Below are 57,671 nucleotides of genomic sequence, written 5' to 3' on the forward strand. Positions count from 1 at the left end.
TTAATGAGTCCTATTATCAGAAAATCGCTTGTAGCCATTAAGGCTGAAAGCCTTCCTTACATTACCTCAAGGCAGAGCCTTGGGGGCATAAGTCCAAAAACAATTTCCCTGCCTTGAGGATCGGCAATTAGGCCTGGTATTCATAAATCCATTAATTTTGTTCATGCTTGGTAAATGCCTTTGCCCTGATGAAAGGTCCTCTTTGCCCACAAAAAAACATGTTATGTCGTAAAAACCGAGGACAAAACCATTTTATTGCCCTTCCATACTGCACTGTTCTTTGCTTTATATTTCTACACTGGTTATTTTTCAGTCAATATTAATCAATGCCACTATGAAAAAAACAATTCTGACATGCTTGACGCTTCTGTATGCCACCTTTTCCCTTCAGGCTCAAAGTAAGGACATTTACATGTTCTCCTACTTTATGGGCAACGGTGAAGATGGCCTCCACTTGGCCTACAGCGAGGACGGTCTACACTGGAAAGCCCTCAATGATAATAAAAGCGTGCTCACTCCGACAGCTGGAGGAGATAAGCTGATGCGTGACCCGTGTATCATCCGCGGTGGCGATGGGAAATTCCACATGGTATGGACGGTAAGTTGGAATGAAAAAGGCCTTGGCCATGCCTCCTCTGACGACCTTATCCACTGGTCTGAGCAGCAGTTTATTCCCGTCATGGAACATGAAAAAGGAGCTCGCAACACCTGGGCGCCAGAGGTATTCTATGATGGCAAAAAAGACCGTTACATGATTTTTTGGTCTTCGACCATCAAAGGGCTTTACCCTGAAACACAAGACACCTTGGAAAATGCTTACAACCACAGGATGTACTATACTACCACCAAAGATTTTAAAAAATTCTCCAAGACCAAATTATTTTACGAACCCGGTTTCAATGTCATCGATGGCACCATCCTCCAGCATGACGGTAAATATGTTATGTTTGTAAAAGACGAAACCAGAACCCCACCAGCAAAGAACATCCGCGTCACCAAAAGTAATAAACTCACCAAAGGCTATCCTGTAGCCGGAAAACCCATCACAGGTGACTACTGGGCAGAAGGCCCCACTCCACTAATGATAGACGGAAGATGCATCCTCTTCTTTGACAAATACCGTGACCATCACATGGGCGCAGTCGCCTCTACAGACTTCAAACACTGGGAAGACATCTCTGATCAAATTAGTTTCCCCGATGGAACACGTCATGGAACGGCTTTTAAAATCACCCAAGAGGAATTTAAAAAGCTTCAGGAAGCCTTTAAGGAACAATAACCATTTTATCCTAGCAACAATCCTCTATTTATCAGAGAACGGGGTTTGAGCATTCCATGCTCAAAGAAATTAATGATAGAAGCTAAGAGTGCTTGAGCATTTTGACTCCACTTATCCCGCTAATATAAAGACTATAAAAGAATGGCCTTTGAAATAAAATATAATTATTGTTACTTTTAGCTTGGCCAAATTGACGGTCACCCTATCAACAATAATCCAAATATTCAACAATACTGATGCAGCAATCAAGGGCCATTCTTTTTTTTACATTTTTCATTGTAGCCATACTGGTTTCCTGCCAGGAAGATGAGCCGGTGGATTTCAATGCAGAAGTGCGACCCATCATCAACAGCAAATGCATCACTTGCCATGGCGGCGTAAAGCAATCAGGGGATTTCAGCCTCTTGTTCGAATCCGATGCCTTAGCAAAAACCAAATCCGGCAAACCGGCCATTCTCCCTGGCAATGCCGCCGAAAGTGAAATGATCAAGAGGATCCTTCACGCTGACCCTGAGGAGCGGATGCCTCCCGAAGGACCGCCACTCAGCGAAAAGGAGATAAAAACCCTCAAAAAATGGATCAATGAAGGAGCCAAATGGCAAGATCACTGGTCATTTGTAGCCCCTAAACAACCAATCCTGCCTGATGTGGACTTAGCGGAATGGGAAAGAAATCCCATCGATCAGTTTATTTTGGCCAAAATGGACAAAAAGGGCCTTCAACCTTCTCCTGAGGCAGCACCTTCCACACTTGCCAGAAGACTTAGCCTAGACCTCGTGGGACTTCCTCCCACTGCAGAAATGGTCAAGAGCCTCCAAAAAGACCCCTCCCTTCAAAATTACGAAAAACTGGTCGACGAGCTCCTTGCCTCTGATCACTTTGGAGAAAAATGGACCTCCATGTGGCTAGATCTGGCCCGCTATGCAGACTCCAAAGGCTATGAAAAAGATGCACACCGCGACATGTGGAAATACCGCGACTGGGTCATCAATGCTTTCAATGAGGACATGCCTTTTGACCAATTTACCATTGAGCAGTTGGCCGGCGACTTGCTTCCCACCCCTACGAAAGACCAGCTGATCGCCACTGGATTCCACCGCAACACCATGACCAATGATGAAGGTGGCACCGACGATGAAGAATTCAGGGTGGCCGCTGTCCTGGACAGGGTAAATACTACTTGGGAAGTCTGGCAGGGCATCACCTTCGCCTGTGTCCAGTGCCATAGCCATCCTTATGACCCCATTCGCCATGAAGAATATTATGAGTTTTATGCTTTCCTAAACAACACCGCCGACAAGGATGCCTCGCCTGTGGAAAAACCTGTACTTCCTGTTTTCACGAAAATAGACCAAAAGAAAGAAGCAGCACTGATCCGCTGGATTGACTCTGTCAAGTCCAACAAGCCCCGATTTGAACTTGCCTCGCTCGTAAAAACCAAAGAGGAAGAGCTAAAAGCCATGAAGACCTATTACCTGCCCATCATGCGGGAATTGCCCGAGGATGAAAAGCGGACTACACATGTCTTTGAGCGGGGAAACTGGACCGTACACGGAAAAGAAGTCACGCCAGATGTACCAGGCTCCATGCCAGATCTCCCTGAAAACGCTTCCAAAAACAGACTGAGTATGGCCAGATGGCTGGTAGACCCAAAAAACCCATTGACTGCCCGCGTCACGGTCAATAGAATTTGGGCTCAGCTTTTTGGGAAAGGCATCGTCCTCACCCAGGAGGATTTTGGTAGTCAGGGAACGCCGCCCACACACCCTGAGCTCTTGGACTGGCTCGCTGTCAACTGGGTAGAAAATCAACAATGGCACTTTAAAGCGCTGATCAAATCGATCGTCATGTCATCCACCTACCGTCAAACTTCACAGGTAACAGACCAACAACTCCAACGCGATGCGGCCAATGACTACCTCTCCCGCGGACCACGGGTCAGGTTAACCGCTGAACAAGTTCGGGATCAGGCACTGGCCATAAGTGGATTGCTGAGTGATAAAATGTACGGTCCATCCGTCATGCCCTATCAGCCTGAAGGAATCTGGCAAGTCGTTTACAGTGGAGCTAAATGGCAAACCGATACAGGGGATGATGCGCATAGAAGGGCCATTTACACCTATATCCGCCGCACCAGCCCTTATCCATCAATGGTCACTTTCGATGGACCAAGCAGGGAATTTTGCGTCAATCGCCGCATTGAGACCAACACCCCATTGCAGGCACTGGTCACACTCAATGACCCTGTCTATATCGAAGCTGCCCAAGCCCTGGCAAAAAAAATGGAAACTACCGGGAGCTCTCTTGAAGTCCAAATTGCCGAAGGCTATGAGCTGGCATTGTTTTCTTCTCCCAGTACAGCTGAACTTCAAACCCTAATCACACTTTACCAAAACGCACAATCCCATTTCCAACAGTCCAATGAAGGACTGGAAAACATGGGAAATACCGAAACCGACCCTAAACGTAACGCCCTGACTACCGTCGCCAACGCCATCATGAACCTGGATGCTTTCATCACAAAGGAATAAGACGCTGTATGTAAAATTATGGGTACAAGATAAAGTAACCCGTTTTGCCAGTTATTACATTTGTAAAATCGCTGGCAGCTTATGCAGAGGGGTTTTTCTGCACAAGTACTAGTTTTGATTTTAGGCAAATAGCTCACCGCTGCATTTTTTTATGGATTACCTTTTTGACCTGAAACAAAAAGGTAAATATAACTACCCTCTGTAAATCATTCAGGACAAGGAATAACCAATCTTAACCGTGACAATCTTCCCTTACTTTTTCTATCCGATGTGGTCAATGTAATGCAAATCCCGAAATCGATTCCGTAACTAATCCAAAAGCCACTTGAAAATAAAACTATAAATCATCATTTTAGATTAATACAATAATTTCATCATTTAAATAGGTAGAAAATAAAAATACTATTCTAAAAAAAACGTATTATATCACCTATTCAATACGTACCACAACCATTTAAAAAATAAGCATCCGAAAGTTATTGTGATATTTTAATACAAAAGCCCTAAATTGTATTTTAGAAAAAAACATGGAAACCCACTTAATTTTACAAAACTTAAACAAAGCATGCAACAAAACCCCATCAATAACCGCCGTAATTTCATCAAATCTACCTCAACATTAATCGCTGGAGGCTTACTCTTTCCCCATATCAATTTCGGCAAAGCCCTGGATCCTAAAGCGGACATTGTCGGTCACGGTGCCTTTCAGTACAAAGTCAAAAAGGAATGGGGCACGCAGGATCCAGCCATCTATCCTGTCAAAGACTGCCACGAAATGGTTCAAGATAAAAAAGGAAGACTCATCCTGCTGACCAACGAAACCAAAAATAACGTGATGTTTTATGACCGTTCAGGAAAAGTCCTCGACACTTGGGGGCATGACTTTCCCGGTGCCCATGGACTGACATTACATGATGAAAACGGTGAGGAATTCCTGTACATCACCGATCACAATCGCCACCAGGTCTTTAAGACTACTTTGGACGGAAAAATCATACTTACACTGGATTACCCCAAAGAAACGGGCGTCTATGAAGGCCCTGAAAAATACAAACCCACCGAAGTGGCCATTGGCCCAAATGGGGACATCTATATCGCTGATGGTTACGGGCAGAGCTATGTCATCCATTACTCCCCAAAAGGAGAATATATCCGGCATTTTGGCGGAAACGGAGATGCAGACGACCAACTCAAGCAAGCCCACGGCATCTGTCTTGACACGCGAAAAGGCGGTACTCCAGAACTCATCGTCACCTCACGCATTGCCCATGAATTCAAGCGGTTTTCGCTGGATGGAGAACACCTCGAAACAGTCGCCGTCGGTAACTGCTGGATCAACAGGCCAGTGATCAAAGGAGATAATCTTTACTTTTCGGTATTACGCACAGAAACAGCCGAAGGCGATGATGGCATCAGCTTGGTCTTGGACAAAAACGACAAGGTCATTTCTGCCCCTGGCGGATCTGCCCCTACATACGTAGACGGAAAACTGCAGACCATCACCTTTGACGGGAAGACCTTCATAAATCCCCATGATGTGTGCATCGACAATGACGAAAACATTTATGTTCCTCAGTGGAATTCAGGCAAGACGTATCCGGTACTGCTTGAAAGAGTCTAGCTGATGTAAAACAACCCAAAATGACCCTTCGCAATTTCCATAATGATATTCTTCTATCCAGCCTTACAGGCATGGCGATGGTATTGGTGTGTTGTCTTTCATGTTCGGAAAGCCAGACCACAGACAAGGTGGATTTCAATGCAGAAGTCCGGCCCATCATCAATTCCAAGTGCATTTCCTGTCATGGCGGAGTCAAGCAGTCGGGGGGATTCAGTTTGCTTTTTGAAGAGGATGCCCTGACGGCCACCAAATCTGGAACTCCAGCCATCATCCCTAGCGAGGCGCATATCAGCGAAATGATCAAACGCATCGAATCTACTGACCCCGATGAACGCATGCCTCCCGAAGGAGCTCCACTGAGCAAGGAAGAAATCGCTACCCTCAAAAAGTGGATCAACCAAGGTGCCCAATGGGAGGATCACTGGGCTTTTATCCCACCAAAAAATCCTGAACTACCCGCGGTCGATCAGGAAGATTGGGTCAAAAACCCCATTGACCAGTTCATATTGGCAAAATTGGAAAACAAGGGTTTGACACCAACTGAGGAGGCTCCCCCTGCTGAATTGATTCGAAGGCTGAGCCTTGATGTGATCGGGCTACCTCCTAGGCAAGAAATGGTGGAGCGGTTTCAGCGAAACCCCAGTGACAAAACCTATGAAGCCATCGTGGATGAATTGTTAGCTTCACCCCGATACGGTGAGCACTGGGCTGCCATGTGGATGGATTTGGCACGGTATGCAGACACCAAAGGCTACCAAAAAGACCGCCACCGCCCCATGTGGAAATTCCGGGACTGGACCATCAATGCCTTCAATGCCAATATGCCCTTTGACCAGTTTACCATTGAGCAAATAGCGGGCGATCTTCTCCCCACACCTTCAAAAGATCAGCTGATTGCCACGGGGTTTCATCGAAACACCATGACCAACGACGAAAGCGGCACGGACGACGAAGAATTCCGCGTAGCGGCCGTACTGGACCGTGTGAACACCACCTGGGAAGTTTGGCAAGGAATAACCTTTGCCTGCGTGCAGTGTCACAGCCATCCTTACGACCCCATCCGCCATGATGAATATTATGAATTTTATGCCTTCTTTAACAATACACGGGATGCTGACACCTGGACAGACAGCCCCACGATACCGGTCTATACCGACATAGAAGCTGCCGAGCGCGCAAAAATCATGCATTGGCTGGACAGCACAAAAAGCCATAACACCGTCAACTATCAACTGTCAAGTCTCATCAAAGAAAAAGAAACGGCCTTGGAAAGCATAAAGCCCGACCCCCTTCCCGTGATGGCAGAACTTCCCGCTGGAGAAAAGCGCAAAACGTATGTTTTCGAAAGGGGGAATTGGATGACCCATGGTGATCAAGTATCTCCTGGTGTCCCTGGCTCCATGCCCAATTTACCAAAAGACGCCCCAAACAACCGCCTAGGACTTGCCCAATGGCTGGTAAATGATGATAACCCTCTGACCGCAAGGGTTACGGTAAACAGAATTTGGGGCAAACTCTTTGGAAAAGGAATTGTTGAAACCCAAGAGGATTTTGGCTCGCAGGGTATCCCTCCCACACATCCGGAATTATTGGATTGGTTGGCCATCCACTTTAGGGAAACGCAAACCTGGCATATCAAAAAACTGTTAAAAACCATCGTCATGTCCGCCACTTACCGGCAATCCTCCACTGTCACCCCTGAGCTGCTGGAAAAAGACCCGGCCAACTACTGGCTGGCAAGAGGACCTCGGGTAAGGCTTTCGGCTGAACAAGTACACGACCAAGCCTTGGCGGTCAGTGGCCTGCTCAGCGGGAAAATGCTCGGGCCATCCGTCATGCCGCCACAACCTGAAGGGATTTGGCAAGTCATTAATAATCCTGAAAAATGGGTCCAAAGTACCGGAGACGACCGTCACAGGAGAGGCCTCTACACCTATTGGCGCAGGACCAGCCCCTATCCATCCATGATGGCTTTTGACAGTCCCAGCCGGGAAGTCTGTGTCAATCGCAGGATATCTACCAACACCCCATTACAAGCACTGGTAACACTCAATGATCCTGTGTATATTGAAGCAGCACAAGCACTTGCAAAGAAAATGAGCATATCGGAAGGATCGGTAAAGGATCAAATTGCCTACGGCTATGAACTGGCGCTTTTCGAAGCCCCTACTGAAGCAACACTCAAGACACTTGTGGCGCTTTATGAAGAAGCCAAAGATCATTTTGGGAACGGTAAATTTTCGTTGGTCAACTTAGACCAGGAAATAAAGGACCCAGACATGAATGCCAAAACCATCGTAGCCAATGCCATTATGAATTTGGATGTATTTGTGACAAAAAATTAAAGATACCCACTTCGTTGGACGTTTATTTCCACCTTACGGACAACCATTAACGAAGCAACGCATAACCTAATAGCGAAGACCATGAATCTCTTGGAAGAAATAGCATATCGAAAAGCGGAACTGAATACCAGAAGGCACTTTCTAAAAAAATGCCTTTCGGGAATGGGCACTATGGCCTTTGGCTCACTTTTGGGGAGTAGCCTAAGTTCTTGCGAAAGGACCACAGATGCATTGGGCCAACTTAGGGACAGTGCCAATCCCATGAATCCGCTGCCACCACATTTTCTTCCCAAAGCAAAAAGGGTGATTTATTTGCACATGGCCGGTGCTCCTTCCCAGTTGGAGCTGTTCGATTACAAGCCGGAGCTACAGAAGCTTCACGGGCTGGATTGCCCGCCTTCATTATTGGAAGGGAAAAAATTTGCATTTATCCAAGGGACACCCCAAATGCTGGGGCCTCAGTTTAATTTTAAGCGACACGGTGAATCCGGAGCCTATGTATCCGACAGATTGCCTCATTTCAGCCAATGTGTGGACGATGTGGCTTTTCTTAAGGCCATGCACACGAATGAATTCAACCATGCCCCAGCCCAACTGCTGATGCAAACTGGAAGTGCTAGGTTGGGAAAACCTAGCATGGGATCCTGGGTCACTTACGGACTGGGCTCCGAAAACCAAGACCTGCCGGGATTTGTAGTGCTAGTTTCTGGTGGAACGACCCCTAGTGCAGGCAAGAGTATCTGGGGAAGTGGCTTTCTCCCTACCGTTTATCAAGGTGTCCAGTGTCGCTCTAAAGGAGACCCCGTGCTCTACCTGTCCGACCCAAAAGGAATGAGCCGCGAACTCCGGAAAAAATCCATCGAGGCCATCAATGACATCAATCGTAACCAATTTGAGGAGGTCGGTGACCCAGAAATCATGACCCGCATCGCCCAATACGAGATGGCCTATAAAATGCAAATGTCCGTCCCAGAAACCATGGACATCAAGGATGAGCCAGACTATATCCACCAAATGTACGGCACGGAACCTGGCAAAGCTTCCTTTGCCAACAACTGCCTTTTGGCCAGAAGGCTGGCCGAAAAAGGGGTTCGGTTTATCCAGCTTTATCACTGGGGATGGGATGCCCACGGCGCTGCCAAAAGCGAAGCCATCAACCATGGCTTCAAAAACCGGTGCCAGGAAATCGACCAACCCATGTCAGCACTTCTCAAAGACCTCAAACAACGCGGACTCTTGGACGACACGCTGGTCGTCTGGGGCGGTGAGTTTGGCCGTACACCTATGCGTGAAAACAGAGGAGGCAAAGAAATGAAATTTATCGGAAGGGACCACCACCTGGAGGCCTTCACCATCTGGATGGCCGGAGGAGGCATCAAGCCGGGTATCACTTATGGAGAAACGGATGAAATCGGCTATTATGGCATCAAAGACCGCGTCCATGTCCATGACCTCCAAGCCACGATTCTCCATCAGCTTGGCCTAAACCACGAGCAGCTTACGTATCATTTCCAAGGGAGAGATTTTAGGCTTACCGATGTCCACGGCAATATCGTTGAAAAAATCCTCGCTTAAAACCATTTACTGACACCAAAAAAACCAGTACTGCTATTCCCCGAATGAAAAAGCTATCGCTAATTCTCCTTATCACCATACTCGCGGTCTTACCTGCCTTCGCTCAGTCGATTCCGGAATTACAGGAAAAGCCCTCCGATCTATCGCTATTTCTGGGCAGGTTCCATCCCTTGATCGTGCACTTACCCATTGGATTTATCCTGTTGGCGTTTTTGATGGAGGCACTTTCCAGAATACCCAAATTCAGGCATTTGGGAGGCAGTGTCTCCTTCGTGCTTTTATTGGGCATCCTAAGTGCTGTAGGGGCTGCGGTGTTTGGGTACTTGCTTTCGCTTAGTGGCGAATACCAAGGTGCTACGCTGGACTGGCACTTATGGCTTGGCATCGGCACGATCGTATTGGCTTCCATTGCATTACTTCTTAAAACAAAGGGGATTCCCAACGCTTATTTGCCAGTGCTGTTTGGTGCAGTGGTTTGCCTTAGTTTTACAGGACATCTCGGAGGCAATCTCACCCATGGCTCAGACTACCTGGTAAAGTATATGCCAAATCCCATGCGAAAAGTCGTCGGGCTGCCGCCAAAAGCTAACGATGAAGATCATGTGATTGCCAATTTAGAAGAGGCCATTATTTTTGATGATGTCATCAAGCCCATCACCGATGCCAAATGTGAAAGCTGCCACAATCCCGAAAAAACCAAGGGTGACCTGAGACTGGACACAAAAGAGGGTTTTCAAAAAGGTGGTGAAAATGGCCCCGTATTTACAGCCGGAAAGCCCGCGAACAGCGAACTGATCAAACGTATCAAGCTCCCCCAAGACCATGATGATGTCATGCCCCCTGAAGGTAAAAAACCACTTAGCAAAGATGAAATTTTACTGATGGAATGGTGGATTGAAAATGAAGCTTCTTTTGACAAAAAAGTAGCCGAGACTACCCCCACACCAGAAGTGCAGGAAATATTGGATGCCTTGGTCAATCCAAAAAGTAAAACGATCAATCCGGTTTTTGCACAGGATATTCCTCCCGCCAGCGAAGAAGACCTGAAAGAGCTACGAAAGCATGGCTTTTCTGCAGCACCTATCTCCTCTGAAATTCCGCTCTTACAGGTGAGTTACCTCAATACCTCAGCCCCGCTCAGTAAGGAACAGCTAAAAACCCTGGTCAACCACAGCAAACAAATCATTTGGCTAAACCTCTCCAAGACCAAACTGGATGATGGACTTGATTTTGGGTTTCTTGAGGATTTCGAGCATTTAGCAGAGCTGCACCTGGACCACACGGCCATACAAGACGAAGACCTAAATGCCATCCAGAAAATGCAGTGGCTCGAATACCTCAATCTTTATGGATCTGGTATTTCCGATGCAGGCATCAAAAAGCTCCACCGACTCCAGCACCTAAAGTCCATTTACTTATGGAAAACGGCCACCACTGAAAAAGGAAGAACCCAATTACAAGAAAAACTCCCTGAACTGGATATCAATGCAGCCCCTCCATCCCTTGTCCTGTTTAGTCGGGATAGTTTAAAGAATGAGTTCAATTCAGATTAGTGTTTTTTATACACTTAAAATTTTTTATCTGAAAAAGCTGTGCTATTTTTGAATGGATCTAAGTTCGCTAGTCCATTAACCAAAATAGACCCTCAAATGAACATCAAGACATTATTATGCTCCGCCGTACTGTTCAGTGCTGCAATTCCTGGATTTTCCCAAAGCACCATTACTGAAAAAGACCCGATCACACCGGGCAATCCAGTCATTACGGAAAAATACACCGCCGATCCTGCAGCTATTGTACATCAGGACACGGTATTCCTCTACGTTGGTCATGACCAGGCACCTCCAGAAAAAAACTTCTACGAAATGCATGAATGGCTCATATATTCCTCCACAGACATGGTCAACTGGGAAGAAAGGGCTGCTGTCAATGTAAAAGAGACCTTTGACTGGGCAGCCGGTGATGCCTGGGCAGCGGAGGTAATCGAAAAAAATGGCAAGTTCTATTGGTACGTAACGGTGAGCCATAAAGAAATCCATGGTAAAGCCATTGGCATTGCGGTATCCGACAGCCCAGTGGGACCTTGGAAAGACGCCCTTGGCCATGCCTTGATCACCAACGACATGACCACAGACACCAAGATCAGTTGGGATGATATTGACCCTACGGTATATATCGATGACGATGGCACCGCCCACCTTTTTTGGGGAAACACCATTTGCTACTATGCCAAGCTAAAGGACAATATGCTCGAACTGGACAGTGAAATCCAATACATCGACCTGCCCAATTTCACCGAGGCACCATGGGTGCACAAGAAGGGAGATTTCTATTACCTCTCCTATGCTTACAAATTCCCGGAAAAAACGGCCTACGCCATGAGTGAAAGCATCTCCGGGCCATGGAAGTACCAAGGCATCCTGAACGAAGTAGCAGGTAATACCAATACCAACCACCAGGCAATCATCGAATACAAAGGCAAGGATTACTTCATCTACCACAATGGCAGCATTCCCACCCATGGCGGTAGCTTCAGAAGATCAGTCTGCATCGATTACCTCTATTACAATCCCGATGGTACCATCAAAAAAATCATCATGACCTCGGAGGGAATCGATCCTGCGGAATAAGTGCATAAAATAGCCAGGTTATTTGAAGTCTTCCGCTGTCCATAAACAGCGGAAGACTTATTTACTTACATACCCATAAAACACACCACGCCGATAGTCCGAATGCTCCTTCAGCCATTCTTCAAAAAAACTCCTGCAAAACCCTCCCAAATCATAATCCAAAATAGCTGAAGGCTTCACCCATGCATATTCATCGGCTTCATCATTGAGCGATATATCAATGCTATCGGTCCGACAAGTATAGTCGATAAAAATAAAATGACGTTGCTCAGCAAAATGCGTACTGTTCACACTTTCCTGTATACTCACCAGCTGTAAGTCATAAACATCCAGTCCTGTTTCCTCCTTCACCTCTCTGACCAATGCATCTTCCATTCGCTCGCCTTTTTCGATGTGCCCACCAGGAATGACATATTGGTTATTCCACTTGGCAGATTTGCATAGCAACACTTCATCCTTTGGATTAAAAATAATCGCTCCTACGGTAGGTTCTGGATAGATTGAATTCATTTAGGTCAGTTTTTTTACAAATCTAAGGATAATGATGTAATGAGAGTAATGCAGATCCGGTAGATCATCGATCAAGCGAAAAAGTCGGGGGTGCGGCAACTCGCCGCGGCGAACTACTACAGGTCCTTCCCTCAAACTCCCCTTCTCACGCTTCGCAGTGACGATTGTTAAATCGAACTGAGGTTTATAGATTTTCGGAGGAATTGAAAAATAGGGAACTGCCAAACAAGGTCAGGATGACCAGCTCAATTTTGAATCACCAACGCATACGATAAGCTTGACCGACATTTTCTCCTAATCCTTCAAGGCCATCTAAACAGAAAACCCCAGCAGCCTTCTTTCAGCTTGCTGGGGTTCCCATATTTTTACTTGGCCGATAGTTTTAATTGATCGCTGCCAAGTCAACTATTTTCACTTCACATCAAAGTGGTATTTGATATTATGGGTGTAGGTCTCTCCGGGATTTAACCTTGCGGAAGGAAAACTCTCTTCATTGGGAGAATTAGGGAAGGTCTGTGGTTCTAGGCAAAGTCCATAATACTGGTCGTATGTGACACCATCTACCTCTATGGTTCCATCAAGGAAATTGCCGGAATAAAACTGTACGGCAGGAGAATCTGCATACAATTCCATTACTCTACCAGATCCGGCATGATAGAGCTCAGCCATTTTGGTCATTTGATCATCTGTCTCGGCCTTTACGACATAGTTATGGTCATAGCCTCCCTTCACTTGGTCGATGCGTTCACCGATTTGGTGTGGGGTGGTAAAATCAAATGGTGTTCCTTCTACCGGCACCACTTCTCCAGTAGGGATCAATGTTTCGTCTACAGGAGTGTAGTGATTCGCATACAAGGTCAGCTCATGACCAAGAATATTTTCCTTCAGCCCGCTCAAGTTAAAATACCCGTGATGGGTAAGGTTAACGATGGTAGCTTTTGTGGTCACTGCTTCGAATGCCACCTCCAGGTTATTGTCATTGTCCAAGCTGAAGGTGACGATTGTGGTCAGCTCACCGGGATAACCTTCCTCCCCATCAGCACTTACATAAGTCAATGAAAGGCCAACCTTTTCAGGGTTCTCGATAGTTTTAGCTTCCCAAAACACCTTGTTGAAGCCTTTGTCCCCACCGTGCAAGTGGTTCTCGCCATCATTGGTGGCCAAGGTGTATTCCTCGCCATCAAGTTCGAATTTCCCTTTGGCGATTCTATTGGCATAGCGGCCTACAGTGGAGCCAAAATAATTGCTACTGGTACTGTAACCCTCCAAGTCCTGGTAATGGAGCACCACATTTTCCAAGTTCCCCTCCTTATCAGGGACCACCAATCGCGTGATCACCCCACCATAGTTGGAGATATCCACTTCCACTCCATTGCTATTTTTCAGCGTATAAATCTGAGCTTCCTTACCTTCTACGGTGGCATTCGCCTCAGAAATACTTAGACCACTGGTCGATTCCTTCGCAGCGGTCTCCTCAGATGACTTTTCTGATGATTTCGGGTCACAAGCGTAAAAAGATAACGCACCGGCAAGTACCAATGCGCCCAAGTAATTAGATTTTAATAGGTTCATAGATTTTATGTTGTTATTTGGATTATCATCGCAATACTTTTTTCAGATACTACCTTAAAGTGCCATTTTTACTTGAGTCAGAGACTCAATGTCTGTTAGTACTGGAGCAGAGGCCCAGCACAACTGTCAAATTTTTGTTTTCTCTGTGTCCTTTTATCTATAGTCTTGCTACTCGATACTTGACACCTTGTACTTCTTAGCAACCTTGTCCATAATAAGCATCCTTACCATGCTTACGCTCATAATGCTTTTTGATCAAAGCATCCTTTAATCGCGGAGCGTTAGGGTTAATTTGGAGGGTAAGATAAGCCATTTTTGCTACTTCCTCCAACACTTTGCTATTATAAACTGCCTTAGCTGCGGATTTCCCCCAAGTGAACGGCCCATGACTTCCCACCAAAATCATCTCTACTTCCTCGTAGCTCAGGCCTTTACCTGCAAAACAATCCAATATCTGCTTTCCGGTCATGTGCTCGTAGTCACCTTCGATCAGCTCATCGGCCATGGGAGGGGCGCACGGTATGTCCTTGGTCAGGTGATCGGCATGGGTAGTCCCAAAAATCGGCACGTCCATTTGCGCCTGAGCCCAAGATACACCGTATAGCGAATGGGTGTGGACAATCCCCCCGATATTTTCCCATTCCTTGTACAGATAAGCGTGGGTCTTGGTGTCGGACGAAGGACGCATTTCGCCTTCCACGATCTTGGCATCAAAATCACAAATCACGATATCTTCCGGCTTTAACTTTTCGTAAGCCACGCCGCTCGGCTTGATAGCAAAAACCCCTTCACTCCTGTCCACAGCACTTACATTGCCAAATGTATACACCACCAGATCCAAGGCGGGAAGCTGCATATTGGCTTCGTAGCATTCTCTCTTAAGCTCAAGAAATTTACTCATTGGTTAATTATTTTTATGGATTTTGAAAGACATGTTCCTACCCCTACTCTGTCCAATTAAACGGTTTCTTTAAAAAGATTCCATCGCCGCAGCGGGTGACAGTGCTTTTTGTCATCCCGACACAGGAGGGATCTCATCGAACCACTTTGACTAAGTAGAACTAAACAGATTACAAGTTAAAAATAATATTTGTATTTATTACACTTATTAATATTGTATCCTTTAAAGTACCGCTTCAATATCCCAAATTTACACTCTCTATTTAGAATTATATCCTTTTCATATCATATTGACTAGTCATTATTCTCTACAAACCACCAAATAACACTTTATTTAGCTGGCTTTCACACTACCATAACGCTGTATCATTTTTTAGCTTTACTAATTAAGTTATTAAAATGACGCACATTCTTAGTAAGACGGCATTCTTCATTGGGATGCTTTTGACGTACCTCCTTCTAACCGCCTGCACCACATCCCGTATCGAGAAGAGCCAATACTAAAGAAACCCACAAGTGGAAAAGACTCCGTTAGGATTACAAGCATGGCCAAAAAACGTCAAAACTCCTCAGTTTTCATCAATAAATACACTAAATTAAGTATTGATTTTGAAGCTACACTTTGCAAATTTTACCCATGCAAAAAGTCTTACCCTTTTACTGGTGCATTATTCTGTCTGCTTTTGCCCATACGGCCTTTCCCCAAGAGTCCCTCCCGGTCTTTAGAACCTATGGTGCCAGTCAAGGAATCAACCAGCCTTTCCCCTATGACATCCTCCACAGTGAAAACGGGTATGTGTGGATAGCTGGAGAAAATGGCCTATGGAAATTTGATGGGCAGGATTTCAGGCATTACACCCATGAAGTAGGCGACAGCACTTCATTGGCATTTGATTTTATCTGGGTGCTTTTTGAAGACAGCAACAACAATATTTGGGCGGGAACTTATGGGGGCGGTGTCAGCAAATACGACCCTAGAACGGATCGGTTCACCAACTTTTCCTACGAAGAAGAAGACCCCAATAGCCTCAGTGACGACCGGGTAAGGGGAATCGCCGAAGATCCCAATGGCAATATCTGGCTAGGCACCAGCAATGGGCTCTGCAAATTTGATCCATCCACCCATCACTTCACCCGGTATAGCACTGACGATGGTCTGCTCAGCACTACTATCCGTCAGATCAAACTGTCAGCAGACCAGTCACAGCTTTTTATCGCAACGGGAAATGGGCTGAATTTTTTGGACTTGGAAACCATGGAGTTTTCTGGCATTCAGCATGTCCCTGAACATTCCCAAAGCCTAAGTCATTTTTATATTTATGACCTTCACGAATACCCCGAAGGCACCTTATGGATCGGGACTGGAGGAGGCCTTGATAAGCTCCATCTTCCTTCTGGCCAATTTACGCATTATTATCAATCTTCTTCGAATCCCTATGCGATCAGCCATGATGTAATCTTCTCCATTGAGCATCACCCTGAACATCCTGGTAAACTGTTCGTCGGAACCTTGGATGGTCTGAATGTACTGGACATCAAAAAGGAAACGTTTGAGCGAATCCGATCAGATCGATCAAGCCCGAACAAGCTCCAGGGAGATAATATTTACAACGTAAGTGCCGGTAAGGATGGAAGCCTATGGGTAGCGGTATATAATGAAGGCATCTTCCAATATCACCCCCATTACCACAAATTCAATTCCATCCGATTTATTCCTGATGCTACAGATAAATATTACTCCCGTGTATCCAGCATGATTCAGCACAATGAAGATGAGTACCTGTTCACCACCTACTCTGGGCTTTTTGTCAGGAATGTCAAAACGGGAAAGACAAAAAAGTACACCATCAAAAATGGTGATCAAAGCAGTGTAAACAGATTGGCCATGATCACCAGGATCGACGAGGACATTTACTGGATAGCTACCTGGGCACATTTTGTCTATGAGTGGAACCACCGTACCAAAACACTCCGTCCTCTTCCGCACCAAACACCTCCGGACCAGTTTTTTCCGGAATTTAACCTCCCTATCTTGCATGACAGTCAAGGGAGAACTTGGATTGGTAATTCAGAAAAAGGGCTGTTTATCTGGAATCCCCATACCCAAGTGCCCGATCCTTTTCCCATCAGCGACACACTCACCCATGGTGACAACCACGATGAATTTATCTCCTATATCTTTGAAGACAGCCGGCACCGGATTTGGGTAGGCAGCCAAGGAGGCCTTAACCTCCTCAACGAAGAGGACAGCAGCTTCACCAAATTTGCCCATGAGGAAAACAACCCCCAAAGCCTCAGCAATAATAAGATAAACCATATCTCCGAGGACCACCTGGGCAATCTTTGGGTAAGTACTGAACTAGGTCTAAACAAATTCAATGTTGAAAACAAAACCTTCACGAATTATTACACACGTGATGGCCTACCGAGCAATGTCATCAGCTCCACACTGGAAGATGCTGACCACAACCTTTGGATTGCTACTGCAGAGGGCATTTCTATGATGAACACAGCAGGTGTATTCAGGAATTACAACCAACAGGATGGTCTGATGGACAATTACTTCATCTTCCGTGCTGCTTACAAGGATAATGACGGGAGACTGTACTTTGGGTCCTCAAGTGGACTGGAATACTTCGACCCACTCAGGATTCCTGAAAACACCACTCCGCCAAAAGTGCAGATCACTGGAATTGACTTGTTCAATACCCCCATAACTCCCGGAGATTCCTCGGGAATACTTCAAAAGGCAATCCCTCACACTGAAGAAGTTGTTCTTACCCATGAGCAGTCGGTCATTTCTTTCCATTTCACGGCCCTTAACCTGATCAATGGCCACAAAAACAAATTCCAGTATCAGCTTACCGGCTATGACCAAACCTGGCGACCCGTCACTTCACACCGAAGTACTACCTATACCAATTTACCTCCAGGTCACTATACTTTTCGTGTCAAAGCCTCCAACAACGATGGTTTTTGGTCCACTGAGCCTGCCAGCATAGCCCTAACGATATTACCGCCCTGGTACCTCACTTGGTGGTTCAAGACGTTGTTTACGATTGCCTTGCTAGGTGTTATCCTTTACCAGTACCAGCGCATTGCCCAAAATAAAGAACGACTCGAAAAGTTGGTGCTACAGCGAACTGCCGAAATCCAGCAACAAAAAGAACAGATCGAAGCACAGCATGACAGCCTACGGCAAAAAAACCAGCGAATCGAAAGCCTCCTTCGTGAGCTGAACCACCGTGTAAAAAACAACCTCCAGCTTGTCTCCAGTATTCTCAACCTTCAAAGCAGAAGTGTCAAGGATCAAAATGCCAAAGTGGCCCTGACCGATGGAAGGATGCGAATGCAGGCACTGTCCCTCCTTCACCAAAAACTATATGTCACCGACGATGATTCCCAAGTGAATTGTAAAACTTATATAAGTGACCTCTTTGACCAGATAGAAGCAGCCTTCAAAAGTCGCTACAAGACTTTCAAATACGATTTTACAGGAGATGATTTCTCCCTGGGACTGGACAAAGCTATCCCGCTGGGATTGATCCTGAATGAGTTGATCACCAATTCTTTCAAACATGTGCAGGAAGAAAAAATCGAAATCAACCTCTCCTTGCAGTTAGAAGAGGGAATTGTACACTTCACCTTTTGGGACAATGGCCGGGGCCTTACCGCCTCCACCATCAGGGATTCCCACTCTTTTGGATGGAGCATGATCCGGTCCTTGATTTTACAGTTGCACGGAAAACTGGATATCTCCGAAGGCGAAAACACTAAAATCCAACTTATTTTTAAGAAATAAAGCGATGGAACACACCAAAAAAGTATTGATCATAGAAGACGAAATGCTCATTGCCAAAGATCTTGCCTTCTTGCTCGAGGATATTGGATACGAAAACATAGGTATTGCCAATAACGGGGACAAAGCTCTTGAGCTTTTCTGTGACAATCATGTGGACTTGGTGCTTTGTGACATCAATATCAACGGAGACAAGGATGGCATCGAAACCGTCCAGGCCATCCTTCAGTATAAAAAAACACCCATTATCTACATCTCGGCCTTTTCAGACAATAAAACGGTGCAAAGAGCGATCGCCACCGCTCCTTCTTCCTTTCTCACCAAACCCTATAATGAACGAAGTGTCCAAATAGCCATCGATTTGGCCTTCGCCAATTTTGAACAAAAAGGCCTCCAGCTGGAGGAAAATGAAATTTACCAAAAGCTCACCCAGCGCGAACGGGAAATTATCATCTTAATAGCAGAAGGGAAAACCAGTTCAGAAATTGCCGAGCAGCTTTTCATCAGCCCCACCACAGCCGCCAAGCACCGCAATAACATCCTGGCCAAAACCGGCTGTAACAATACTTCGGAGGTAATAAAATTGCTCTATTCCTAATCAGAATCCTTCCAACTCCACATACTTGATCTTTTTCCTCTTCCAGGTATAGCTGATATGAATTCTGCCATCTGTAGTCTGAATGATGGCAGGATAGCTAAATTCCCCTGAGGATTCATTTTCCAGCGTATAAATATCCGTCCACTCCAGTCCATCTGCAGAAACTGCCAGTCTAAGTTTATCCCTTCCTTCCGACCAATCATCTCCACTTACAGCCGGATTATACACCAAAAGATGTTTTCCGTTCTTAAGGGCTACAGCATCTGTACCACTGTTCGGATTGAGAACGGAGGTTGCTGACAGTGCACTCCAACTCTCCCCTTCATCTTCAGACCATGCCGTAATCACATGATTTTGCTTACTACGACAAAGTACTTGTAGCCTCCCGTCGGCGTGTTGCAGGATACTTGGCTGGATCACATCAAAATCCCCATTATGATCAATGGGCACTTTTCGCCAGGTGGCTCCATTATCCTCGGTAATCTCGATATGTGCACGCCAGCCATTTTCGTCCTCCACGCTGGATGGTGCCAGTACCTTCTCACTCTTCAGTTTTATAGGTTTGTTTTTGATGGGACCCAATATTCCCTCAGGGAGCTTTTTGCCTGTAGACCAAGTTTGTCCTTCATCCAAGCTTACTTTATACACTCCCCACCATTCCTGGGGAGAAGGTCCTTCTTTGTAAAAGAGCACCAATGAATCTTTTGTCATTCTAAAAAGAACGGGGTTCCAAGTGGGATAGCTCAACGTATCATTCACCTTGCCATCAGCGACCTTAATGGGTGCACTCCATCCATTATTGGTTTTGGTAGCCGTCCAAATCCCCACTTCCGGATGCCGTTCGTATTCCCCCCCAAACCAGGCAGCAAGAAGCTTTCCATTGTCCAGCTCCACTAGGGTAGAAGCATGACATTCCCGAAAGGGAGCTTCATCAAAAATAAACTCATCGGTTATCACATTGCCATGCTCTTGTCCAAAAGAAGGAAGGCATATTATCAGCATAAGCAGCCCTAACAAAGTGGCTGTTGGCATTGCATTTTTCATTGTCTTTATTTGTATGGATAGATTCCTGTTGTAATAAAAACAAAGAAAAGCATTTTTTTTACCCAGCACACCATCCACCTTTCTTTTTGGAAAGATCATGGCACTTTCTGCCTACCGCCCACTACTTTTACCAAACACCAAGGGCATAGCTGTCAAGGTATTCACCTCAAACCTCCCAAGGTATGTGCAAGAAATCCCTCTTACGAAATATATTTTAATTTCAGTTTTCTAAGACAGCCTTACCATTGCCTTGATCACCTTATTTGCCGGATCCAGCCAAGAAGCAAAATCAGCTTTCACCTGATCAAAATCAACCTGATGTGTAATATAAGATGCTGCCTTGACTTTTTGCCCTTTCAATGCCCTCAGTACAGTATTAAAATCCTCTCTGGTGGCATTTCTGCTGCTCATAAGGGTCGATTCCCGCTTGTGAAACTCCGGATGATTAAACTCAACAGGACCTTTTTGCAGCCCTACCAACACATACCTTCCACCATGCGCCATCAGTCCAAAGCCATTATGGATAGCCACCGAACTTCCCGTGGCATCGATAACCGATTCGGCAAAACTTCCGCCTGTAATCTTCGCTATTTCTGCTTTGTAATCGCCTTTGGCATTGACCGTGTGTTCGATATCAAGCGTTTCCCGGCAGAAAGCCAAGCGATCCTCGTTGATGTCCATAGCAATGACTTTTCCTCCGGCAATCCGGGCAAACTCCATCACGCCAAGACCTATCGGCCCAGCTCCCATTACCACCACAAATTCACCTGGCTGCACACCTGCCCTTCGCACGCCATGCGCACCAATGGCCAATGGCTCGGCCAAGGCCAGCTGATCCAAAGTAAGTCCTTCCTGTTTGACCAAAGAGGAAGATGGCACAGAAATATATTCTTTCATACCTCCATCTTCATGGACACCAAACACACTGATCGAGGCACAGCAGTTTGGTTTACCCGCTTTGCAGGCAACGCATGTTCCACAGTTAAAATACGGGATGATGGTCACCAGGTCTCCCGGCGAAAAACCATCTGTCCCGTCCACTTCCATCAATTCACCAGACAGCTCATGACCCAGCACTCGCGGATAGGTAAAAAAAGGCTGTGTGCCCTCGTAGGCATGAAGGTCTGTCCCGCATATCCCAATGCGCTTGATCTTTATAATCGCCCTTCCTGGACTTAGTGATGGCTTTTCCCCTTCTACATATTCAAAACTCCCTGGCTCTGTACAGGTTAATATTTTCATAAGTTGGTTATTTGAAAACTTAGTTAAAAAGGCTCACTGCAAATCCATGGGTAAGTTTTGACTACACCCGAATTTTGGCACGGCCCAAATTATATGCTAAAATCAACCATTTTCGATTGGATCCCATCCTGCTCTTTCGGGCTTTTTGGAGAGAAAACGAAGCATGGGTAAAGTGATGAAGATTAGGACTCTAAAAAATGGGTGATCAATTCCTAACTTAAATCTTGGATGATTTTTTTTATTTGCTTTTTTAATAGCGGAATATCGTTTATGACCACATCCCAAATAGTATCCAATTGAAGCCCAAAATACTCATGAACCATGAAGTTCCTCATTCCTTTTATTTCTGTCCATTCTACATCGGGTGATTTTCCTTTAACACTTCGGAAATATGGTGAGGAGCTTCTCCTATAATCTCTAGGTTCCTAATGATTGCATCCCTTTCAATCCACTTTTCCTCAAAATTGTCACAAGTTTAATAATACGGGCCAATACTTCTATCTTTTCAATACACTCGTCAATATGCCCAAGTCTAAACAAATCCTTGTCAATATTCATGAATAATTTTCAAGTCATTTAAAACATAAGGTTTTAACTTAGGATTCACGTATTTTTCAACAACCAAATCGACCTTTTTATATAATAGTTGTTCCAACTTACCAATTAAACGAATAAGCTTAAAGAGACCTATGGTATTCTAAAACTCATACAAAAAATCTATATCACTCTCTTCTGTCTCTTCATTTCTGGCCACTGAGCCGACCACACCGATCTTGGTCGGCTTATACGGCTTCATGGTTTCTATGATAATATCAATCTTATCTTGTGTCAGCGTACCCTAAATTTAACGAATTCATATTCAAAAGGATATTTTATGCGCCATTTGACAAAGTAGTCGCTTTTGGCAAATTAGCACTTATTGGACGTTCCAATAATTATTGAAATCGGCCTTCTCTCAGGCTGACCCAAAAAGAACATCATCAAGTGAATTTGGGAACGAAACATTGTGCTGCTCCCAAATCCACTTTATTCAAGCTCCCTATCAATCCCCCGCAGCCATTGCAGGGATCTCTTTCTTGTGCTTATAATGATAAAGCCCATAGGCCACCACGACCAAATAACAAGCAGCAGGAACAAAGAACGAAAGGTGAATACTATCCAGTCCATCGGAAACAAGCCCTTGGATAAAAGGAAACAAAGCACCTCCCAGAATAGCCATGATCAACCCAGATCCGCCCAATTTGGTATCATCGCCAAGCCCTTCTGCCGCCAGCCCATAAATGGTCGGAAACATCAGCGACATACATCCAGAAATGCATACCAGTGCAACAGAACCTACCAAGCCACTTCCAAAGATCACGACCATGGTCAACCCAATGGCGCCCATCGCTGAAATGGCCATTAACAGACTAGGCCGCACAAATTTCATTAGGGCAGTAAACAAAAACCTACTGACCGTAAACAGTATAATCGCCGCAAGGTAATAGTCAGAGGCATCGCTCTCGTTCATGTCCAATTCCATCATCACATAACGGATAGTATAGGACCAAATCCCAATCTGCGCACCCACATAGAAAAACTGCGCCAAGACTCCAAATACATAATTTTTATTGCCCAAAAGCCGTTTCAGGCCATTGCCCAAGGAATCTTGAAGTCCTCCTTCTGAGGCGGTAGGCATTTTGGTGAATTTGATCAATATCCACATCAGCACCAAAAACAGCGCAACCCCAACATATGTGCTCATCACTGCATCCAGCTCTGCCTGTCGTACCTGCTGCAGCTGCTCGACTGTCATTTTGCTTCTTTCATCTGCTTCAGCCACATTTAGCTGGGAAAGAATAAAGAGCTTACTCAGCAAAACCCCAATGATCGAACCTACGGGATTAAAAGACTGGGCGAGGTTAAGCCTTCTTGTAGCAGAGGCTTCCGGCCCCATCACCATAATGTAAGGATTGGCAGAAGTCTCCAAAATAGACAAGCCTCCCGCCAGTACATACAATGCAAACAGGAAGAATCCGTAGGACATCATGATGCTGGCAGGATAAAACAATAGTCCTCCTACAGCAAACAAGCCCAAGCCCAGGAGCACTCCGGATTTGTAGGTGTATTTCTTGATATAAATCGCCGCAGGCAAGGCCAAACAGAAATAAGCCCCATAAAAAGCCAATTGGATCAGGCTCGTCTGGGTATCGGTCATGCTGAGGATTTTCTTGAACGCCGCCAATAAAGTGTCCGTCATATTATTGGCAAGCCCCCAAAGCAAGAAAAGGCTGGTAAGGAGTATAAATGGCCAAAGGGTCGCTTTCGATACCAAGGCCGCTTTTGATGGGTTATTCATGAACTTATAGTTATTGGTTATTTGGTTATTGATTATTCGTTAATGGTGATTGCTGATTTATTATTATCAAATGGATAAATTTTACAATCTTATAATTTTACAATCTTCCAATTTCAACCTACAAAGGGCTATATTCTTTTAAAAGTCCCCTATTGTGCATTTCTGCCCAAAATTCAGCGGGCAAAGCTTTTTCCGTCGCTTCTACATTCCTTTTCACTTTAGCGGGTTCTGAAGTACTTAATGCGACACAGGCCACCCCTGGAGCAGAAAGCCCAAACTGTACACAGGCATGTGCCGGTGGTATTTCAAATTCCTTGCAGAGCGCAAAAAACCGTTCCCTCCACTCAAACCGGGCCTTATTTTCCGGGGAATCAGGTTTGATCAGTTGATAATCATAATAATCCCCGCCGACCAAAAAGCCGGATTGAAATACGGCAGAATTCAAAATCCCCACACCATCATCGGACAGCTTCTTCATAAACTGCAACAATTCCTTTGGATGGGAGATGATGGTCATGCTGTTGGCAAACATCACCCAATCCAGCTTGATATGCTCATAAATCCGCGGGATGACTTTCCAATCCTTTGCGCCCACACCGATTCCCTTTACCAAACCTTTTTTCTTTAAATCCTCCAATGCCCTGTAAGCTTCCAGAATATCTTCAAAAAGGGCTTTCTCTTCCTCTGCTGTAGTGGCTTTGGCCAAGTATTCATCCGGATCGTGCACAGAGGCCAGCTGTGTGGAATATCCTTGGAGCAATTCATTACCTTCTTCAAAGCACTCCAAGATTCCGTCATAACTGATTTTTTGGACCGCATCGTGCTTCAGATCCCTCCAGACTCCTTTTTCGAACTGGGGTTCATCACCTACCAATGGGGTTCTTACCCAACCAAGTTTATTACTGACCACTACCTGGTCCTTGGGCACGTCAAGAGCATTCAGTGCATTACCGAGAGACTCCAGTGCCAGGCCAGCCCCATATTTTCCAGCCGAGTCAAAAAACGTCTGGGGCTGGGTATAGCGGATACTTTCTTTTACGATGGCTTCCTTTTCGCTTGGTTTAAGCGCTGTAAAAAGATTGCCTAGCGCACTGGTGCCAAAAACGATGGAGGGAACTTGAATTCCTGTATTACCTAAAGGGGTTAACTTCATACTTTTTATTCCTTGTTATTTTAGGGAAAACACTCCAAGATAGCCATATTTTCGGTCAAAAAAACACTTAAAATGTGGCCAAACCTTCGCTGAGAACCCGCAAAGGTTTGTGCAAAGCTTTGCGGATAAAAAAAAATTTATTTTTTTTATCCCATGAAGAAAAAAAGGGTCACCCTAAAAGACTTGGCCAGCGAACTTGGGGTCGCCATCTCCACGGTAAGCAGGGCACTAAAGGACCATCCAGACATCGATAAAGTCCTCACCAAAAAAATCAAGACACTGGCCCAACAGCGGAATTATATTCCCAATCCACTGGCCATGGGATTACTTCGTCAACAAACCCGCGTAATTGGGGTCATCGTACCTGACTTGGCCACATACTTTTTTTCTTCCATTATCTCAGGTATAGAGGATGAACTGCAACAAGCCGGATATTATATCGTCATTTCCTCGTCAAAAGAAACCTTGGAAAAGGAAATCGAATGTGTCTATAACCTGCTTAACCTAAGAATCGACGGGCTCATCGTATGCTTGGCCCAAAATAGCAATCAAACAGATCACTTCAGAAAAGTTCTCGACCATGACGTGCCTTTGGTGTTCTTTGACAGGGTATGCTTGGAAAAAGAAGTCTCCACTGTAGTGGTGGACAACGTCTCCATGGCCAAGGACATCACTACCCATTTCTTTGCCAACGGGGCACGTAAGATCGCCCATATCACAGGACCAAAGCACCTTAATATAGTACAAGAACGAACCGAAGGCTACCTAAAAGGGCTGGCGGAAGTAGGGCTGCCATTTGAAAAGGAATACCTCATCCATACCGATCTTTCCACAGAAAGTGCCGCACTTGCCATTCGGAATTTGCTGAACCTTCCACAACGGCCGGATGCACTTTTAGGTGTAAACGACACGGTGATTTTTGGTGCAATGAAGGAAATCAAGCAATGTGGATTGGCCATCCCCGATGACCTGTTATTGGCAGGATTTTCGGATGAATTTCATGCCACGGTCGTGGAGCCCAACCTGACGTCGGTGGCTCACCCCACACATGACATTGGCAGGAATGCCGCAAAACTCATCCTCGAGCAAATCGAGGAGGAAAAAGCTATCCAAAAAAAGATCGTGCTGAACACCGCCCTGCACATCCGGGCTTCTTCTTTGCGTCAGAAAAAATAACCCGCATTATCTTTGGGCTTTTTTTTGTACCTTTGTACATTAAATGACCTCCGGCAGAGTGCAATTGGCCGGAAAACCTGAACTTATTGATCCATCCATATCCGGAAATTTTGTTGATAAACGTTGCAAACACGTATTTTGCACCTGTATCTAGCACTCGATCGTTAACCTACCCCGGGGATGTCCCTTATCACATTACTTATGAAATTTAAAGACCTGAGGATTATTCCTCCAATATTAAAGGCTCTTGAGGACAAGAACTATAGCGAGCCCACTTCTATCCAGGCACAGGCCATTCCCCACATTCTTCAAAGCAAAGATGTCTTGGGATGCGCCCAGACTGGTACGGGAAAAACTGCCGCATTTGCGATTCCAATTATTCAACACATTCACCAGGCCCCATATGCAAACGAGCCTTGGGCAAAGATCCGGTCATTGATCGTCACCCCTACACGGGAACTGGCCATCCAGATCGGTGAAAACATAGAAGAATACGCTAAATACACCAATGTGAGCCATACGGTGATTTTTGGTGGTGTCAAACAAGGCGCACAAGTAGCCCAGCTTAAAAAAGGGGTACACATCCTCGTGGCCACTCCTGGGCGTTTGCTGGACCTGATCGACCAAGGACACATAAGCCTAAAGGCAGTTGATCTGTTTGTACTGGATGAGGCTGACCGTATGCTGGACATGGGCTTTATCAATGATATTAAAAAACTCCTCAAAATTCTTCCTACAAAAAGGCAGTCGCTGTTCTTCTCTGCGACCATGCCGGACAATATCCTCCAGCTTTCCAAGGATATCCTAAACAATCCCCAGAAGGTAGAAGTCACTCCGGTATCCTCCACCGCGGAAACGATCAAACAGTACGTTTACTACACCAATAAAAGCAGCAAAAAATCACTGCTTATCCATATATTGGAGCAAGAGGGAATGGATCAGGTATTGCTGTTTTCCAGGACCAAACATGGAGCCGACAGAATCACCCGCGATTTAAAGAAAAAGCATATCAAGGCTGCTGCCATCCACGGTGACAAGGCTCAAAATCAGCGTCAAAAGGTGCTCAGTGATTTTAAGGAAAACAAACTAAATGTACTGGTCGCCACTGACATTGCTGCCAGGGGAATCGACATTGACAAACTTAAATATGTCATCAACTATGACATCCCTGACACCCCCGAAACTTACATTCACCGGATCGGCCGATCCGGCAGGGCTGGTGAGGAAGGAACGGCTATTTCCCTTTGCGAACCAGAGGAAAATGCTGACCTAAAGGCCATTGAAAAGCTGGCAAAAAAGCAGATCACTGTAATGAAGGACCATCCTTTTCCGCAAACTGATAAGCCAATGACAGCACAGGAGAAAAAGGAATTCAACAAAGAAAAACAGCGCAGAAAGCAAGAGTTTTTTGCCAACCGTAAAAAGTCAAGAGGTCCGGGCAGAAGGTAAGTCCCGCCCTATTGGATGGGCTCAGAACCAGCTCATTCAGATAGCCATTAAGTATATTGCCCAGCAGAAGACATCCCAATGACTTTCTGTTGGGCAATACTCATTCTTACCATCTCCACCAAAGGAAAAACCGTCTTGTACCCGCCTATAGCGAGGCATGCCTACGGCACAAAGGGCTCCAGGAGCAACCTGATTTTAGCAAGCTTTACTACCTAACGGCATTAGTCATGACACGCACCTTACTATATTTAGTAGACAGAGGTACCGCTAGAGCATTAGCTTGGTAACGGATGATCCCCATATAGCCCACTACCACTCAACTTACCCACTGCAAATCATATAGAATCGAAAAAAATCAGTATTTTGGGTAAAGTGCACAAACTATGGAACAAGGCTATCTTCAAACAATCATCAGTTCGGTCAGGGATTCCTGGCAAAATTTTCTTGAAAGTATTCCCGGAATCATCTTAGGGATCATCATTGTGGCAATTGGCTACCTTATAGCGCGCCGGATTGGTGAAGCCACCAGAACACGAATCAGAAAACGTTCCAGTGACCCACTGATGAGCAGGTTCTTAGGCAATACGGTTAAAATCTGCCTGTTGCTTTTGGTGATCATTTATGCCATGAATATCGCTGGCCTTGGAGAAATCACCACTTTTTTAATCACCTCCATCGGGGCATCGGCCATCATCATAGGCTTTGCCTTTAAAGATATTGGCGAGAATTTTATCAGCGGAATTATCCTTGCATTCAGCCGACCCTTTAATGTCAACGACACAGTGGAAGTAGGGGATCTTTTCGGGAAAATCAAATCCCTGGAATTCAGGTACACCAAACTGAAGACATTTGATGGTAGGGACGTGTACATCCCCAATAGCGATGTGCTCAAAAAACCGGTGATCAACTATACAGAAGATGGGTTTTTCCGCTGGGATTTTATGGTGGGCATTGCTTATGAAGACAATGTGGAAGCAGCCAAACGTGTCATTATGGAAACTGTCAACAGCCATCCTTCCATAGTACAGGATGGTATCCATGAAAATTACGTCGCGGAAGATCAACTGGCAACCAGCACCGTCAATCTCAAAGTCTTTTTTTGGGTAAATACATTTGAGTTTCGTCGGGAAGCTGTGATCGTAAGGGGAGAAATCATGAAACAGGTAAAAGAAGCCCTTGAGGCCGGCGGATTCTCTATGCCAAGTGATATCGTCGAATTGAAACTGTACAGCAGTCAAAAAGACCTACCAGTAAAATTGCAGCAACCTGACCAGAGATGAAAAAGCCTGAAGACTCTCGGTAAACTTACAATCGAAACCCGAAGACATCGATCAATTAACATCGTATCCCTTAATACAAAAGCCCTCCAAGGCATGTTTGAGAATAACAAACATGCCTTGGAGGGCTTTTAGCTGTTGGGCAGTACTATATTACTGATCCGCTAGTGCTGCTGTTTTTTTCCCTTCCACAAAGGCACCAAATTCAGCATACTTGGCATACAGCTCCTTATAAACCGCTACATTCTCTGGAATCGGCTCATAGACCTTGTCAAAACCATTCGTCATGGCTGCAATCGCCGCTTCAGTACTTGGATGAATACCTGCAGCTACGGATGCGTACATCGCTGCTCCCAAAGCTGGTGCTTGATCTGAAGTGGCAATCTTGATCGGCATGTTCAGGACATCGGCCATGGTCTGCATGACCAGTTTGGACTTCTTCGCGACACCGCCCATTCCTATCACCGCATCGATGGCTACACCTTCTTCCCTGAATCGGTCCACGATCTTCTTGGATCCAAAGCAAATAGACTCCACCAATGCCTTAAAGACCCTGGCGGCATCCGTTCCCATATTCAGCCCCATAACGGCTCCTTTCAGTGCTTGGTTAGCATCTGGCGTCCTTCTTCCGTTCACCCAATCCAAGGCCACAGGTGCGGTATCAGACAGCGGGATTTGAATCGCTTCTTCAGATAATTTGATCAACAGTTGTCGATCGATTTCATTGATCAGGGCTTCTTTCTTTGCATCGTCCAGCTCATTGCTGGCGCGAATCAGCTCTGCTGTCGGCTTGACCACAAGGTTTTTGAACCAAGCCAAAACATCACCAAAACCAGACTGTCCGGCTTCCAGTCCAACTGTCCCCGGTATAACCGAACCATCCACCTGACCACAAATGCCCTTCACCAAATTGTCACCAATGGCTTCATGGGAGGCTACCATGATATCACAGGTAGATGTCCCCATGACCTTTACCAGGGTATTTTCAGTCACCTCTCCCCCCACGGCACCGGCGTGGGCGTCAAAAGTCCCCACAGCCACAACGGTATCAGTGCTCAGCCCTAATTTCCTGGCCCATTCACCGCTCAAATTACCCGCAGGCAAATCAGAAGTAAATGTATTTGTATAAAGTCGATCTCTTAAATCCGCTAACCTTGGATCCAACTTGGATAGAAATTCCTTTGACGGAAGGCCATCCCAGCTTTCGTGCCAAAGGGCTTTGTGACCAGCAGCACATCGGCTACGCTTAACCTCCAATGGATCATCAGAACCGATCAATTCGGCCGTAATCACATCGCAGTGCTCCATCCAAGAATAAGCGGCTTCTGCTACGGCTTCATCTTCACGGATGACATGAAGGATTTTTGCCCAAAACCATTCTGAAGAGTAAATACCTCCTTCGTATTTGGTATAATCTTCTCCACCCCATGTCCTGGCCAGTTCATTGATTTCATCGGCCTCTTTGATAGCAGTATGGTCTTTCCAGAGCACCATCATGGCATTGGGATTTTCAGCAAATTCCGGAGACAACGCCAGCGGCTTGCCTTGTTTGTCCACTGCCATTGGGGAAGAACCGGTTGTATCTACACAAATCCCCTTGATCTGACCAGAAGGTACACCGGATTCCTTTATCACTTCCCTGATCGTCTCTTCCAAACCTTCCAAGTGATCCAATGGATGCTGCCTAAACTGATTGCTTACAGGGTCACAGTATTTCCCTTTCTTCCATCTGGGATACCAAAAGACATGGCTGCCTTTTACCTCCCCATTGCTCGTATTGACGATTACCGCCCTGACAGAATCAGAGCCATAATCCAAGCCAATGACAAATTTATCGTTCATGGTGCTAATACTTTATTATATGAGTTATGTTATTTCGTCCTAAAGAGGGTACCAATGATAGAATCATCACCGCGAGCTTGCCTGGTGCCAAACAGGCTTATCTGATGCCAAACAGGCTTGCCTGGTATCCAACAGGTTTGCCTGATATGGAACAGGCTTATCTGATGCCAAACAGGAAGATATGACAAAGCAGTCCCGTCTTAAGAATACGAGATTGCTTCCTCCCTCCGGTTGTCGCAATGACGTTTAGGGCAGACGGGATTGCTTCATTTTGTTTCTCTGCGTTCACAATGACGTTTTGGTTATGATGCTACCATTTCTCTAATCGCCATTGCGAGGAAGTATAGCCTGTCCCGAGCTATCGGGAACGAAGCAATCTCGTGTTTCGAAGCTGAGATTGCTTTACTCATTTGCCCTCCGTTGGCAATGACGCTCCTCCACTTTCCTCTCAGGTCTTCTGACCTCAGCCTCACTACACAGTACTACAAACCTACCTTACTTTACTCTCAGAACTATCACGGACTTTGCTGGTACCTTTACATTAAGCACGTCTTTATTCCATTTGAAATCATCAAACGCCTCAATGCTCACCACCTCATTGTCTTCGAAGGAATTGTGGCTGTTCAGTTCAGGTGCTGTCAAGTACCTTCCTGAAACCTCCTTGGCTTCAGTCCCGTGAAGGAGCACATCCAGGTCCATGGCTTTATCTGGATCGACATTGGCGATACTGATATTGACAGTACCATCTTCAGAAAGTGACGAAGACACGTTTAGTGCTTCCATCTCCACATCACCAGCTTTCACTTTTTCGCTTGTCAGGTATGATGGCAGCAATGTCGCATCCATGTGGGGCTTATAAAGGTCAAACACATGGTAAGTCGGTGTCAGGAGCATCTTATCATCTTCGGTAAGGATCAACGCCTGAAGCACATTTACCGTTTGTGCCAAGTTGGCCATATGGACACGATCAGCATGTTGGTTAAAGATGTTCAAGGTAATCGCAGCCACAAATGCATCCCTTAGCGTATTCTGCTGATACAAAAAGCCGGGATTAGTGTTAGGCTCCACATCATACCAGGTACCCCATTCATCCACGATCAACTTCACGCGCTTTCTCGGATCGTACTTATCCATTCTGGTTTCATGGTTGGTCAATAGCTGGTCCATAAAGGCTGCCTTTTCTAAGGTAGTCAGGTATTCTTCTTTGCTAAAATCAGTAGAAGAGCCCTTATCACCCCAGTTGCCCGGAATGGTATAGTAGTGCAAAGACATCGCATCCATCATGTGAAGTGGAATCTTTTGCATTAACACTTCAGTCCAATTGTAATCGGTAGAATTGGCACCACCGGCAATTTTATAAAGTTTGGCTCCGGGATAATCCCTCGCAAATGTGGCGTATCTTCTGTACTCATTCGCATAGTATTCAGGAGTCATATTGCCTCCACAGCCCCAGCTTTCGTTTCCTACTCCCCAGTACTTGATCTGCCAAGGCTCATCTCTGCCGTTTTTCTTACGTAAGTTGGCCATTGGGCTTACTCCGTCAAAGTTGATGTACTCTACCCACTTGGACATTTCCTCTACGGAGCCGCTGCCCACATTGCCCGTAATGTAGGGCTCGGTACCCAGCATTTCCACAAAACCAAAGAATTCGTGCGTACCAAAGGAATTATCTTCTGTCACACCACCCCAGTGGGTGTTGATCATCTTAGGTCGTTCGCTTCTCGGACCGATCCCATCTGTCCAGTGGTACTCATCCGCAAAACAGCCCCCTGGCCATCTGAGGTTGGGGATGTCCAATGCTTTCAAGGCTTCGAATACATCGGTTCGATAACCATTGATATTTTCTATTTCCGAATCAGGGCCGACCCAGATACCACCATAGATACAACGACCAAGGTGCTCACTAAAATGTCCGTAAATATGTCGACTAATTTGGGTCTTTCCCTGGTCTGCATTGATGACCAGTTTGTTTTGGGCCATGGTAGCAAATCCGGACAGCATCACTACTGCCATCATCAGACCGCCAAGTAAGATTTTCTTCATGATTTTAATTAGGTTTATCAGTTATTAAGTGTCTAAATTACATTTTTTATTTCATTTGGAAAAGTACAAAACCGGTATTTGCCGACAAATTCACCTCATACCCCTCACCCACATTCACTTCCTTGATATCGAAACTTGCCTTATCAGCAGTATCTGTGATCAATAACCACTTGCTGGAAGCATCTACAAAGGATAGATCGAGCTGAATGGATTTACTTTCAACAGCCCCATTTATCCCGGACACATACCATCTCCCTTCCCCCTTTCTGGCCAATACTGCAAATTCCCCCGGATAACCTTCCAAAAAACGAGTATCTTCCCAAGTAGCTGGTAATTGCTGAAGGTATTGGATAATTTCTTGGGGTTGCTTGGCTGTTCCTTCAGGGGTTTCGGCCAAATGCTGAATACCTGATTCATACATTACCGTCAAGGCAAGTTCAAAAGCCTTGCTCGTTTTTCTGTCTATGTTTGGAATCTCATCAAGCGACATCGGCGTAAAATCCATCGGATCAAAGACATTCCGTGTAAATGGCAGCACTGCACAATGTGCCGCCACCCTATCGGCAAAAGCTTGCTCAAAAGTGATCATCTCAAAGCCCTTTACCGACTCCATGGTCATGAGGTGAGGATAAGTCCGCTGCCAACCTCTGGGCAATGTGGTTCCATGAAAATTCACCATAAGGCCGGCCGCTGCAGCATCTTTCAAAATGGCATGATAGTATCCGATCATTGATTGCCCGTCCCCTCCAAAGAAATCGATCTTTACACCTGCCACGCCCATCTCCTTGATCCGCTGAAACTCCTTCATTCTACCTTCATCCTCCACCAGCATATTTCTGGGATGGTATGGCGTAGTATTCCAGCTACCTGCTGAGTTGTACCAAAGGTGGACCTTTACGCCTTTGTCAGCTGCGTAAGCCACTAATTCGGCAATCTTGTCATACCCGATGGTTGTGTCCCAATTAACATCGATCAGGCAATGCTCGTAGTTCATCTTGGCCGCAAAATCAATATGGTCTTTTTGGATATCATAAGTGATGGACTGGTCCTTGCCCAAGGCCCAGCTCCACGCTGCTTGTCCAGGTTCGATAAAATCCGTGGTCATGTCTATCTGTGGTTTTGCCATGTCGGTTCCCAGAGTGGATTCGACTACAGTTCCCAGATCACCTACGGCCAAAATCCTCCAAGGTGATTTCCAGGGCAAAGTACTTGTCGGCTTGGCCGGACCACCTGGAAATGCCTCTTCGTCACTAGGGAAGGTCACGGCATATTCTCCTTCTGGAGACTCGGCATGTAGTCTGGTGGCGCAATAATCACTTCCAAGTCCCGCTTCCGAAATCAACAACCATGTATCATTGCTGTGAAACAGGGCTGGATAAACCCAACCAGAAGAAATAGGTGATACTGTACCCACGGGGACCCCCATTTGATATTCCTCTTCATAGGACGGATTGCTGCTCTCCCATCCGGTATTGACTTCAGCGATCGGTTGCATCCAGGCTTTTGCGGTTTCCGGAAAATTATACGTGGTCATTTCATCTTCGATAGTGTACTCCTTGCCTTCTGCTCCAATGAACTGGTACTGGAATGCCAGACCATCATTGGACAGTCTAAAGATGACAGATAGTTTTGCTCCCTCTTTATTTAAAAAAGTATAGTGTTTTTCCTTCCCCAGATACGTGATGTTTTTCTTTTTGCCATGCAGCAGGGTGTATTGGTCTTTTATTTCTGACACTCCGGTCACGCTACCGAGTGTCAGCCCTTCATACAGGTTCACGTTGCCCATCATCACCCCCAGGTGTGACCATTCCAAAATTTCCTGGCCCTTTCGGCTGAGGTGATATAGTGCCTTTCCTTCTTCCAGCTTCACATCCAAGATGAGCTGCCCATCAGGTGACTGCAAGGTCATGTCTTCTTTTTTCTCTGAACAAGCCCAACAGCTAATGAGCAAACAAACAATTAGGGTTATTTTTTTCATGGTTTTTATAGATTTAAGTCTTGAGACTGTTATCATAACTTTTCCTTTCGACGTTTGAGTCTGGTTAGAGCTGAAGGACTGACTCCGCTCAGCTTTCAGATCAAACTCCTTCCATTTTACTTCATTAAACGTACATAATAAATCCGCTCGGTTGATTGGCCGTTCTCCGCACGGAACTCCAGCACTAACTTCTCCTCTTTCTGTAATGATTCTGGCAGCGGGTAATCAATTTCCTGACTGGATCCTTCCTTGTTTTCTAACTGGACCTCCTGAAACAGTTTACCATTGATAAAGATATCAAAAGTATTCCCTACCACCTTAGCAGGAAAAACCAGTCTCAGTTTTTTGCCCTCCCTATTGTCGTTCTTAAGCTCATAGCTGAACCAATCGGTGGTGCTCCTCCAGAAATATCCTTCAGTATTGCCCGAAAGAGTATGCTCTCCTTTAAAGAAATGATCGGATTCCGGCTGTTGCTCCCCCGTAGCGACTTGATCTACCGTAGCCCGTTCCAATGCCAGCATAACTTCATCTTTTTCACCGATTGCTTTCCTTGTAGCGGTCACTTTATCGGGCTCGCTGATTGGCCAATAAATCTGATACCGGGTGTCATGTACTTGGTAAAATGGCCTTAGCGTAAAAACATTTTCATCTGCATCTATTGATGCCAGCTCAAACTGCATAGGATTGGAAGACGGTACCGGCAAGGCCTCAGGACGAGTACCTTTCGACACCAATACAGGCGTCTCTGCCAGCGGTATCATCTTCCCAGCTGCCACATGTCCCATTCGACTATCATCAGCAAAGAGACCAGGCATGTTCTCCGTTCCCTCAGTGGCCGCCAAAACAATCGGACCGTACACAAATGCCCCCCAATCCGATCCATCGGGGAGTACTTCCCACTGCATGTTCATAGGGAGTTTTACCTCTAGTTGATCCCCGTTTCTCCACTTTCTGTCAATGGTCACGAAAGAGGAAGGTGCTGCGTTGACTTTAATGGAGCGGCCATTCACAAAAACCTCCAGCGCTCCCTTTTCCACCCATGATGGATAACGCAACTTAACGGCCATTTTCTGCGGCCTTTCTAAGTCAAATGTAAAAGAACTCCTAGGCTCTTCCGGGAAATTGTTTTTCTGCTTTAGCACCATTCCCTTTTCTTCCCAGCGCAACTCAGAAGGAATAAAAAGATTGATATACAATTCCTCTTTGGAATGGGCATAGATAAACTCTCCGTACTTCGCATGATTCTCCAGTCCAGATCCCACACAGCACCAGAAGCCCTGATGTGGCTGTGAATATACTCGATAATGCTCGGGCCGCATTGGTGTAAAATACACAAAGCCGCCCTTCTCAGGATGCTGACTGGACAAGATATGGTTATACAATCCCCTTTCAAAGAAATCTACATATTCAGCTTTTGGATTGGAACGAAATAGCTGCTCGCTCAGCCGGAGCATGTTGTAGGTATTGCAGGTTTCCGGACCTTGATTGGAAGAGACCATGGAAGAAAAGTCGTTTACGGGATGAAAGTGCTCACGGACACTGTTTCCCCCAATGGTCACCGATCGCTCCTCCACCACGGTATGCCAGAAAAAATCTGCTGCATCTTGCCATTCGGCTAAATTTCCCTCTTGGGCAATTCGCTGAAACCCGATCACCTTGGGGATTTGGGTATTGGCATGCATGCCTGTAAGCTCGTCCTCATGCTGTGCCAATGGCTCCAACACCATTTTATGAGACATTTTCTTGGCCAATCCCAAGTATTTCTCCTCTCCTGTAATGGCTGCCACATCAGCAAACACCTCGTTCATACCACCATGCTCGCTAATCAACATTTGCTGGAACTGCTCATTGGTAAGTTCTTTTGTCAGTTCATAAAACCACTCCGTAAGATCTGCTAGAACGGTTTTGGCTTGCTCATTCTTCCCTATCCAGTAGGCATCTCTCAAGCCTGCATAGATTTTATGGATATTGTATAGCGGCACCCATTTTTGGTTAAGCGAAAATCCTCCTGCATCGATTTTTCCTTGTCCAATTTCTTTCCACATGGCCTGACCACCAGGAATCCCCCCCACGTAGCCATTTCCGTTTTCTTTCTGGGCTATGGCCAGCTGCTCGACCATGTAATCCATCCGCCGTTTCATTTCTTCATCTCCTGTACTGGCATACATCATGGCCAGTGCAGACAGGTAATGCCCGCCAATGTGTCCATCCAAACCGGTATTTTCCCAATTTGGATAGCGCTTTGCCGACCAATCCAGACCCGCCTCCAGCATGTAGGGAGCAAGTAAACGGTCCACATCCATGGCCTTCATATAGGTCATATCCACGTACTGTGCCTCAAAAAAGGGGCTTGGGGATAGTTTCACTTGATCAAGTTGAAAAAGTTGTACCTGTGGTTTTTGGGCCATGGCTACTTGGAATCCTCCTAGAAGCATTAGACCAGAAATGAGTTTTTTCATAATTTTTTACATTGCCTAAGCCATTATTTCTTTTTCCCAAAAATGGCCGTTCCTTCGTTATTTAAACCTGTGAACAACAGTGTTTCTTGGTGATTTTTCCAATCGTAACCATTTTGTACCCTTAATTTGTCTATAAATATACCATTTCCAATATTTAATGTAAGCCAAGGGGCATCAAATGACCACCTGTTTTCCTGCTCCCCATCAATGGTCCCGTTCTCATCCAGGCTAATCTCATAGGAAGATTGAAAATCAGGATCAGCCTGTTCGGTGGCAAAACCAGGAATAACCTGATATCCCATTATTCTTCAATACTCACCTGTGGCCATCCCTCAGCATCCCAGCTAATCTCTCTTATAAATAATCTTGGCCTTCCATTGTCGTGGGCATCATAACCGTGAAAGATCAAATAATCCTTTCCATCAAATGTATAGGTGGAATTATGGCCTACACCGTACCAGTCTTCATTCCCTTCCAGCACCAAAGTACCTCCACCATTGTACATGCTTTTGCCATCTCTATCTAAATAAGGGCCAGTCAGCGTCTTGGATCTTCCCACCATCATTTTATAGGTACTCCGCTCTCCTCGACAGCAGAGGTCAAAAGACACAAACATATAATAATATCCATCCTTTTTGAAAATAAACGGGGCTTCGACAGCGGCATCTCCCGGATCTCTCTCATCCAGCTCAAAGGTTCTCTTCCTTCTCACTGGAGTAAACCAGTCTTCTGGGCCATTCTTTACCGATAAGAGATCCTCTGTCAACTTCACTAACTTCAACCCACTCCAAAAGGATCCGAAAGACATCCAAGGTGTCCCTTGCTCATCGGTAATGATATGGGGATCAATCGCATTCCACATGTCCCGCCCAGGCACACTTTCGATGACAATACCGTGATCTGTCCACTTATAATCAGGTGAGGAGGAATCGAGTGTTTTATTGGTGGCTACGCCAATGGCAGAAGTGTTTTTGGCAAAAGTGGAGATGGAATAATACAGGTAATATTGGTCGTTATGGAAAAAAATATCCGGTGCCCATATATGGTTCCCAAAGTCAGGGACAACATCCTTTGCCCAAGTGGGTGCTTCTGAAAAAACAGGGGCTTCACGTTCCCAGTTCTCCATATCAGGAGAAGACCATACCGCGATCCCCCTGCCTGTACAAAACAGGTAATAGGTATCGTTTTCCTTGATCATTACAGGGTCATGCACGGAAATGCCCTGGGCCATTCCGGCAATAACACAAATCAAAATTAGCAGAAAGGTTATTAGTGGCTTTTTCATATCAGTAATTATAAATAGGAAGAGGCTGCCTCAAAAGTCGTCGTCATTACGAATTCGGTGAATATCGAATGAAGTAATCTATTCGTGCGTAAAATAAGTACACATCGAGATCACTTCGCTTCGCTCGTGATGACGTAATTTCTTATGATGAGACAGCCTATTCCCGGTTAAATAGGTTTTGATAAGTGTGTGTTAGTTTATGGACACATTGTCCACCGGGGAATAAAGCAACTCTTCCACACCGACGGTTTTCACACCCACACGAACGAATAGATCGCTTCTACCTCTCAGACCATCAGGAATCGTCACATCCATCGTAGCGGCTGTACCTGGGCTCACTTGATTGCCAAAGAACCTGCCCAACCCCTCGTTTCGAACGATATCGGTCAGCGAAGTCCTGCCCAAATATACATCGGTAAACTCTATGTTACTAGCCGCATTGATTTGGTTGATTGTAAAACTGGCCCGGACAATAGTGTCATTGACAATTTCATAGTTAGGCTCATTTAGGGTGAAGTAAGGATCTACCTCCACCTCGATTTCTTGGGCTCCGCTCAATGAAATGTCCAAGGAATCTGTCTGATCCATCCATGGGCCATTACCCCTGATCAAGGTCAGCTTATAGTTTCCATCGAATAATTTGGCAGAGAATGTACCATCCTGTGACACATACACAGGGATTTTCTGGAACAGGTCATAGCCATGCTGCCATAGCTCCAGCTGCACACCTTGGTTTCTAAGGCCAAGCGGCTCTCCTTCGTATACAATTCTACCGGTCAAGGTTGATTTTGGTTCTTCAAAATTATCGTACTCGCAGCTGGCCACCATAAAACCCAGCACCAGCAAAAGGCACGATTGAATGATATTTAGTTTCATAATTGGCATCTTTTAGTGGAATGGATTTCTTACAATTTTCGGATTGGCATCAATGAGGTTCTGCCCGATCAAGGAATAATAATTCCCCAAGCGGAAGAAACGAGGCGCTCTGAAACGTGGCACCACTTCTTTTACAAACACAAACTGGCCATCTCTGGGATCACCTGGCCTTACCACCCTGTACGGATACAGGCTATAAGCCATACTTTCGGGATTATCGGTGCTTCCTGACCATTTCAGGTGAGCCACTCTCCATCGCTTATAATCCCACACAACATGATCTTCAAAAGCCAGCTCCACCCTTCTTTCATGACGGATCTGTTCTAAGGTCACGGCGGAAAGACTATTGGCTCCGAAACCGGCTCGCTCTCTCAAGGTATTGACGTAGCCAAGCGCTTCGCCAGATTCACCAAGTTCAAAAGCAGCCTCAGCAGCATTCAGGTAAATCTCTCCCAAACGGAACCTTACCCACCATACCTCACTCAAGTTACCTCGGGTACTGGCTCCGGGAGTATCATCCACATACTTGCGAAGGTAAAAACCAGTGTTACTTACATCCTGCAAGCTCCTGTGTGGCCCAGCCTCTGCTTTCAGCACACCGCCGTCTGCATAAACAGAGCCAAGGTCTGGCTGTTGATCGGCAAACTCGATCATATCATAACCGGAGCCGTTCCATTCCATTATACCTGCTTGCATGAAGACCTCTTGTCCCCTGAACGGCGCTCCTGGATAGATGATCGTCCCATAGAGGCGAGCATCTTTATTGGCAAAGATATCTTCCACATTGTCATAGTAAATATAATCCGAACCGTCAGCGGTGCGAGTTCTCAGTTCCCCTGAGCTACCATCCAAGTATTCATAATCCTCCACCAAGTTCAGAATCGGCGTCAGGGCAGAAGAAGCCAAGTTATCTTCCCGTACTGATCTGGCTACGTTGTCATAAGTAAACGCATGCCGCTTATCTGCTGAAGCCAAATAATCCTGCACCCACATCACTTCCGGGTTACTGGACTTGGAGACAATCGCTTCGTAGAAGTTTTCACCAAGATCCGGATTATTGTTATACAGTGCGTATCCACCTTCTTGGAGAATGGTTCTCGATGCCTCCAAGGATTTGGTGAAGTATCCCTCTGCTGCTGAAGCGGGGATTCCCACCTCTCCTCCTGGCAAGGAAATCGGAGAAGGCATCAGGTTGTTATACTTGGCAATCGATCCTGCATAAAGAGCTGCCCTACTCACCACTGCCAAAGCAATAAAGCGGTTGGCCCTGGTGATGCTTTCTCCATTGCCCAGTGTAGGCATGATTTCTTCCATCTCACTGATCACGAAATCGTACACTTCCTGCTCGGTATTTCTCGGATGCTGTAGATAGGTAGGGTCACCACTGAAGTCATATATCAATTCTTCGGTAATAATCGGCACACCACCCATCCGCTTCACATGCTCAAAATAGACGAACGCACGGATAAAACGCAGCTCACTGATAAACTGTGTACGCTGATCCTCAGGCAAAGTGGAATAGGTGCTTAATTTCTGGATCGAAAGGTTGATGTCCCTGATCAAATTATAATCCCACAAGCCCCATCGACCATAGTCATAAGTGAGCAAGTTATTCAACCAATCATTCCCAGTATAACCTGACCAGGTCGCTTCATCATAGGCCGCAAAGTCCACCCAACCCGTTTGGAGGGTAGTATGTGCAGGCAAACGGTCATAGAAATTGGACAGGACTCCGGTAATGGATCCCTGATCATTCCAGACTTGGTCATCAAGTAAAATATTTGGTGGCTGACGGTCCAACCAATCGGATTCGCAGGAGCTCATCATCAAGCCTGCAATTACCGCCAGTGTTATAGTTATATTAGATAATCTCATCATTTTGGGGTTTAAAAGGTTAGGTTAAATCCAAAATTAAACAGTCGCTGCTGCGGATAAACCAGCCCATTGGCTGAGCCAATCTCCGGATCAATTCCAAAGTCCTTGACATTGTCAAAGGATACCAAGTTGGTACCATTGGCATACAGCCTCAGTGAACCGATGCCGTATTTCTCCAAGAAGGATTTTGGCACGCGATATCCCAACTCAAGGTTTCTTAACCTCAGGTAACGCACATTGGTCAGCCAGAAATTACTGTGCCTGTATAGGTGGTCTGCCCCAGCCCTTCTGATAGCCGGGTAAGTACCTGGCACCCATTCACTGTCCGCATTGAAGAGGTCTTCACGATGCCATCTGTCCTCAAACATAAAATCGGGCGAGTTCCCATTGTTCTGGAAAGGGTATCTCAGCTCCCAGTTTCGGGTAAAGGTCTGCATGGAGGCTCCAGCAAAGCTAAAGTACAGTTCGAAGCCTTTATAACTGGCCGATCCGTTTAGGCCAAAACTCATGTATGGATTGGCTCCTTCTGCATAGCCAATAGGACGTTCATCAAGGTTATTGATTAGGCCATCCCCATTAACGTCTTCATAGATAAAATCTCCCGGAAGGACGTTTCTATTGCCGTTTCCATCGATATCCACTGGATAGTTTTCAATTTGCTCTTTACTTTCAAATCTTCCAACCACATTATAGCCCCAGTTGATATTGTTCCATCTGCCATCATCCATATCACGGTATTGGTTCCAAGAATTACCGAAACGAGGCTTATACCTTTCCAATGTTTTCAACCGTGAAATAGTCGCATTGGCACTGATGGAGAAGTCCACTTCACCGGTCCTGCCAGTATAAGTCACCATACCTTCCACGCCACGGTGTACATCGGACTCGAGATTTTCGACAGGGAGGGTATACCCTACTTCTACGGGCAATAGCACATCATATCGACTGGCCGGAATACCCGTTCTCTTTCGCTGAAATACATCCGCCTGTAAGAATAACTTGCTGTTGAAAAGGTACGTATCTATACCGATATCCACATTGGTATTGGTCACCCAGGATAAATTGGTCACTGGCAGTCCTCGAGGATTAACACCCGGCACAAAGCCTCCATCCAGTACGGCACTTCCTCCGGCACTTGGAATAAAATCATACCCGGCATAGTAGCTAAATGGTGCTACAATAAAGTCATTGCTGCCGATCCATCGGTCATTACCTGTCTGCCCCCAAGAGGCCCGGAGTTTCATATCCGAAAGCACATTGCCTTTAATATTGTCCATAAAAGGCTCATCGGTGATTTTCCAACCTGCGGAAACTCCAGGAAAAAATCCGTAACGATCTTCTTTAGGAAAAAGGAACGATCCATCGTATCGGGCAATAAACTCTACCAGGTATTTCTCCTTGTAATCATAGTTGATTTTACCCAGGTAACCGTCCCTTGCCTCCTGATAAATCTCATCGATCAGCAAATCCTGATCGGCAAAGGACATCAACGGAATATAGTTATTGGGCGGAACAGTGTGCACGACCATATAATGAGACTGCTGGTCCCATCGCTCATAACCTAGGATCGCCGACAAGTTGTGTGCACCAAAATTCTTGGCATAATTGATCTGAAACTGGCCCACGCGATCCACCGTGTTTCTTTTTCTTCTCTCTCTCCAAGGGTTTTGGTTGCCCATGTTGTCATTGGTAAAGTACGTATCCGTAGCTTCATCGTAACCGTAACCATCATAAGTATACTCAAAACCATCGAAGTCCAGATTGGTGTAGTTATACGAGTAGGTACCCTTCATGGACAAGCCAAAATCAAAGTCATACTGCGCAAAGAAGTTACCTTTAATCGCTCGTTGTACTTCATTTACATAACCTGTGACGTCTTTGGTATAAGTAGCAGGGTTTACGTTAATGTTGTGCACCTCACCATTGACATAGTTAGGGTTATCATTGGCATAAGGACGCTCTGTAGGCCACATGGTGAAAATACTCAGGAATGGGTTAAAGTAATCATCCAATCCTGGTACACCTACCTGCTCTCTGTTTTCGATACGGCCACTAAGCTGCATCCCTACTTTAAAACCATCGGCTAATGTCACATCGACGTTCGACTGGAAATTGGTCCTTTCGAACAGGTAATCGTCAATCGTGGCATCTTGTTTCAAATGTCCCAATGAGATATAATATTTTGTGTTCTCAGAACCACCCACAGCACTACCGTTTAAGGAATATTGCGGCACATTTGGTTTGATCACAAAATCATAGTAGTCCGTGCTGACATAGCCTTTTTCCGTACCTTGTTGCCATTTCGACAGTTCTTCAGGAGATATTCCCGGTGCTCTTCCTGCATTGACATTCGACTCTGCATTGGCGCGCAAGTATTGGTACGCATCGGCCGGCTGGGGATATCGGGTAAAGTTCTGCAAACCATAGTAGCCGCTAAGACTGATCTCTGCAGGCTGGTTGGCTTTGCCTTTTTTGGTCGTTACCAATACCACACCATTGGCTGCCCGCATACCGTAGATCGCTGCAGAAGCGTCTTTTAAGATCGAGATACTCTCGATGTCATTTTGGCCAAGGTTATTGAACTGGGCAGCGTCAGAAGGGATTCCGTCGATAACGTACAGCGGCGTCCCCATGTTCCGGATTTGGATGGATGCACTGGAGCCCGGTCTGGCATCTGTCTGCCTGGCAGTCACTCCTTGGATCTTACCTACCAACGCTTCTGACGTAGTCACGGAAGGTGTTCTGATTAGATCTTTAGAATCTACTTCACCTACAGCACCAGTGATGGTTCCTTTCTTTTGGACACCATAACCTACGACCACTACTTCTCCAAGATCACTGAGGTTTTCACCCATGCTGATGTCTATGGTCGTTTGGTTACCAACCGTAACTTCTTGAGATTCGTAACCTAAGTAAGAAAATACCAAGACGCTTTCGGCTGAAGGTACATCCAAGGTATACTTACCGTCCAAATCGGTCGCTACACCTATTGAGGTTCCCTTTACCAACACGGAAACTCCGGGAATGGGAATTCCTTCCGCATCCACCACTGTACCAGATACAGTAAGTTCCGTTACTTGACTTTTAAGGAAATTGGATGTTGATAAGTTAGGGTGAGGGAGCGGCGCTGCTCCAAGTGGGGGGACTTGCTGTAACAGAAAGGTTCCCAGCAAAGTCGCCACAGCAAAATACTTCTGTAAAGCTTTACATTTCATACTAATGGGGTTTATTGAAAATCTGAAACTCATTAAACACTACATAACCCGCTAAAAACGAGTACCTTTAGAAATGAAACACCAATCATTCCCGACTGTCAATAATTAATAAGTGTACTAAAGCCACTTATTAATTATTTCGAATATTAGAGAATATTCTACTCTTTCGCAATAATTAAATGTGTTTTTAACACTAATAATTTACAAAAACAGCTATCGGTTAATTTTATAAAAACAGTTATCGGGAAGATTTTTTAATATTTTGGAATTTTAAAGTGTATAAATAACAATTATTAATAAAAAAATTAGGGGCAATTTATAAATAGTGGAAAAAACCAATTGGAGGAAAATTTCATTTGTATTCTATTGCCCAACAGCCAAAAAAAGAATCTGGTCCACCTACTCATTCAGGGCAGATCACCTTGGTTTCCGGTACTGGTTTGCTTATGAGCAATCACCTCCATGGACATTGGTCATAAAAAAAGGCGGGATTCCGCCCGCCTTTTTTATTAAAATATGTACCAATTAATGGATCATTCTTCTTCATAGATAGCAGAAGGCCATTTGTCATTGCCAATATTCACATCTGGCAGCACTTTATCAGGATCGATCACTATGCTTTTCACTTCCTTGTCGGTTTTGTAAAGGTGATTCCATTGGTCACCTCTCTGCCAGATTTCGACAGGCAATTTAAACCGCTCGGAAGTTCCATCTTCGAATGTTACTTCTACCAATACCGGCATGGGCACCCCACCCCTATTGGACAGTGCCATGACATAATTGCCACCATAAGGATAAACTCCATCAAGAGAAAGGTCGATATTATCATTCCCATAGAACCAGTTCTGCCAGAACCAATTCAGGTTTTCTCCTGCCACATTCTCCATGTGGTTAAAGAAATCTGTAGGCTGAGGATGCTTGAAAGCCCAGGTTTCGATATAAGACTTGAAGGCATTATCAAATCGCTCATGTCCCAGGATATATTCCCGCAACATGATCAAGCCCATTCCCGGCTTCATGTAAGCGGTCATGCCCAGGTTACTGGTATTTACCACATCTGGATAAGTGTCGATTCCCTCGCGGGTTTCTCTATTGAACCAAGAAACATACTTTCTGGTATGGTCCAGATCAGCTGGATACTCGCCATTATTAAACTCCAGAGTACTGTAATGATTGATAAAAGTATTAAATCCTTCATCCATCCAAGGATAAAGTCGCTCGTTACTGCCTACGATCATTGGGAACCAGTTATGGCCAAACTCGTGGTCGGTCACTCCCCAAAGTGACTCCCCTTTGCTTTCATATCCACAGAAATTAAGTCCAGGATATTCCATTCCGCCGATATCCGCAGCCACGTTTGTAGCGGCAGGATAAGGAAATTCGAACCATTTCTCTGAATAATGTTCGATAGAAGCCTTGCTGTATTCAGTGGACCGGGACCAAGCATCCTGACCATCACTTTCCTTAGGATATACCGATTGTGCCAAGATCGTTTTGCCACTTGGCAGGTCAATTTTGGCAGCATCCCAAATAAATGCCTGGGATGAAGCAAAAGCAATGTCCCTGGAATTTTCGATCTTAAACTTCCATGTCAAGGTTCCATCTTGCTTTAACCTCGTAGCAGGATCGGCTACTTCATCAGGAGTCAGGATGTACACGGTACTATCACTTTTCATAGCTTTGTCCATCCGGTCTTGCATGGTATTGGTCATCACATCACCCGGATTTAACAACTTACCTGATCCGACTACAATATGGTCTGAAGGTGCCGTCACGGAATATTCAAAATCACCGTACTCCAGGTAAAACTCACCTGCGCCCAAGTATGGCTCCGTGTTCCAACCTTTGACATCATCAAATACCGCTGTGCGAGGATACCACTGCGCCAGAGCATAGATGGTGCCTTCTTCTACATCCAAGCGGCCCATTCTATCCATTCCCTTTACAGGAATTTTGTAAGAGAAGTCCATCGAGATGGTCGCTTCGCCTCCCTTGGCAGGGATAGGCTCTTCAAAAAACACTTGCATTCTGGTATCAGTAACCAAGTATCTGTCGGAAACATCTCCTCTTTTCCCCACTTTAGCAGATACGTTGGATAGCTGGTAGCCACCGTCCACATCGCCATTGTAGCGGTTACCTTGGATCGGTGTGGTCAAGGTGCCCCGAGAGTCTTCGGTAAACCTGTTCTGCTCCAAATAAAGCCATACGAAATCCAATGCCTCCGGACTGTTGTTGGTGTAATGAATGGTCACGCTCCCTGTGATGGTATGCGCTTCATCATCCAAGGTAACATCGATATTGTAATCAGCACCGTTTTGCCAATACATCGGCCCAGGCTTTCCAGAAGCGGACCTATACATGTTTCCTTTACGGTAAATAAAATCGCCAAATTCGCTTTGGTTGTTCTCTTCTACTTGCTGTGCCACCGTAACCTGCACCATAAACAAGCATAAAAACAAGATTGAGAGTTTCTCTAAAGTATATTTCATATCTTGAGTTGATTATTATATTCCGCCAAATTTACATAAAGATTGACGAACAGAAAATGTATTTATTTTAATGGTCAAATAATTAAAAAATCAACTACCAGAAACATAACCCAAGTATGCTCCCAAGTTTACCTGGAGATTTCAAAAACCAGCATCCACGCCCAAGCCACTAATTATTTTACAGAATATTTTAAACGGTAGGATTTAAGAGCAAGCGTGTCGCTGTCGGTTAAGGTTTCCAAAAAATCCTCATTAAATTCGTTATGCCTCGTCCCAAAATCCACAGACATCAATTCATTATCTTTACTATAGCGAACAAGCTTATAATATTGTAAAGCCACGTCCAAGGCTGATCGTTCCTCTCCATACATGACATGATGGACATTATACCGTCCGTTATCGCTGATATCATATGGATACTTAAAAAAATCGGACTCCACCAATGGAGAGTCCTCTACCTCATTGGTCACTTTAGATTGCATGATTATGGTGCCATCGTTTCTTTTCACCTCTATGATTTGCGAAGCGTAGGTAATTCTACCATCAGCAAAAAAGGTGATTTCGGCGCCATCTCCATAATTTGCCCCAGGCTCCTCAAACCCGGAATTATAAAAGGTAGACCCGATGCTATAATACCGATCCAAAAATTCTGCAATCACCGCGCTGTCCGCTTTACTATCCAACAACTCCCCTCCGGCAAATACACGCATTTCGGAAGCAGGTACTATTTTATCAAAAGTCATGGTAACCGGATAGTCAGGGACCTCTTCCCGATGCCCACATGAACTAAAAACAAGCGTTAATCCTAATAGGGTCAAAACACGCTTAGAGTTAATTATTTTTTTTATTTTCATTATGTGATGAATAGCTGATTTTTACATTCTTTCCAGTAAAACTTTTTCTCACTGGATGCACAGAAATTACCGAAATAAATAAGCTGTTTCTGAGAATTCTGTGATTTCGTCAGTGAAGGCCTGAACAGTCTGTGACCGACTATTCCAGCCAACATTCATAACCATGCATTTTTCCCAATACCATGTCAAACAAAAATCACGGGAAACGGCACCCTACAACCCCTCATTTCCCCAAACTTAATTATAAAAATCTCCCCAAGTGGTGACATAGGTAAAAACTTGTCACCACTTGGGGATATAATTAGAAAATAAAACATTATTTTGGATGACTATCCGGAACTTTGCACGTAGCCTCAGAAAAACGAAATATTCATCGGTATTCGACCCCCCGACCACTCCCGATGTAGATCGGGATGCCACGAACCAACTGAGCTAAATTCCTTCCGCACTCTTTCACGTTCATCCTAGCAGTTGGAAAAGCCGCTTTCGGCTTTTCCATGACTTTACCTGCGATTCCCTCTCTTTGGCTTCTGACTTTGACGGATACACCTCACAATAACATAGACGCCAGTCATTTGCCCTTCCGGTAAATCCCTTATGATTCGTATTGTGCCTTCGTAGTCGTTGATCCAGCTCGTCTGATGTATGTCCTATATAAAATCTATCAAGCTGTTTGGAGTAAAGAATATAAAAATGATGCTCCATAATACCATAAACTAAAAAAAGCCTCGGTGAATACCAAGGCTTTTTAAGTGGGAATTGAGGGATTCGAACCCCCGACCCTCTGCTTGTAAGGCAGATGCTCTGAACCAACTGAGCTAAATTCCCAATATATCAATCCAATTCTTGTTTTAGGTCTTTACCAAAATTACTGTGGAAATTGAAGGATTCGAACTCCCGACCACTCCCGATGTAGATCGGGATGCCACGAACCAACTGAGCTAAATTCCCAATATATCAATCCAATTCCTGTTTCCAGTCTTTACCAAAATCACTGTGGAAATTGAAGGATTCGAACCCCCGACCACTCCCGATGTAGATCGGGATGCCGCGAACCAACTGAGCTAAATTCCCAATATATCAATCCAATTCCTGTTTTAGGTCTTTACCAAAATTACTGTGGAAATTGAGGGATTCGAACTCCCGACCACTCCCGATGTAAATCGGGATGCCACGAACCAACTGAGCTAAATTCCCAATATATCAATCCAATTCTTGTTTTCAGTCTTTACCAAAACTACTGTGGGAATTGAGGGATTCGAACCCCCGACCCTCTGCTTGTAAGGCAGATGCTCTGAACCAACTGAGCTAAATTCCCTTTGTTCACCGACCATTTGTCGTTGAATTGGATTGCAAAGGTATGCGCTTTTTTTATTGCAGCAAATAATAATTTAAAAAAAATATCAGTCAGTCAGTAACTGGCTGATATTCTGAAACAAAAGTTATTGAAGTGATAATTGTTAAACCCGGATTATCAATGTCGTTTAGTTAAGGTTTATAAGTTATAAAATTGCTGGGTCTAGCGCTATACCTTTTTATTCTTGGAACTGACCTGTTGGGCCGCACTATTTCAAGCTGAAGCAATAGTTTGAAAGCGTAATCGGATATTTTTCCGATGATTTTGTCGATCCCTTTGTTCAGTTGATCAAGTATAGGTTTGGTTTTACGATAAGCCTGGGTTCTGTTGATCTGATAAGTATTTTTCCGTTTTTTGTTACAGTAGTCACCCCCTTTTTTGGTAAGTGTTTTACTGAGGATGTTGCTCAAGTTGGCCCTGAGAATGATGCTGTTAAAATCTTGGAGAACGGCCCTGGCCGTCTTTCCGCTCAGGTTTTCAAGTTCCGCCCTGGTTTTCAGTAGTTTGAACGACTCTTCAACAGGCCATCTTTTCCTATAAAGCTCACGGATTTCCCTGACAGGGTACTTTTTATGGTCAACCAGGTTGGTTACCAATATATGGTCTTCTCCTGATTCAATCGGTACCCGTACCAGTCTTAATTTGAGTGCCTCAGTAGAAATATTCCTTTCCTTACACCTGTATATGGCCTCTTTGGAAGGGGAGGCCTCTATTAACTGCTGTTTTTGGGTAGATGCTAAAAATGCCTTTGCCTGTTTCCTCCTGTTTGCCTTTACCCTGATGACAAAAGATTTTTGTTGCTGAACCAATGAGGACATGAGCCAAAAGGCCGCATAGGCCCGATCCCTTATAAGCAGGTCTCCCTGCCCCAGACAGGGAAGGTGACTTTCACAGAGAGAAAGTTCACTTGTCCTGTAATGCTTGATTTTGGCATCTATGCTGATTTGATTGAGTACATCGTAGGCTTGGGAAACACGGGCCAGGACTACTTTTCTGCCGTTTTCAGTCCGGGTTTCGAACTGGCCAAAACCTTTTGCCAGTTCTTTACTGTAAGGAAGCTGCAGAGTACTGCCGTCAATACCTATAAGCCGAAAACCTTTCCATCTACGGACATGGCTGGCTTTATTATAATAAAAAGAACATTGTTTTCCATTCAGCCAGGTAAACACCTTGGGGTTTAGTTTGGATCGCTGCTGACTGAAAGCTCCTTTGGAACAGCTGACCAATTTATCCGAAAAAAAATCATCCAGCTCTTGCTGAACACTGGATTTACCTAAACCTAACATAAAGTAGATAAGATCAGTAAACCCCAAACACCGCTGGCGAACAAATGCTTTGTTAGTCGTACGGAACCTGTCTCGTGTCAATCCATTTTCTATATTGTTTTTTAATAGTTTTAAAAAGTCCTCCGAAAAGGAAAAGGACTTTCTCGTTGTCAGATTTCTTTCAAAAAAACTACGCTCCCTTTGCTTACCCAAAAATTAAAAAAAATCCTTAACTAAACGACATTGATATTTCAGGTTAAATATCAAATTTTATACCCTGGGCCAAAGGAAGTTCAGTGCTGTAATTAATGGTATTTGTTTGTCGTCTCATGTAAGCTTTCCAGGCATCTGAACCAGACTCTCTGCCTCCACCAGTTTCTTTTTCCCCTCCAAAAGCACCTCCAATTTCAGCACCGGATGTTCCAATATTGACATTGGAGATTCCACAGTCTGAGCCTTCACTGGAAAGATAGCGTTCTGCCTCGCGCATGTTGGTCGTCATAATTGCAGAAGAAAGTCCTTGGGGAACGTTGTTTTGCATAGCAATGGCTTCTTCAAATTCCTGGTACTTGACCAAATACAAGATCGGCCCAAAAGTCTCCTTTTGGACAATTTGAAAATGGTTTTCTGCTTCAAAGACACTTGGCGTCACATAGCATCCCGAGGAATAATCTTCCCCTTCCAGAAGACCTCCAGCTACCAATTCCGTTCCACCTTCTGCTTTCACCCTTTCAATGGCAGTAAGGTAGTTTTGAACGGCAGCAGTGTCAATCAACGGCCCAATGATGTTTTTCTCATCCAATGGATTTCCGATCGTAAGTTTAGCATATGCAGCAACTAACCTATCTTTCACTTCTTCGAATACGGATTCATGGATGATGAGCCTCCGCGTACTAGTACATCGTTGCCCAGCTGTCCCCACAGCTCCAAAGAGCGCACCGCGGATCGCTATATCCAAATCGGCATTTTCAGTGATGATAATGGCATTATTACCGCCAAGTTCCAAGAGCACCTTTCCTAATCTACCTCCAACAGTCTCCCCTACTGCTTTGCCCATATTCGTGGACCCAGTGGCTGAGATAAGTGCTACCCTGGGATCTTGTGTCAGAAAAGCCCCCACCGTGGCACCTCCAGTAAGCATAGAAGTGATTCCTTCAGGATAGCCATTTTTCTTGAAAACCTCCGCCGCCAAAACCTGACAGGCCAAAGAGGTCAATGGCGTTTTTTCAGAGGGTTTCCACACACATACATCACCACATACCCAAGCGATCATCGTATTCCAGGACCAAACAGCCACTGGAAAGTTAAATGCTGAAATTACTCCTACAATTCCCAATGGATGCCACTGCTCGTACATTCGGTGACCTGGTCGTTCAGAGTGCATGGTAAGTCCATAAAGCTGGCGCGAAAGGCCTACTGCAAAATCACAGATATCAATCATCTCCTGTACTTCACCGAGCCCCTCCTGGTAGGATTTGCCCATTTCGTAGGATACCAGTTTGCCCAACAAATCCTTTTTGTTCCGGAGTTCTATTCCAATCTGGCGTACCACTTCACCGCGCTGTGGAGCAGGTACATTCCGCCAAACCTTGAAGGCTTTTCCGGCTTTTTCAATCACTTTCTCATAGGACTCGCGCGTGGTCATCTGAATCTTTCCTATCTCCTTACCATCCACAGGAGAGTGACTGCTGAGCCATTCCCCTTTGAGATCTATATATTCCACTCCTGTCCAAGTACCCTTGTTTACTTCGTTGAGTCCAAGGTCTTGAAGAAGGGTTTTCGTGTCAAACGTACCTACCATGATAAATTTTATTTAAGCTAGTTTGTGTTTATTCTGTGTCTGCCCCCTTCCGAGGAAAAGGGATGAGAAGTTATTCATTAATTTGAAGAAATTAAAGGGAGTACCTCATTTATACATTTCACAAGTAAATTATCTTAAACCCAGACTTTCTCAACAACCGCCCATTTGCTGTTTGGGGCGATAAGGAGGTATTTAGTTTCGGGGTTCCCATCACTGGAGTATGGTGTGAATATAGCTTGGAACAGCAGGAATTGGTCTTGCCCCCAGGAGGGTCAATAATACTGAACACACCTTGGTTGTTAGACCAGAAAATCACGCCTACCTATCCACTTTGCAAGAGTGAATCCAACCCTATAATCCCTCCTGGAAAATACTTATCGATGGTGGACTTGGGTTTTTCAATCGTAAATGACCAAAGCACCAAGACCTTGGATGGGCCACAACTAACTGTCCGGTCACTATAGAGTAGTGACGCTGCGCAAAAGCAATGCTATACTGGCATACCTTTTGAATTGGCAAACAAAGCGCTACTGGTTTTTAAAATCGAACAACATGAAAAGATACCTCCTATTCCTCGCCGCTCTTTTGACACAACAGTTGGCTTATGGCCAACTTATCGAACGTAACTTTTTCGGGGATCTGGAATACAGCTCCAGAAATGGCGAATACAAAGCCACCTTAGAAAAGGATGTTTTTGACGACCTGATTTATACCGACAATCAACGAAATAAAGTCACCTTTGAAAAGGACTACCTCCACTGGGAATATGGTGATATGCTGGAAAACGAACGGGAAGAACGAATGTTCCTAATGGACCTGGTCCGCCAATACCGACGGGAATCCAATTACAAAGCAACTTATGAAATTGATGTTTTTGATAATTTAATCATCGAAGACAATAGGGACTATAAATTGGAAATAGGTGAGGACATTTTTGGCAATGTCACTAGGGAAGAGTCCATCAATGGAAGAAAAACATCCTTTACGAAAGAAAAAAATGGCGGTCTCGTATACGAATCTAACAATGAAAATGCCTCCTTACGAAAGGATATTTTTGACCGCTGGATCTATGAAGACAGCCGGGAAAACAAATTGGAATTTGGTAAATCCACTTGGGATAGACTGGTCAACAAATATGGTGACAACGAGGTCATTTTCAGTCAGCTCATGAATGAACTGCTGTTTTTCCGGGACACACCAAAAAGAAGAACCGGAAGATAAGCGCATACATGTTCGTCTTGAAAATTTTTAAAGTTAAATATTTGTCCAATATTTGGATCAATAACGATCGACATTTGCTTCCCAAGGCCTTGTAGTTTTAGGCATTGGAAAAGTATATCTTGTTTCAGCTGCACATGAAAACACCAAACGAACTCCGTACTGTCAATGTAATGAGGTACATTTTGCCCCTTAGGGAAGGCGGCTCACTACCGGCCCTTGCCGAGGCGGATGATGGCTTTAATTACGTACTGAAATTCCGGGGCGCCGGCCAGCGGGAAAAAGCCCTCATTGCTGAACTTCTGGGTGGCGAGATCGCCAGGCTTTTGGGCTTTAAAGTACCCGAGTTGGTCTTTGCTGAACTCGATGTGGCATTTGGTCGATCGGAAGGAGATGAAGAAATTCAAGATTTGCTCAAAGGAAGCCAAGGGCTAAACCTGGCCCTCCACTTCTTATCCCATGCCATCAATTACGATCCCTTGGCCATGCCCGTAGACCCGCTATTGGCCTCAAAAATAGTATGGCTGGACATGCTGATCACCAATGTGGACAGGACCTTTCGCAACACCAATATGCTGATGTGGAACCGTGAGTTGTGGCTCATCGACCATGGGGCATCCTTTCTCTTTCACCACAGTTGGCACCATTGGGAGCGAAATGCCAAGGGCAACTTTCCTATCATCCAAAACCATGTCCTTCTGCCGCAAGCCAGCATGTTGGACGAGGCCAATGAAGCGCTTAAACCGCTCCTGACACCAGAAATATTCAAGCAGATCGTCTCGCTTGTACCCAAAAACTGGCTGCTTGCAGGAGGAGAGAGCGAAGATCCCTCGGAGCTGGCCGGTGTTTACGAAGGTTTTCTAAGCCTTCGACATGCCCACGCAGATCAATTTACCAAAGAAGCCAACCATGCAAGGAAAACACTTATATGATTACGCCCTTATCAGGGTGGTCCCACGGGTGGAAAGAGAGGAATTTATAAATGTCGGAGTGATTATCTCCGGTACAAAAAGCGGTTTTTTACGTGGAAAACTTCACCTCGATCAGGCTAAGCTGCTCGCGCTGGACCCAGAGGCAGATGTACAAATGATCAAGGAGAACTTGGCTTCCTTTGAAAAAATATGTAATGGAAGCCAAGGGCCAATCGCCACCATGGACAAGGCTTCCCGCTTTCGATGGCTTACGGCCGTGCGAAGCTCGGTCATTCAAACCTCCCGTCCACACTCCGGCTTTAGTGATGATCTCGACAATACCTTAGAGCGCATATTTAAGGAGTATGTCCTTTGATCTTCCCTTTACCAAAATCATTTTGGTCAAAAATACAATAACAAAAAAGCCTTCAAAGTTCTTGCTCTGAAGGCTTTTTGTTTACGGTGGGCGTCTCCCATCCGATTTTAGCAGGTCAATAATGATGCATTTAACCAAGATTATGTATTAGGAATCGCAATAGTCTGTCTTCCCTAAATCCTTCGGAGAATGCCAGGGAAAGCTGATTTTGAAATAATTTCAGGTCGCAACACTTGTGCGCCGCGGCGTAGAAAGGCTAATGCATATCCAGGGTTTAATTCCAGCCTCCACCGAGGGCTTGGTACATATTCACAAAGGCGTTCATTTGCTGCATTTTGGTCTCTACCAGGTCAAACTTGGACTCCAAGGCATCGCGCTGGGTCAACAGCACTTCCATGTAATCCGCCCTTGCTGATTTGAAGAGATCTCCCGCTATATTGATAGAGGTAGTCAGGACCTGCACTTCCTTTTCTTTCAGCCCATAACTTTTTTCCAAGTTCTTAATCTTGGCCAGTTGGTTGGCTACCTCCACGTAGGCATTCAGAATGGTTTTTTCATACTTATAAACAGCCTGAATCTGCTTGGAATTGGCACTTTTATACGTTGCCTTGATCTCATTTCTGTTGATCAATGGCGCTGCCAAGTCCCCTGCCAATGAGTACAGCAAGGATTCCGGTGTCTTGATCAGGTAGGACGGATTGAATGCTTGAAAACCGATTCCTGCAGAAATACCCAAAGACGGATAAAACCTTGCTTTGGCCACTTTTACATCCAGTTTGGCTGCGGCTAGCTCCATTTCGGCCTGACGAATATCCGGCCTGTTATCCAGCAACTGGGCGGGAAGCCCTGCTTGCACCTGCTTCGGCACCAAGTCTATAAAAGCCTCCGAATCCCGAAGGACAGGCTGCGGAAACCTTCCCACGAGGAAATTGATCTTATTCTCAGCCTCTGTAATTTCCTGCTGGATATCATATTGCAAGCTTTTGGTATGAAAAACCTCTGCTTCAAACTTCTTCACAGCTAGCTCGGTTACCTTAGCAGCACTTTTCTGAAGATTGACAATCGCCAAGGCATCGCTTTGGATTTTAATATTTCTTTTCACGATGGCCAGCTGATTGTCCAATGCCAGGAGTTCATAGTAGGAATTGGCAATTTCGGCAATCAGGTTGGTCACCATGAAATTTTTTCCTTCTACCGAAGAAAGGTACCTGGTCACGGCAGCTCTTTTGGCATTGTGCAGCTTGCCCCAGATATCCGCTTCCCACGAAGCAAAGGCTCCAACCATAAAATCAGGCAGCGGCTCGGGCATTTTCCTTCCTGGCTCTATTTCCGTGGTCGCCTCACTGGCACCACGGCTAGTGTACCGGCCCACTTTATCCACGCCAGCACCCGCTCTGATGTCCACAGAAGGTAGGTATTCCCCTTTTTTTACTTTGATTTCATTTTTGGACACGGCGATTTCCTGCAAGATAATGTTCAGCTCCTGGTTATTGCCCAGTGCTGTATCGATCAATGCATTCAGGTAAGGGTCCGTAAAGAACTTTTGCCATGGCAGTCTCACCGTATTGGTAGCATCCGAAGAGCTGTCAAAGCTCTCCGGAACTGCCGTATTAGGCGTTTTTTCTACTACTGAGGGAGTCTTGCACGACGTCACGGCCAGTGAGATAATGGCCGCTCCCAGCGATATATATATTATTCTCTTAATCATTGTAATTGTATTCTTCAGTTAAAGGAACTTCGTCTTCGTCTTTTATCAGGTGACGACCATCTGCCAACTTGCCAAATATGTAATACAGGCCTGGTACGATAATCACCCCGAAGATGGTACCGAACAGCATGCCGCCCAATGCCGAGGCTCCAATGGTCCGGTTACCGATCGCACCAGCTCCCGTCGCTATAATCAATGGAATCAGCCCTGCGATAAAGGCAAAAGAAGTCATCAAAATAGGACGAAAACGTACTTTTGCACCCTCTATGGCAGCTTCCAGGATCGTAGATCCCTGCTGGCGTTTCTGCACGGCAAACTCCACGATCAATACGGCATTTTTACCCAAAAGACCAATAAGCATAATCAAGCCAATCTGGGCATAAATATCATTATCCAAGCCCATCATTTTCAGCAACAGGAATGAACCAAACACCCCAACAGGCAACGATGTCACTACTGCCAATGGAATAATGAAACTTTCATATTGCGCAGCCAGTACGAAGTACACAAACACCAACACCACTAAGAAAACATACAAGGATTCATTTCCCCTGTTGGATTCATCGTAAGAAAGCCCCTCCCAGGCGATGTCATATCCCTGGGGCAATGTCTGGGCTGCCACTTCACGGATGGCGGCGATGGCATCAGCTGTCGTATAGCCTTTGGCCGGAAGTCCTCTAATGGCCGCGGAATTGTACATATTGAAACGCGTCACTTCGTTGGGTCCCTGTGTTTTCTTCAGTGTCATAAAGGCCGAATACGGCACCATTTCTCCCTCTTCATTTTTGACATACAGGTTCAATATATCCGAAGGAAGCCTCCTGAACTTAGGATCAGACTGAACATAGACTTTAAAGAACCTCCCAAACTTGATAAATCCTTGCTCATAGGTACTACCGATCATAATATTGAGGTTTTCCATGGCTTTTCCGATAGAAACCCCTTTCTGCATGGCCAGTTCATTGTCCATCACCAGTTCGTATTGTGGATAGTTGGCAGCAAAGAAGGTAAATAAGCCTGTTAGCTCTTTGCGCTTGCCAAGGTCATCCATGAACTGCTTGTTGATCTTGTCAAAATCCT

Annotated in this window: 39 protein-coding genes, 2 tRNA genes and 2 pseudogenes (1 of these 43 only partly in view); 15 read left to right on the forward strand and 28 right to left on the reverse strand. The window is 45.2% G+C overall.

Annotated features, from left to right (window positions below; all coding sequences use genetic code 11):
- Positions 1–334: 334 nt before the first annotated feature.
- The 7 genes from FKX85_RS02100 (at position 335) to FKX85_RS02130 (ending at position 11,981) form a co-directional block, all read left to right on the forward strand.
- Positions 335–1,279: a glycoside hydrolase family 43 protein gene (locus FKX85_RS02100; RefSeq protein WP_141613162.1), complete on the forward strand. Its 945-nt coding sequence runs from the start codon at positions 335–337 to the stop codon at positions 1,277–1,279.
- Positions 1,280–1,515: 236 nt separating this feature from the next.
- Positions 1,516–3,810 carry a PSD1 and planctomycete cytochrome C domain-containing protein gene (locus tag FKX85_RS02105; RefSeq protein ID WP_141613163.1) on the forward strand — a complete coding sequence of 765 codons (2,295 nt, stop codon included), beginning with the start codon at positions 1,516–1,518 and terminating at the stop codon, positions 3,808–3,810.
- A gap of 565 nt (positions 3,811–4,375) precedes the next feature.
- A complete protein-coding gene (locus FKX85_RS02110) occupies positions 4,376–5,431 on the forward strand; it encodes an NHL repeat-containing protein (RefSeq protein ID WP_141613164.1) in 1,056 nt (351 codons plus the stop codon).
- A 20-nt stretch (positions 5,432–5,451) separates the two neighbouring features.
- Positions 5,452–7,776 (forward strand): PSD1 and planctomycete cytochrome C domain-containing protein, encoded by a 2,325-nt coding sequence (locus FKX85_RS02115; RefSeq protein ID WP_141613165.1) that lies wholly within the window; start codon positions 5,452–5,454, stop codon positions 7,774–7,776.
- Positions 7,777–7,857: 81 nt separating this feature from the next.
- Positions 7,858–9,351 (forward strand): DUF1501 domain-containing protein, encoded by a 1,494-nt coding sequence (locus FKX85_RS02120; protein WP_141613166.1) that lies wholly within the window; start codon positions 7,858–7,860, stop codon positions 9,349–9,351.
- Between the two features lie 44 nt (positions 9,352–9,395).
- The gene (locus tag FKX85_RS02125; protein ID WP_141613167.1) at positions 9,396–10,904 is read left to right on the forward strand and encodes a c-type cytochrome domain-containing protein; all 1,509 of its coding nucleotides are present in this window, start codon (positions 9,396–9,398) and stop codon (positions 10,902–10,904) included.
- 96 nt (positions 10,905–11,000) lie between these two features.
- Positions 11,001–11,981 (forward strand): glycoside hydrolase family 43 protein, encoded by a 981-nt coding sequence (locus tag FKX85_RS02130; protein ID WP_141613168.1) that lies wholly within the window; start codon positions 11,001–11,003, stop codon positions 11,979–11,981.
- Between the two features lie 57 nt (positions 11,982–12,038).
- Here FKX85_RS02130 and FKX85_RS02135 read toward each other — a convergent pair whose 3' ends face one another.
- The 3 genes from FKX85_RS02135 to FKX85_RS02145 form a co-directional block, all read right to left on the reverse strand.
- Entirely contained in the window at positions 12,039–12,491 is a 453-nt protein-coding gene (locus tag FKX85_RS02135; protein WP_141613169.1) for an NUDIX domain-containing protein, read from the reverse strand.
- A gap of 411 nt (positions 12,492–12,902) precedes the next feature.
- Entirely contained in the window at positions 12,903–14,063 is a 1,161-nt protein-coding gene (locus tag FKX85_RS02140; RefSeq protein ID WP_141613170.1) for an aldose epimerase family protein, read from the reverse strand.
- A gap of 196 nt (positions 14,064–14,259) precedes the next feature.
- Positions 14,260–14,964 (reverse strand): L-ribulose-5-phosphate 4-epimerase, encoded by a 705-nt coding sequence (locus FKX85_RS02145; protein WP_141613171.1) that lies wholly within the window; start codon positions 14,962–14,964, stop codon positions 14,260–14,262.
- Between the two features lie 636 nt (positions 14,965–15,600).
- Between FKX85_RS02145 and FKX85_RS02150 the strand changes: the two genes are divergently transcribed.
- Together FKX85_RS02150 and FKX85_RS02155 are read left to right on the forward strand one after the other, a co-directional pair.
- Positions 15,601–18,765 carry a ligand-binding sensor domain-containing protein gene (locus tag FKX85_RS02150; protein WP_141613172.1) on the forward strand — a complete coding sequence of 1,055 codons (3,165 nt, stop codon included), beginning with the start codon at positions 15,601–15,603 and terminating at the stop codon, positions 18,763–18,765.
- A 4-nt stretch (positions 18,766–18,769) separates the two neighbouring features.
- Positions 18,770–19,360, forward strand: a complete 591-nt coding sequence (locus FKX85_RS02155) for a response regulator transcription factor (protein WP_141613173.1) — start codon at positions 18,770–18,772, stop codon at positions 19,358–19,360.
- Here FKX85_RS02155 and FKX85_RS02160 read toward each other — a convergent pair whose 3' ends face one another.
- The 7 genes and pseudogenes from FKX85_RS02160 to FKX85_RS02190 all read right to left on the reverse strand — a co-directional run bounded on the left by FKX85_RS02160 (position 19,361) and on the right by FKX85_RS02190 (position 25,137).
- On the reverse strand, positions 19,361–20,404 hold the full coding sequence (locus tag FKX85_RS02160; RefSeq protein ID WP_229239735.1) for a sialidase family protein: 1,044 nt from the start codon (positions 20,402–20,404) through the stop codon (positions 19,361–19,363). It abuts the gene before it with no gap.
- Between the two features lie 228 nt (positions 20,405–20,632).
- Complete coding sequence (locus tag FKX85_RS02165; protein ID WP_141613174.1) at positions 20,633–21,646, reverse strand: zinc-binding alcohol dehydrogenase family protein; 1,014 nt, start codon at positions 21,644–21,646, stop codon at positions 20,633–20,635.
- A 212-nt stretch (positions 21,647–21,858) separates the two neighbouring features.
- Positions 21,859–22,013, reverse strand: a pseudogene (locus FKX85_RS21835) (HepT-like ribonuclease domain-containing protein); the annotation flags it as partial.
- Positions 22,002–22,106, reverse strand: a pseudogene (locus FKX85_RS21840) (hypothetical protein); the annotation flags it as partial. The pseudogenes FKX85_RS21840 and FKX85_RS21835, both read right to left, overlap by 12 nt.
- 237 nt (positions 22,107–22,343) lie before the next feature.
- Complete coding sequence (locus FKX85_RS02180; RefSeq protein ID WP_141613176.1) at positions 22,344–22,442, reverse strand: nucleotidyltransferase family protein; 99 nt, start codon at positions 22,440–22,442, stop codon at positions 22,344–22,346.
- 246 nt (positions 22,443–22,688) lie between these two features.
- A complete protein-coding gene (gene fucP / locus FKX85_RS02185) occupies positions 22,689–23,984 on the reverse strand; it encodes an L-fucose:H+ symporter permease (protein WP_141613177.1) in 1,296 nt (431 codons plus the stop codon).
- Between the two features lie 118 nt (positions 23,985–24,102).
- Positions 24,103–25,137 carry an aldo/keto reductase gene (locus FKX85_RS02190; protein ID WP_141613178.1) on the reverse strand — a complete coding sequence of 345 codons (1,035 nt, stop codon included), beginning with the start codon at positions 25,135–25,137 and terminating at the stop codon, positions 24,103–24,105.
- Positions 25,138–25,290: 153 nt separating this feature from the next.
- On the opposite strand from FKX85_RS02190, the gene FKX85_RS02195 reads away from it, so the two are divergent.
- The 3 genes from FKX85_RS02195 (at position 25,291) to FKX85_RS02205 (ending at position 29,042) form a co-directional block, all read left to right on the forward strand.
- Positions 25,291–26,313 (forward strand): LacI family DNA-binding transcriptional regulator, encoded by a 1,023-nt coding sequence (locus tag FKX85_RS02195; RefSeq protein WP_141613179.1) that lies wholly within the window; start codon positions 25,291–25,293, stop codon positions 26,311–26,313.
- A 201-nt stretch (positions 26,314–26,514) separates the two neighbouring features.
- On the forward strand, positions 26,515–27,762 hold the full coding sequence (locus tag FKX85_RS02200) for a DEAD/DEAH box helicase (RefSeq protein WP_141613180.1): 1,248 nt from the start codon (positions 26,515–26,517) through the stop codon (positions 27,760–27,762).
- A gap of 383 nt (positions 27,763–28,145) precedes the next feature.
- Positions 28,146–29,042, forward strand: coding sequence for a mechanosensitive ion channel family protein (locus tag FKX85_RS02205; RefSeq protein ID WP_141613181.1), 897 nt, complete (start codon positions 28,146–28,148; stop codon positions 29,040–29,042).
- A gap of 150 nt (positions 29,043–29,192) precedes the next feature.
- Here FKX85_RS02205 and FKX85_RS02210 read toward each other — a convergent pair whose 3' ends face one another.
- The 16 genes from FKX85_RS02210 to amaB all read right to left on the reverse strand — a co-directional run bounded on the left by FKX85_RS02210 (position 29,193) and on the right by amaB (position 52,378).
- Positions 29,193–30,881 carry a ribulokinase gene (locus FKX85_RS02210; RefSeq protein WP_141613182.1) on the reverse strand — a complete coding sequence of 563 codons (1,689 nt, stop codon included), beginning with the start codon at positions 30,879–30,881 and terminating at the stop codon, positions 29,193–29,195.
- 495 nt (positions 30,882–31,376) lie between these two features.
- Positions 31,377–32,924, reverse strand: coding sequence for an alpha-N-arabinofuranosidase (locus FKX85_RS02215; protein ID WP_141613183.1), 1,548 nt, complete (start codon positions 32,922–32,924; stop codon positions 31,377–31,379).
- Between the two features lie 46 nt (positions 32,925–32,970).
- Positions 32,971–34,902 (reverse strand): glycoside hydrolase family 97 protein, encoded by a 1,932-nt coding sequence (locus FKX85_RS02220; protein WP_141613184.1) that lies wholly within the window; start codon positions 34,900–34,902, stop codon positions 32,971–32,973.
- 116 nt (positions 34,903–35,018) lie between these two features.
- Positions 35,019–37,361 (reverse strand): glycoside hydrolase family 127 protein, encoded by a 2,343-nt coding sequence (locus FKX85_RS02225; protein ID WP_210416899.1) that lies wholly within the window; start codon positions 37,359–37,361, stop codon positions 35,019–35,021.
- Between the two features lie 23 nt (positions 37,362–37,384).
- Positions 37,385–37,663, reverse strand: a complete 279-nt coding sequence (locus FKX85_RS02230) for a lipocalin-like domain-containing protein (protein WP_141613185.1) — start codon at positions 37,661–37,663, stop codon at positions 37,385–37,387.
- Entirely contained in the window at positions 37,663–38,646 is a 984-nt protein-coding gene (locus tag FKX85_RS02235) for an arabinan endo-1,5-alpha-L-arabinosidase (protein WP_141613186.1), read from the reverse strand. The genes FKX85_RS02230 and FKX85_RS02235 overlap by 1 nt, the downstream gene beginning before the upstream one ends.
- Before the next feature lie 192 nt (positions 38,647–38,838).
- Positions 38,839–39,522 carry a DUF3823 domain-containing protein gene (locus FKX85_RS02240; protein WP_141613187.1) on the reverse strand — a complete coding sequence of 228 codons (684 nt, stop codon included), beginning with the start codon at positions 39,520–39,522 and terminating at the stop codon, positions 38,839–38,841.
- A 12-nt stretch (positions 39,523–39,534) separates the two neighbouring features.
- Positions 39,535–41,397, reverse strand: a complete 1,863-nt coding sequence (locus FKX85_RS02245) for a RagB/SusD family nutrient uptake outer membrane protein (RefSeq protein WP_141616671.1) — start codon at positions 41,395–41,397, stop codon at positions 39,535–39,537.
- Between the two features lie 11 nt (positions 41,398–41,408).
- On the reverse strand, positions 41,409–44,612 hold the full coding sequence (locus FKX85_RS02250) for a SusC/RagA family TonB-linked outer membrane protein (protein WP_141613188.1): 3,204 nt from the start codon (positions 44,610–44,612) through the stop codon (positions 41,409–41,411).
- 533 nt (positions 44,613–45,145) lie between these two features.
- Positions 45,146–47,101, reverse strand: coding sequence for a M1 family metallopeptidase (locus FKX85_RS02255; RefSeq protein WP_141613189.1), 1,956 nt, complete (start codon positions 47,099–47,101; stop codon positions 45,146–45,148).
- Between the two features lie 173 nt (positions 47,102–47,274).
- Positions 47,275–47,919 (reverse strand): hypothetical protein, encoded by a 645-nt coding sequence (locus FKX85_RS02260; protein ID WP_229239736.1) that lies wholly within the window; start codon positions 47,917–47,919, stop codon positions 47,275–47,277.
- Positions 47,920–48,414: 495 nt separating this feature from the next.
- Positions 48,415–48,660, reverse strand: a complete 246-nt coding sequence (locus tag FKX85_RS02265) for a GIY-YIG nuclease family protein (protein ID WP_141613190.1) — start codon at positions 48,658–48,660, stop codon at positions 48,415–48,417.
- Between the two features lie 48 nt (positions 48,661–48,708).
- Positions 48,709–48,783 (reverse strand) — tRNA-Val (locus tag FKX85_RS02270).
- Positions 48,784–49,198: 415 nt separating this feature from the next.
- Positions 49,199–49,273 (reverse strand) — tRNA-Val (locus FKX85_RS02275).
- 170 nt (positions 49,274–49,443) lie between these two features.
- Positions 49,444–50,790, reverse strand: coding sequence for an IS4 family transposase (locus tag FKX85_RS02280; RefSeq protein WP_317130662.1), 1,347 nt, complete (start codon positions 50,788–50,790; stop codon positions 49,444–49,446).
- 43 nt (positions 50,791–50,833) lie between these two features.
- A complete protein-coding gene (gene amaB, locus FKX85_RS02285) occupies positions 50,834–52,378 on the reverse strand; it encodes an L-piperidine-6-carboxylate dehydrogenase (RefSeq protein ID WP_141613191.1) in 1,545 nt (514 codons plus the stop codon).
- Between the two features lie 552 nt (positions 52,379–52,930).
- Here amaB and FKX85_RS02290 point away from each other — a divergent pair.
- From FKX85_RS02290 to FKX85_RS02300, 3 genes are all read left to right on the forward strand, one after another.
- Entirely contained in the window at positions 52,931–53,599 is a 669-nt protein-coding gene (locus FKX85_RS02290; protein ID WP_141613192.1) for a hypothetical protein, read from the forward strand.
- A gap of 134 nt (positions 53,600–53,733) precedes the next feature.
- Entirely contained in the window at positions 53,734–54,528 is a 795-nt protein-coding gene (locus FKX85_RS02295; RefSeq protein ID WP_141613193.1) for a HipA family kinase, read from the forward strand.
- Positions 54,506–54,883, forward strand: coding sequence for a DUF3037 domain-containing protein (locus FKX85_RS02300; protein ID WP_141613194.1), 378 nt, complete (start codon positions 54,506–54,508; stop codon positions 54,881–54,883). Before FKX85_RS02295 ends, FKX85_RS02300 begins: the two co-directional genes overlap by 23 nt.
- A gap of 274 nt (positions 54,884–55,157) precedes the next feature.
- On the opposite strand, the gene FKX85_RS02305 is transcribed toward FKX85_RS02300, so the two are convergent.
- Both FKX85_RS02305 and FKX85_RS02310 read right to left on the reverse strand, forming a co-directional pair.
- On the reverse strand, positions 55,158–56,591 hold the full coding sequence (locus FKX85_RS02305) for a TolC family protein (protein WP_141613195.1): 1,434 nt from the start codon (positions 56,589–56,591) through the stop codon (positions 55,158–55,160).
- Positions 56,584–57,671, reverse strand: partial view of an efflux RND transporter permease subunit gene (locus FKX85_RS02310; protein ID WP_141613196.1) — the end only. 2,077 nt of this gene lie beyond the right edge of the window; the window shows 1,088 of its 3,165 coding nt (coding positions 2,078–3,165); its start codon lies off the right edge, out of view — the gene reads right to left on this strand; its stop codon occupies positions 56,584–56,586. The genes FKX85_RS02305 and FKX85_RS02310 overlap by 8 nt, the downstream gene beginning before the upstream one ends.

Source organism: Echinicola soli, assembly GCF_006575665.1.
GTDB lineage: Bacteria > Bacteroidota > Bacteroidia > Cytophagales > Cyclobacteriaceae > Echinicola > Echinicola soli.

Coding starts and splice junctions, on each gene's coding strand:
- FKX85_RS02100 (WP_141613162.1), top strand. CDS start 335: ATGAAAAAAACAATTCTGACATGCTTGACGCTTCTGTATGCCACCTTT.
- FKX85_RS02195 (WP_141613179.1), top strand. CDS start 25,291: ATGAAGAAAAAAAGGGTCACCCTAAAAGACTTGGCCAGCGAACTTGGG.
- FKX85_RS02120 (WP_141613166.1), top strand. CDS start 7,858: ATGAATCTCTTGGAAGAAATAGCATATCGAAAAGCGGAACTGAATACC.
- FKX85_RS02215 (WP_141613183.1), bottom strand. CDS start 32,924: ATGAAGAAAATCTTACTTGGCGGTCTGATGATGGCAGTAGTGATGCTG.
- FKX85_RS02160 (WP_229239735.1), bottom strand. CDS start 20,404: ATGAAAAATGCAATGCCAACAGCCACTTTGTTAGGGCTGCTTATGCTG.
- FKX85_RS02210 (WP_141613182.1), bottom strand. CDS start 30,881: ATGAACGATAAATTTGTCATTGGCTTGGATTATGGCTCTGATTCTGTC.
- FKX85_RS02105 (WP_141613163.1), top strand. CDS start 1,516: ATGCAGCAATCAAGGGCCATTCTTTTTTTTACATTTTTCATTGTAGCC.
- amaB (WP_141613191.1), bottom strand. CDS start 52,378: ATGGTAGGTACGTTTGACACGAAAACCCTTCTTCAAGACCTTGGACTC.
- FKX85_RS02155 (WP_141613173.1), top strand. CDS start 18,770: ATGGAACACACCAAAAAAGTATTGATCATAGAAGACGAAATGCTCATT.
- FKX85_RS02290 (WP_141613192.1), top strand. CDS start 52,931: ATGAAAAGATACCTCCTATTCCTCGCCGCTCTTTTGACACAACAGTTG.
- FKX85_RS02245 (WP_141616671.1), bottom strand. CDS start 41,397: ATGAGATTATCTAATATAACTATAACACTGGCGGTAATTGCAGGCTTG.
- FKX85_RS02205 (WP_141613181.1), top strand. CDS start 28,146: ATGGAACAAGGCTATCTTCAAACAATCATCAGTTCGGTCAGGGATTCC.
- FKX85_RS02140 (WP_141613170.1), bottom strand. CDS start 14,063: ATGAACCTATTAAAATCTAATTACTTGGGCGCATTGGTACTTGCCGGT.
- FKX85_RS02255 (WP_141613189.1), bottom strand. CDS start 47,101: ATGAAATATACTTTAGAGAAACTCTCAATCTTGTTTTTATGCTTGTTT.
- FKX85_RS02295 (WP_141613193.1), top strand. CDS start 53,734: ATGAAAACACCAAACGAACTCCGTACTGTCAATGTAATGAGGTACATT.
- FKX85_RS02190 (WP_141613178.1), bottom strand. CDS start 25,137: ATGAAGTTAACCCCTTTAGGTAATACAGGAATTCAAGTTCCCTCCATC.
- FKX85_RS02125 (WP_141613167.1), top strand. CDS start 9,396: ATGAAAAAGCTATCGCTAATTCTCCTTATCACCATACTCGCGGTCTTA.
- fucP (WP_141613177.1), bottom strand. CDS start 23,984: ATGAATAACCCATCAAAAGCGGCCTTGGTATCGAAAGCGACCCTTTGG.
- FKX85_RS02230 (WP_141613185.1), bottom strand. CDS start 37,663: ATGGGATATCAGGTTATTCCTGGTTTTGCCACCGAACAGGCTGATCCT.
- FKX85_RS02145 (WP_141613171.1), bottom strand. CDS start 14,964: ATGAGTAAATTTCTTGAGCTTAAGAGAGAATGCTACGAAGCCAATATG.
- FKX85_RS02240 (WP_141613187.1), bottom strand. CDS start 39,522: ATGAAACTAAATATCATTCAATCGTGCCTTTTGCTGGTGCTGGGTTTT.
- FKX85_RS02130 (WP_141613168.1), top strand. CDS start 11,001: ATGAACATCAAGACATTATTATGCTCCGCCGTACTGTTCAGTGCTGCA.
- FKX85_RS02300 (WP_141613194.1), top strand. CDS start 54,506: ATGCAAGGAAAACACTTATATGATTACGCCCTTATCAGGGTGGTCCCA.
- FKX85_RS02220 (WP_141613184.1), bottom strand. CDS start 34,902: ATGAAAAAAATAACCCTAATTGTTTGTTTGCTCATTAGCTGTTGGGCT.
- FKX85_RS02305 (WP_141613195.1), bottom strand. CDS start 56,591: ATGATTAAGAGAATAATATATATATCGCTGGGAGCGGCCATTATCTCA.
- FKX85_RS02200 (WP_141613180.1), top strand. CDS start 26,515: ATGAAATTTAAAGACCTGAGGATTATTCCTCCAATATTAAAGGCTCTT.
- FKX85_RS02110 (WP_141613164.1), top strand. CDS start 4,376: ATGCAACAAAACCCCATCAATAACCGCCGTAATTTCATCAAATCTACC.
- FKX85_RS02265 (WP_141613190.1), bottom strand. CDS start 48,660: ATGGAGCATCATTTTTATATTCTTTACTCCAAACAGCTTGATAGATTT.
- FKX85_RS02115 (WP_141613165.1), top strand. CDS start 5,452: ATGACCCTTCGCAATTTCCATAATGATATTCTTCTATCCAGCCTTACA.
- FKX85_RS02225 (WP_210416899.1), bottom strand. CDS start 37,361: ATGAAAAAACTCATTTCTGGTCTAATGCTTCTAGGAGGATTCCAAGTA.
- FKX85_RS02235 (WP_141613186.1), bottom strand. CDS start 38,646: ATGAAAAAGCCACTAATAACCTTTCTGCTAATTTTGATTTGTGTTATT.
- FKX85_RS02250 (WP_141613188.1), bottom strand. CDS start 44,612: ATGAAATGTAAAGCTTTACAGAAGTATTTTGCTGTGGCGACTTTGCTG.
- FKX85_RS02135 (WP_141613169.1), bottom strand. CDS start 12,491: ATGAATTCAATCTATCCAGAACCTACCGTAGGAGCGATTATTTTTAAT.
- FKX85_RS02180 (WP_141613176.1), bottom strand. CDS start 22,442: ATGAAGCCGTATAAGCCGACCAAGATCGGTGTGGTCGGCTCAGTGGCC.
- FKX85_RS02165 (WP_141613174.1), bottom strand. CDS start 21,646: ATGAAAATATTAACCTGTACAGAGCCAGGGAGTTTTGAATATGTAGAA.
- FKX85_RS02150 (WP_141613172.1), top strand. CDS start 15,601: ATGCAAAAAGTCTTACCCTTTTACTGGTGCATTATTCTGTCTGCTTTT.